Genomic DNA, 57671 nt, shown 5'->3' with positions numbered 1-57671 from the left:
ACGAGCAATCATCCCGGTCGATTCCAGATGTTTGAGGTGACGGGTCACCGCCGCATGATCGACATTGACGCGTTTTTGCAATTCTTTTTGACTGATCGTTTGATCGACTTGTAATTGAGCAAGTAAATCCATTCGCGTCTGACTGAAACCATCCGTACAGAGATCGAATTTTTGAGCAATCGTCTTATTGACGGAGACGAGTGCATAGATCAAACGTCCTTTTTCGGTACAGGAAATACTCAATCCATCACATCCTTCCCTTCGTTCGAAGAAACCTTTGACGTATCAAAGATTGATATGTAAACGAATATAACGTGTTTATTTTGATGACGCAACTTATCTGCTTCTGACATAAAAAAAGATATCATTCACGCGGAATGATATCGAGTCAGGCGACTTAACTAATTTGGCGTTCAGACGCTGAAAGTCCTTTTGCATCAATCGCTGCAATGATCCGGCGGAAATAAAACAACCAAAATTGCAGGAACGGTCCGATCAGGAAAATCGAGAGGATCGTACCGAAGAAAACAGGTCCCCCGAGCAACCAGCCAATGCCGCATGCTGTAACTTCCATGATCGTCCGCATCAGACGAATCGACGTTCCAAAACGCTCTGCAAGTGTCAATGTCAACCCATCGCGTGGACCGGCCCCGTATCCGACAGCGACATACAGACCAGCGCCCATCCCAATGATGAAAATGCCGAAAATCAGCCAGAGTGTATTCAACCAGATCGACTCAAATGAAGGTAAGAGATGAGAGCCAAGAACGAGATTCATGAAGACACCGACGAAAATCGCGTTGACGAGCGTTCCGATTTGCGGTGTGACGCGGTCTAACGCGTATTTCACGAACACGAGTAATAGACCGACAAGCAAGATGATCGTTCCGACGGATAGCGGCGTCTTTTTTTGGAGACCAAGATGCAATACATCCCACGTCGAGACACCGAGTTCAGCCGTGATCATCATCGATGAGCCAAGAGCGAGTAAAAATAAACCGAGTAGGAAGAGTCCCCACTTTAACGTAGCGCGTAACAACCAGGAAGCGCGATGACGCGTCATGTCTGGCACCCCATTTCTTAAAAATAATTGATTCGTTAACTGTATCATGAGGAAAGTGGAAGAAGAAAGACGAAATTTTCCGTTTTTTCCATCTTAAGAAGGAGGGGAAGGTCAAAAGAGAAACGTATACTGAAGAAAAAGGAGATGACCGAATGAAAGCGATCCGGCACCTGTTTCGTTTTACATATATAGAAGCCATCTGTTGCGTCTTTCCCGTGATGATTTTCGCGGCGCTTGCTCTTTCACGTTATCTTCCTACTGAACCGGTCGCTCGATACGATCTTCTGTTGCTCTGGTGTATTCTCGTCCAAATCGTCTTACTCGTCACGCGGTATGAAACGATGGAGGAATTCAAACTGATCTTATTGTTTCACGTCATCGGTCTAGCACTTGAACTGTTCAAAGTGAACGTCGGGTCTTGGAGTTATCCGGAAGACGCTTTGACGAAAGTGGCTGGTGTTCCATTGTATGCAGGATTCATGTACGCAAGCGTCGCGAGTTATGTCTGCCAGGCGTTTCGGCGATTTCATTTACGATTCATAGCATTTCCTCCCCCGTGGCTTGCGATCAGCGTCGGTAGTCTCGTCTATCTCAACTTCTTCACCCACCACTGGATCTTCGATGCACGCTGGCTATTGATGGTTCTCGTCGTCCTCGTTTTCTATAAGTCATGGGTTCATTTTACGATCGAGCAGACGATTTACCGGATGCCGCTCGTCCTGTCCTTTTTACTGATCGCCTTTTTCATTTGGATCGCAGAGAATATCGTGACGTTCTTTAAAGGCTGGGTCTATCCGCATCAAGAAGGAGGCTGGGCAGTCGTTGATCTTGGAAAATTATCTTCTTGGTTCCTACTTGTGATCATCACGGTTTTGATCGTCATCGTCGCGAAATATAAGCGTCAGGATCCGGCTGTGGAAATTCAGCAACGTACCTAAACAAAAAAATAACCTGGTTATTTTTTTGGACTACTTCCGCGTTTTTTCGTTGCTATAGTGAAAAAAACGCAAAGGAAGTGGTTACGGATGATGCAACAGGTGTTGGAACGAGCAACTGAATTGGTACAGATGAAATTAGCGGTCGTGGAGCGGTACGAAGATTGGCAACTCTGGCTCGACGAAGTAAACGGAATCGATGAATGGGTAAAGATGTCAGCGTATTATGCACCACGTGACGTTCAAGAAACACCGGTCGTCGACGAAGTAGTAGAGCTAGAGCAGACCATCGTCATGCCACCACAAGTACCGGTCGAGCCAGTACGCAAGCAACGTTATGCCTATACGTTTCAGCGGGGATTAAAAGGCGGTACTTTATTAGAGTGGTCCGGCAGTCATATTTCAGAACGAGACGTCCGCGATTGGAATCTCGAGCACGGCATGGAAGTACGTGTTCGAATGGAACGGGAGGATGATCATAAAACGATTTGCCGCATCGAAGCTGTCGTTTCGACGGATCGGATGAGAGAGAATCCAGAGCGTCTAGTGTTTGAACAAGCAATCGTCAAGGCACATGGCATCATTGAGAGAACGGTGGATGGTCCACTGCAAGATGAGTCAGGAAAGCCATTTTATTATGTCGTACCGGTCGAAGACATGCGTTATTTCCGACTGGAAGCAGGGCAGCTCGTCGATCTCGTCATGTGGCGGGGACGGAAGGATACACTGACGATTGCTTGGAAGCATCCGTTCACGTATGAAGAGCCGGTCGTCAATACATCATCCAACCGCCGATCAGAGGTGGAGCAACAGGTAGTGAAGACGCCTGTGACAACAAAAAAGTCAAATCGGTATGCACGAAAAATGAAACGGCAACCGGTGCCGAAAGCTAAAAAAGCGCAGCGTCGCGTCCGTATGCAAAAAGAGCGAACGATTGAACCGATCGTGACGACAGCTGTACCCGGACAATTGATGGATTTCGTTGATAAGACACCGCTTGATTTCACGCGCTTCACAGGAATGCGTCTCGTCATTGTCGGAAACGAACAACAGACCGCTGTCTATCGCGAGTTCTTTGCGCCGACGGGAATCGAATTGATTCATCTGGCAGGGGACGCACAGTCCGCGAAAAAGATTGCCTGTCTCGCCAAAAAGACGGACGCGATCGTCGTCGTGACGAGCCGTGTCTCTCATGCAGCGAGTGCGCATGTCATCGCTCAGGCGAAAAAGCATGGTATTCCATTCGCGATGGAACGCCTCGATGGTCGACGTTCGTTATACACGGCGTGTGAGCGGCAACTTGAGAGCGCTTGGCTTAAAAAGAAACAAGAGGGAAAATTATTGAAAAAGCAGTGAAACATTAGAAGAATTCGACCGTAAAGTAAGGTAAGAACTTATTTTTCAAGGAGGACCTTACTCATGTCATCTCAATTAAAAAAAGCAGCGAAGGAGTCGCTCAGCGGTCGTTGGGGGTTTGCCATCCTCATGTTCGTACTGTTTTCTATCATCCAGAGCGTTCCGACGTTCATCGGACCTGATCCTAACGAAGACCTAAATGCGATGAGTGCGGTCAGTATCATTCTTTCGATTTTATTGATCCCAATCGCAGCGGGTTGGACGTGGGTCGCGATGTCGTTCGCACGCAATGAAGAAGTCAAAGTAGCTGATTTGTTCGAGCCGTATAAAATCTTCGGCAAAGTCATCGGCGTCTCGATTGTGCAAGCGGTCTTCTTATTCCTATGGACACTACTCTTGATCATCCCAGGGATCATCAAGTCGTTCTCTTACCTGTTGACGTTCTACATCCTTCGAGATGAACCATCGATCGGTATCCTCGAGGCCATCACGCGTTCACGCCAACTCATGGATGGTCATAAGATGGAAGCATTCTTACTCTTCCTATCATTCATTGGTTGGGCATTACTTGTGATTGTTACACTTGGTCTTGCTGTCTTATGGGTTGGACCATACTTCAGCGTTACAATGGCAAAATTCTATGATCGTGTTCGTGGTGAACAAGCACCAGAGCCAACATCAGATTTCGTCGCACCATATTAATCCGGAATCCCGACACGACGTCGGGATTTTTTATGCGCGAAATAATTCCGATTGGAAAAGACGGTTTAATGGTTGCTTTAGTTCAGTGAATTCTGTACGATGAATGCAACACATCTTATCTAGAGAAGTCGAGGGACTGGCCCGAAGACACTTCAGCAACCCCGCCGTGGCGGAAGGTGCTACTTCCAGGAAGGGATACCTTCCGAAGATAAGAGCGGACAGGATAAGATACCGTCGCTCTTTTCGAACTTCGAAAAGAGCGTTTTTTATGATAAGGGGGATGATGGAGTGGAGTATGGTTTTTGGTTACCGATTTTTGGGGGATGGTTACGTAACGTCGAGAATGAACAGATGCCACCGACCTTCGATTATGCAAAACAAGTCGCACAAACAGCAGAGCGGATCGGCTTCTCGACGACGTTGATTGCGGAATTGAATTTGAATGATATCAAAGGCATCAAGGAACCGAGTCTTGAAGCATGGACGACGGCAGCAGCGATTGCTGCAACGACAGAACGCTTAGAGATCATGACAGCGGTTCGTCCCGGGTTTCATAATCCAGCGACGACGGCGAAGATGGCGGCAAACATCGATCAGTTGAGTGGTGGACGCTTTACACTCAACGTCGTTTCGGCGTGGTGGGCAGAGGAAGCCAAACAATACAACGGTATCTTCACAGCACACGATGAACGCTATGCTCGGACGGAAGAGTTCGTCACGGTCATGAAGGGACTATGGGCAGATGCGTCACCGTATAGCTTCTCCGGTCATCACTACACGATCGAGCAAGCAGAACTCCATCCGAAGCCGGTCCAGCGTCCAGGCATCAAGCTCTACGCTGGTGGAGAGAGTGAAGCTGGAAAACGAACGATCGTCGAACACTGTGATGCTTATGTCATGCATGGGGGCACGGTCGAAGAAGTAGCTCATAAAATCAGCGATATGAAAGTACGCCGGGAAGCGACGGGACAAACGCCGCTCGAGAGCTTCGGTCTTGCGGCCTACATCATTTGTCGAGATACGGAAGAAGAAGCGCTTCTTGAGTGGCAACGCATTACAGACGTCAAGGAAGACAGCGCCGGTTATGCCGGTTATCAGGATTTCATCAGTAAATCGCAACTGGAGCAACAGGTCGAGCGGAACGATTATTCCGTCTCGAACCGTGGTCTACGACCGAACTTGATCGGAACACCAGAACAAATCGCTGAACGGATTCTAGCGTTCGAAGCCGTTGGTGTCACGTTACTTTTATTACAATTCTCACCACAACTCGAAGAAATGGAACGCTTTGCCCGTGACGTAATGCCACTGGTCGAAGCGAAACGAAAGGTAGGTCAACAATCATGACAAAAATTCATATTCTCCACGAAAATCAAGAATGGACGGACCATCTCATCAAACGTCTCGAAGAACTCGAATTACCATATGAACAGTGGCACTTGAATGAAGGAATCGTTCCGCTGGATGAACTGCCGCCAGAAGGCGTCTTTTACAGCCGGATGAGTGCCTCTTCGCATACGCGGGGGCATCGTTACGCGCCGGAGTTGACGGAAGGGGTTCTCGCTTGGTTAGAAGAGCATGACCGGACCGTCTTTAACGGAACACGTGCGCTTCGTCTTGAAGTCAGCAAAGTCAATCAATACACGGCGTTGCGGAAGGCTGGGATTCGTGTACCGAAGACGACGGCTGCCGTCGGACGCGATCAAATCGTACAAGCAGCAAAAGAAATCGGCGTTTCGTCATTCATCACGAAACACAACCGTGCCGGAAAAGGTCTCGGCGTCCAGCTGTTCCACTCGATTGAAGCACTTGAAGCTTATCTCGACGGTCCGACATTCGACGAACCAGTCGATGGCATCACGTTGATTCAAGAGTATATTCAAGCACCAGAACCGTACATCACACGTTGTGAGTTCGTAGGTGGAAAGTTCGTCTACGCGGTTCGAGTCGATACATCAGAAGGTTTTGAGCTTTGCCCAGCGGATGCATGCGTGATCGACGACTTGTTCTGCCCAGTCGGTGAAGAAGCACCGCAAACACCGATGAAGTTCCAAATCGTTGAAGGCTTCGATGACCCGATCATCCAAAAGTATGAAGCATTCCTCCAAGCGAACCAGATCGCGGTCGCAGGCATCGAGTTCATTAAGGATGCGTCAGGTACGATCTATACGTATGACGTCAATACGAATACGAACTATAATTCGGATGCCGAGGCAGCTGCAGGACGCTACGGTATGCTTGAACTAGCGAAGTTCCTCGGTGCAGCCCTTGAAACAAGCACAGTAAAATAAGAATCTGCTCCCGCCCTGTCACCGGACGTTACAAGACCGGATGACAGGGTATTTCTATAGAAAAAGGGGGCAGGTGTATGATTACGTGGAGAGAAGAACGACAGCTCGATATTCCGATTGAAGAAGCATGGCACTTGTTTGATCACACGCGACTGCAACGTTTGATTCCAAATGTCGTCCAGCACGAGGTGATTGAACGAAAACCGGGTGTCGTTGGTTCGACCTATCGCCAAACGTACATGCAGGGCAATCGACTCGAAACCTATATCGTGACCGATTTAGCCTATACGAACGAGCCGGACTTCAAGCAAAATACGATTGGATTCACATTGGCTAAAATATTCAAGATCGAGATGACCTTTACGCTCAAACCGATCGATCATGATCGCTGTCTGTTGATCTATACGGGAAAAAATGAGGGAGCGAACTTTGTTGGAAAGAGTCTGTTGTCGCTTGGAGGCGAGCGGGAGAATGAGAAAATCGTTCACGGTCTGTTGCAACGTGTGGAAGAAGAAGCGGCGAAACAAAAGAAGAACAACGCATGAAAAAACGGATTCCCGCGCTTGGGAATCCGTTTTTAGTATCTTATCGATGCGTATACGATTTATGACCGCTCGGTAAACCAGAGAGGTAACCGACACCACCTGTTTTTTGAATCCCGATGCCGTCTTTCATCGCTTGTTCGAGCGCTTTTGGATCGACCGCGGTGATTTGTTTGTCAGTCAATGACTCACCTGGGTGCTGGTAGTTGCTCAAGAGATAGCTATACCCACCAACATGATCGAGTGAACGGAGACCAGTTGCTTCCGCTCCGACTGGAACTGAAAGGATACGTGATAGTTTTTTCGTCTTCAGGTTGTAGGCCCAAACGAAGTTATTCGTGTGCAAGGAGCTATCTTCACCGATAAAGAGCGTATCAGATGTCGCGGAATAAGCGAGGTTATCTGGATTCGCGACGAGATCCGGATTCGCTGTGTTGCCGTAAGCATCCGGCTTCTTCAAATCTTCACCAATGACGAGTGCTTGCATATTCGTTGGTACGTAACGGCTGTCGATGCCTTTTGCACGACCAAGATCGATTTCGAATGTCGCACCTGATTCGCGTTTTTCAAGCTGGATGTCGTCTTGGACAGCACCTTCTTGTTTTTCGGTACTGCCTGACACATAAGACAAGGCGATGTAGGCTTTTTTGTCTTGCTCGTTGACCGTGATGCCTTCCATCTTGTTGAATTCTGATGTTGCGCCAAGCAACGCACCATAACGGCGTGATTCAAGGAAAGCTGCTTCTTTTTCCTTACCAGGCTTGAGCTTCAAGTATTCGACTTTTTTGCTAGCAGCTGTTTTGACTGCTTTAAAGCCAGGTGTTGGCGCATCGGCTGTCTCGAAGATATCGCTGAACTTCGTCCCTTTATCAATCAAGCGTTTGACTTCTTTATCGGAAGCATGACCAAGCTTGATCCATTCGAGATCACCAGCTCCGCCTTCCGTCGCGCGTGTTTGTTTGAACTTCGCCGCGTAAAGTGTTCCTTTTGAGAAATCACGCTTTTTATCCGCGACATACATGAACATCATCGTATTGTTTCCGTCGTCACCGAAGATCGCAGTCTTTTGATCCGGCAGAATCTGCATCATCTCGTGTGAGAAACGACCTGTGCTGTAGTGTTTAACTGCTGTCGCTTTCCCTTTTCGATCGACCGAGATTTCCGGTGTGAAGCCGTAGAAGTAAGGATTCGCTTTTTCGGTCGTTCCGAAATAGCGCTCAGCGAAGGCATTTACTTCTTTATAAGCAGCTGACGTTTTGTCTGACTCAAACGCACGAGCATCTGGTTCATATTCCTCTGACCCAAGGTGTGTTCCCCATGGCGTCGTTGAACCGTTACATGGTGTCCAGAGTCCATTGACGTTTTCAAAATCAATCTTGCTGGCTTTTTTGACAGCAAGCTTTCCAGTTTTCTTATCTTGCGTTACTTCTGTTAACGTCATCGATGCTGGAAGTCCCTTGACTTCATTACCAGCGTTATCAATTGAGTCATATTCGAAGTGAGACACCATGTATTTTTTTCCGTGCACTTCAAGCAGACTATTTGAGTCTGGTGCATCTGAGACGAAGGCTTCCGGTTTGTCCGGTACACTGCGGTCGATGATCGGATTACCTTTAGCATCGATTGGTGTACCTGCTGCAATCATCTCACCTTTGTTTTCGACGATTTTATCTTGCGACAGGAATAATTGATTATAGTTCAACGGCTTCACTTCTGATTTGCCGTTCGTATAGGTGACTTTGACTTTTGCTTCTGTATAAGTTTTTACCATCTGATCGATTTTCGTCGGTGCATCCATCGACAAGAATTCGACCTTCTTGATGTTGCGTGTTGTATGAGAAGAGCTATGGGCATCCGCGAACATCGGGACCATACTTGATGACAAGACCGCTGCTGATAGACCAACCATGAGTGTTCGTTTCATTTTCGTTTCCCCCAAATGAGTTTGTGTTGTTGCTACATTTCCATTTAATCAGTCGATTATGTAGAGGGTGTAAAGAAACCTGGTCAGTTATATCTCAGTTAGTTAATCTTTCCTTTACAGTAAGGTCAGCAAACGAGCAATCTGTGGATCATCGTGAAGCTCCCTTAATGGTCGGAAACGGACGGTTCGTAATTCTTGTTGGTCAAATGGCAGTTCGGGATCGATCCCGAGTCGAGGTGCAGGACTGCCTAAGGCACGTCGGACAAGAAAGCATGTCTCGGTTCCTTGATCAATTGAAATCTCATAGAGTTGCCGTTCAATCGTGATGCGAAGGTGTGTCTCCTCTAATACTTCCCGCATGACGGCTTGTTCTTTTGTTTCACCACTCTCGACACCTCCGCCCGGTAACGTCCAGAACGTCCGGGAAGGCGTGTGTAATTCGACCATTAGGATCTGTTGCTCTTCGATCAACGCAGCACATACCCGGTGTCGCATATCGCATTCCTCCTTAATGTATTCAAAAAAGAGACCGAAACGACAGTTCCGGTCTCCTCAAAATCATTGCGCGTATAACGCTGTTAATTGCTGTTGGATCGTATCATTGTTCAAGTACTCATCGTATGTCGTTTCTTTATCGACGATACCGTTCGGCGTTAACTCGATGATACGGTTCGCGATCGTTTCGACGAACTGATGGTCATGCGAGCTAAAGAGCATTGCGCCTTTGTAAGCGATCAAGCCATCGTTGAGTGCTGTGATCGATTCGAGATCTAAGTGGTTCGTTGGATCGTCGAGGACGAGAACGTTAGCGCCGCTGAGCATTGCTTTTGAAAGCATACAACGGACTTTTTCGCCCCCAGATAAGACAGAGGCTTTTTTCATGACTTCTTCTCCTGAGAAGAGCATCCGTCCGAGGAATCCACGGAGGAACGTATCGCTCTCATCTGCCGGCGAATACTGACGGAGCCAATCGAGGATCGTCTTATCCGAGCCTTCGAAGAATTCCGAGTTATCTTTTGGCAAGTACGACTGCGAAGTCGTGACGCCCCATTTGAACGTACCGCTATCCGGTTCCATCTCACCCATAAGAATTTTGAAGAGAGTCGTGATTGCGATATCGCTCTGGCTGATGAACGCGACTTTATCCGTCTTGTTCAACGAGAAGCGGACGTTATCAAGGACTTTGACGCCATCGATCGTCTTCGAGATACCGTCGACCATCAAGAGATCATTTCCGATTTCGCGTTCCGGTGTAAAACCGACGAACGGATAACGGCGTGACGATGGACGAATGTCGTCGAGTGTGATTTTATCAAGCAATTTCTTCCGCGACGTCGCTTGTTTCGCTTTTGAAGCGTTTGAGCTGAAACGCGCGATGAAGGCTTGAAGTTCTTTGATTTTCTCTTCTTTTTTCTTGTTTTGGTCACTTGCCATACGCGAAGCAAGCTGACTTGACTCGTACCAGAAATCGTAGTTTCCGATATACAATTGAATCTTACCGTAATCGAGATCCGCCATATGCGTACAGACGTTGTTCAAGAAGTGACGATCGTGGGAAATGACGATGACCGTGTTCTCGAATCCGATTAAGAATTCTTCGAGCCATTTGACGGCTTTCAAATCAAGTCCGTTCGTCGGCTCATCGAGTAAGAGAATGTCTGGTTTGCCGAACAACGCTTGTGCAAGCAAGACTTTGACCTTTTCCGATCCTGTCAGCTCAGCCATCGTTTTCGAGTGAAGGTCTTCCTTGATACCGAGTCCTTGAAGAAGCATTGCGGCTTCCGACTCTGCTTCCCAACCGTTCATCTCAGCGAATTCACCTTCGAGTTCAGCAGCGCGCATACCGTCTTCGTCCGAGAAATCTTCTTTCATATAGATCGCATCTTTTTCTTTCATGACTTCATAGAGACGTTTGTGTCCCATCATGACCGTTTCGATGACTTGGAATTCTTCGTATTCGTAATGGTTCTGACGGAGAACGCCTAAACGTTCGCCTGGTGTGATGATGACATCGCCTTGTTGTGCTTCGATGTCACCAGCGAGAATTTTCAAGAATGTCGATTTACCGGCGCCGTTTGCACCGATTAAACCGTAACAGTTACCTGGTGTGAACTTGATGTTGACGTCTTCGAATAATTTGCGGTCTGCAAAGCGAAGACCGACGTTTTGTACTGTAATCATATAGAGATGAACCCTCGTTTCTAGTAAGTGATGTGCTCATTCGAGTGTACCACAAATCGTGATCTGTCGTAGAGCAGGCAAAGTTCCCTCCATATTAGGACAGAAATTAAAAATAAGCAACCGGACATTTAAAAAAATGAAACATTTTCCAGATAGATACGTAGAAGAAAGTAAGGAATTCGTTAGAGGAGGGGTTGGATGGCCATCTTTTTCACATTATTGTTTTTCGCCCTCATCGTTTTGCTTGGCATGGAACTCTACCGCTATATCCAAGAAAAGATCGATAAAGGAGATTCAGAATGAGAGAAATCAAACCAAAGAAAAAAATTCGCCCATCGATGATCATCGCTGGTGTGCTCGTATTAGCATTACTTGCAACAACGCCGTTCATCGTTGAACAAATCGAACCTGGACAAGTTGGTGTCGTCTATACACCGTCAAGCGGTGTCAAAGATGAGACGTTATCGCAAGGTTGGCATGTCGTTTCACCGATTACACGGGTGACGGAGTATCCGATTCGGACACAGACAAAAGCGCTTGAGAACATGACGCTTGCGACCAAGGATGGAAAGAACATCGTCGTTGACTTTACATACAGCTTCTCCGTCTCACCGGATAAGGTGACGAAAGTCTTCAACAAGTTCGGACCGATTGAAATTGATGAGATTGCAAAAGGTTATCTGAAACAACGTCTCTACGATGCATCGCGTGAGCAAATCTCGAAAGTCACCGTCCTTGAACTGTTCGGTGAAAAGTCAGGGAATGTCTCGACGAGCATTCAGACGCAGTTTGCAGAAGACGTCAAGGATATCGGTTTCATCATCGAAGATGTCGCACTCGGTGCGCCGAAACCAGATGAAAAGACACAGGAAGCAATCGATGCGCGTGTAAAAGCGTCGCAGGAACTCGATAAAAAGAAAACGGATCTTGAAATCGCTAAAGCAGAAGCAGAGCGTCTTCGCGTAGAAGCGAAAGGAGCAGCAGATGCCCGTTTGATTGAAGCCCAAGGTTTAGCAAAAGCTCAAAAAGAACTACAGAAGACATTGACAGAAGAAATGATTCAATACGAAGCTGTCAAGAAATGGGACGGGAAGTCACCACTCGTTAGTGGGTCGGGTAGCATGGTTCAATTACCGATTCCGGATGCTACAACAGAAGACAAGAATTAAAACTCGATGTGCTTGGAGACAAGCACATTTTTTTATTTCATCATAATAAAATGACTGTACTAATTCTCTTATGGTATTAAATTTTAATATATCAATAAAAAATGATACATTTTATATCTTTTAAATCCCAAATTAATGGTTTAATTACCTTTTTTATAAGGAAAAAGGTGTAAAGAAAAGTTATTTAGATTAACTAGGTCAATGAATTGTTCCAATTGAAGGAGGAATTTTATTGTATCGAAATCGATCACCGAATCTTTTTATCATCTTAATGATCTTACTGGCAACAAGCTTTCCGATTCCGCACAGTCATGCGACGACTGAGGAATTCGAAATTCCAGACCCTTTGACGTCATCGTTTTGTGAAGAGACGTTGAATGATCCAAAGAAAAAGGACTTGTTGGAAAAAGAGGAAATCGAACAATGCGAAGAGCTCGTAGAAGTAGAGAAGACGCCATCAACCGAGAGTGAGGTCCTACCAACACCAGAGACACCTCAAACCGAGAGCAAAGACCCACCAACACCAGAGACACCTCCAACCGAGAGTGAAGACCCACCAACACCAGAGACACCTCCAACCGAGAGCGAAGATCCACTAACACCAGAGACACCTCCAACTGAGAGCGAAGCCCCACCAGCACCTGAGACACCCCCAACTGAGAGCGAAGCCCCACCAGCACCTGAGACACCCCCAACTGAGAGCGAAGCCCCATCAACACCCGAGACACTTCCAACTGGAAGCGAAGACCCATCAATACCTGAGACACCTCCAACTGAGAATGAAGATCCCTCAACATCTGAGACAGCTCCAGATGAAGCGGACAATGAAGTTCCGGAACAACTTGAATCTGAAGAATCATCGAGCGAAATTACAGCACCTGTCTTAAAGCCGATTGAACCAAGACAAGAGAAACAACAAGCTGTTGCTCCGACTCTTGCTGGAGTAGCACTGCTCGGAAGATCAAGTTTAGATGCAGCTTATAATGCGACGACTCAAACGATCACATTAGAAAATACCGTTTCTGGATTACTAAATTTAAACTTATCAAGCGGTTATATCATTTTTCGATTGCCGAAAGAAGTCATGCAAAGCATTGAAACTGATTCGGTCAAGCTCCAGTATCGTTACGGTGGGTTACTTGGAATTGGTTCAACAAGAGATGTTCCAGCATCGTTTGACAGCACAAATAACCAACTTTACGCAGATGTCAGTGCCTTATTAAAACTATCGTTATTGAGTAGCGATCGTTTTACTCTATCGTTTAAAGTCGGAAATTTACCAGTGGGAGTCGATAAGACTTATACATTCCGTAGTGAGCTAGCCGATGGATTAATCGACTTGAATCTTTTAAGTAATGGAAGTGCTACGGCTACACTTGGAATTGGTCCAACATTTAATTTAACCGTTCCATCGACACTTGACTTCGGTAGTCATGAGTTGACAGGAGGAGAGAAAATCATTCCGCGATTGTCGCCAATGACGATTGGGATTTCTCATGAAAATGCGACGGATTACCTCTGGAAATTACAGGCTCGCTTGAGTCGACCATTAACCAGTACAAAAAACGATATCTTAACGGATGTGCTCTACTTCAAGACGTCTACTACGAAACAACTCTTACAAGATACAGCGATCGAAGTTGCCGCAGGGAAGATGGGAGCAACATCTAGTCCGATTTCGCTGACGTATGCTCCGGACGAAGGTATTGTGCTCGATTTAACTGGAAAGTATCCAAAACCTTTATCGTATAGCGCAGATATTCAATGGAGTCTAATCAATGCACCATGAAAAGGGGAGAATAGAGATGAAAAAACGTTTCGCTGCTTCGACGGTATTGATGAGTACTGCTTTGGTTTTAGGGTCGACAACCGCATGGGCGGCGTCTTCGACAGCAACTATTGAATTCACATCGAACGGAGCACCAGTTGTCGTAGATCCGGATGTATTGATTCCAGATTCGGAAAATCCATATCTTCCGCCTGGCGATAATGAACCTACGTACGAAACAGGATCACTTACACTAGATTTTGTATCTAATTTTGATTTTGGAGCAAACGAATTAGTATTTGATAAGGAAGAATTTAAAGCGACGAATCAAAAGCCCTTTCTACAAGTAACGGATCGAAGAGATATTCTAAGTAAATGGGACGTTAAGGTAAAGCTCGGAAAATTTGCAGATAAAAACGGAAATGAATCATTAACAGGTTCAATTTTAACTATTAATCCGGGAGTAGTTCAAACGTTGAAAAGCGTTGGAGATTATTCAATACCAACAACTAAAGGTATTGTGTTGAAGCCTGGTGGTGACGAAGAAACGATTTTAACAGCAGAAAAAGGAACATTTTCAACATGGCAAGTTTACTGGAAAGGGAATGGTGAGACAAATGACTTTATCAAGATCGACATACCAGTGAACGAACAAACTAAAGGCAAGCACATAGCAACGATGGAATGGACACTCTCGGACGTCGTGAATTGATTGGAAAGCAGGTGAGATAGAGATGAAACGATGGGGAATCGGTTGTCTTGCTATACTAATCTATGGATTGCTAATCTGGATTACGCCTTCCACTAGCTTCGCAGAAGATCGTGTCAATTTTTCGATTGAAGCTGTTCCAAATGCCTACCAAGTGGATTCAGGCGTCTCGTACTTTGATCTACGCATGACGGCGAAACAAAAGACGAATCTTCAAGTTCGAATTTTCAATCACGGACCGGAGGATCATACGTTTTTGACATCAATCCGGAATGCAACGACGAACGATAATGGTTTGATCGTTTACGATCAAAAGAAACCGGTCCCGTTAGCTCCGACGTCGTTGACGGACCTCATCGAACCAAATACGAAATCAACGTTCATTAAAGGCGGCGAATCGAAAGTCGTTTCTTTACCACTTGAGCTTGTGAACGATTTAGACGGTACCTTGTTGGCCGGGGTCCGGGTTGAAAAGAAACCTGAAAAAGAAACCTCAAAAAAAAATACGATCGGGATTCAAAATCGCCATGTATATGTCATTGGATTGAAAGTCCGATCTTCGATTAAAGACCTGGCGCCCGAGATTACGTACGAAGGGGTAGAGGCAAAATCGTCTTTTTCTAGACCGACTGTCTTTGTTAAGCTAGCCAATCAGGTACCGACGATCAGTCAGCCCATGAAGTTCGAAGCCGTCGTCACGCAAGACAAAAAAGTCGTCGTTCGGAAAGCGACGGAAGTTCGATTTGCTCCGTCGATTTATATGAGAACACCGATTGAAACGACGGGAATCTTAGAACCAGGTACGTATCAAATTAATATCCGTGTTGAAGGAAAAGAAAAGACGTGGAAGTGGAAAGACAGCTTTAAAATCACGAAGCGCCAAGCAGACCAGATGAAAGAACAGATGCCTGAGCAAGAAATCGAGGAAAATTCCAACTCCTTCGTCGGTGAATGGTCGAAGGAACTCATGATTGCCTCGACGTTGATTATCTTTTTGCTGATTGGTTACATCTATCGTTTGAAAAAACAACAACGCCAGACATGAAAAAAAGCAGATTCTCAGCGCTGAGAATCTGCTTTTTGATTAGCGAGAAGCTTGTTCAAATCCTTGAGCGATGGCAATGATCACTTGTGTTGCTTTGACCATATTATCGACCGAAATGAATTCAAACTTGCCATGGTAGTTCTCGCCACCGGTAAAGATGTTCGGTGTTGGAAGACCCATGTATGAAAGTTGTGATCCATCCGTTCCACCACGAATCGGTTTAATGATCGGTGTGATGTCAAGCGACTCCATCGCTGCATGAGCGATATCAATGATGTGCATATGGGGTTCGATTTTTTCGCGCATGTTGTAGTACTGATCGTGTAAATCGATTTCGACACTGCCGGCGCCATACTTTTTGTTCCACTCATCGACAAGGGCAGATAAGAAGTGTTTCCGTCCTTCGAACGCCTCACGATCAAAATCACGAATGATATAGTCGAGCGTCGTTTTTTCGACAGAACCATCAAACGAAATCAAGTGGAAGAAGCCTTCGAAACCATCCGTGAATTCAGGAGACTCTTCTCCAGGGAGACGATCGTGGAATGCCATCGCATGTTTCTGCGAATTGACCATCTTATCTTTTGCTGTTCCCGGATGGACATTTGTTCCGTGGAAGACGATTTTGGCTGCAGCCGCATTAAAGCTTTCGTATTCGAGTTCACCCAGCGGACCGCCGTCGACCGTGTAGGCATACGTTGCATCGAATGCTTCGACATTGAAATGATGTGGTCCACGACCGATTTCTTCGTCTGGCGTAAAGGCAACACGAATGCGACCATGCTTGATTTCTGGATGTGAAATCAGATGATGCATGGCTGTCATGATTTCTGAGATTCCGGCTTTATTATCGGCACCGAGTAATGTCGTACCATCCGTTGTCATTAAGGTATGACCAACATAGTTGTGTAGTGCCGGAAAATCAGTTGGCGACAGGATGACGGACGGTACTTCACTTAACGTGATCGGATTTCCGTCATACGCTTCCACGAGTTGCGGACGAACATTCGTACCTGTAAAGTCCGTTGCTGTATCCAGGTGAGCAAGAAAACCAATTGTCGGAATGTCTGCATCTGTATTAGCGGGTAACGTCGCCATGACATAACCATTGTCATCGACCGTGACCTCTTCCATGCCAATGGTCTTTAATTCTTCTACGAGCAAACGAGCTAGTGTCCATTGCCCTTCAGTTGTTGGAACCGTCGTACTCTCATAGTTCGACTGTGTATCGACTTTCACGTATGTAGTTAGACGATCAATCAATTCTTGTTTCAAATCAAAAACGTCCCTTCTCGTCATAAGATACCTTCATCATAGCATGAACGACTAATGTGAGAGAATTCTGAATCATGATAGACTAATAATGGAAAAGGGGGAATTTTTCATGAGAGCATTCGTAGTCGATCAGTATGGAAAAGACGCATCACTTACAGAAAAAGACGTCACACCTGAAAAAGCGGGGAAACACGAATTACGGGTTCAAATCGAGGGGTCGAGCATCAATCCACTTGATACGAAGATGTTCTTCGGACATGTGGCGGCGGCTTCGACGACTGGAATTCTCCAGGGGGATGTAACGGGGAAAGTCATTGGGATTGGGGATAGTGTGACGTCTTTTTCTATCGGCGATCGCATCGTCGCATTCGGCGGTGGACTCGGAACACGTGCCGGTGCGCTAGCGGAAGAAATGCTTGTGCCTGAACAGATGGCAGTTTTACGACCGGAAGGGGTCTCGGCTGAGGTTGCTGGTTGTTTACCGGTGATTGGGTTGACCGCGATGGAAATATTAAAAGAGCGAATCGCGATTACTCCAGGCATCCGTGTATATGTAGCAGGTGGAACGGGTGGAGTAGGACATCTTACCGTTCAACTCGCACGTCATTATGGATGCGACGTCACAGCGAGCGCCTCTTCTGACGAGAAGGCAGCTTGGCTAGAAGCGAAAGGGATTCGCGTTCATCGGTATAAGGAAGAATCAGCTGAAGCGTTATTAAACCGACTGGATCTGGACGGATTCGACGTCATCATTGATACAGTGGGTGGTGACCATTTACAAGAATCGTTCATACTCGCAAAAGAGCGGGGACGCATCATTTCGATCGCGACACGGACGACACAAGATTTAACGATGATGCATAGTAAAGCCTTGTCCCTTGAAGCTGTGTTCGTCGCGCTTCCGTTACTGAAAGGAAAAGTAGAGGAGATGAAACAACAGCAACGTCACTTATCAGAACTCGTTCATTTAGTGGAAGAGGATGTCATCGAGATTCGGATTGAAGAGCAGATTCCGTATGAACGCGATGCGTTAAACGACCTCTATCAACGATTTGATCAAACATCACACTTTGGTAAGGTAAGTGTATATCCAACCCCTAAAAAATGATTCTCCATTCATTTTACATTTCCTGTTAAAAATATAAAAAATCCGCTACTGAAAAATTCGGTAGCGGATTTTTTAGATAACAGATCATTTACGGCGAACAAGAATGCTTTTTGGAGCGAGTTGTGGCATGGAAGGAGGAGTCGGGAAATCTTTCTGCTCCGGTTGCTCCCACACGACTTCGAATTTTTGACGCAACTTGTTGAATGCCTGCTCGACAGCTTTTTTCAATTGTGAGGCATCAAGAGCAGGACTATCTGTCGTAATCGCAAGCAGTCCTCCACGATTCGTCAGATGAATGACTTTTTGGATCCAAAGGGCGAGATCCTGTTCCGTCCGAAACTGACGCGTCCGTGTATTGACTTGTACGGGCGGATGGAATAAGACGACGTCAAAACGAGTCTTCTTATCCGCTTGTTCGATGTAGTCGAACGCATCCTGAACTATAATCTTCTGTTTTTCGGGAGTAAAACTGTTCAACATCAGATTATCTTTTGTCTTATTTCGACTGCGTGTCGAGAAATCAACGCTTGTCGTTCGGGCAGCTTCACCATAAAGGGCAGCTACCGTTAACGTTCCTGTATCGGAAAAGAGGTTAAGTACGGTCTTTCGTTCGACGGAATCGAGAAGGATTCGGCGTAGTTCACGTTGGGCAATGTCAAAACCAGTCCGCATGCCAGCATCCAAGTCATACTCATACAACACACCATATTCTTGTGCGACTTCAGGAAAATCGCCTCGTTCCCCCTTCAAGAAGTCGTCGCCTTTGACCGGTTGAAGATCGACGAGGAAATCTCGTTTTTCATAAATGCTTCTATAATTCAGTAGTGATTCAAGAGCCTCAAGAATCAGTGGACGGAATGTATAGATGCCTTCATTTTCGAATGTAATGAGGTAATGATGATCATAACAGTCGATCGTCAAACCACCAATACCATCCCCAGCACCGTTAAAGATACGGAAGGCTTCTGAATACTCTTCAAAAAATTCATTTCGTTTGTCTAACGCTTTCTCAAAAAGTTGTTTGAAGAAGGCGACATCAATCGCTTCTTGCTCGTCCATTGAGAGAGTCCAACCGACACCTTTTTCCTGCTTGCCAAAATAACCGGTCGCGAGGTATTCTTTATGTTCTGTCATCAGATGAAGCAGTCCGCCTGCCTCTTTGACATGGTGCAAAGCTTCGAACATTTCCTTGCGTAACGCGGGATACCCGCTTTGAATCGATTCAATCCATTCTGGTTTGACGACAACTGGATAAAGTTCACGGGGCATGTTAGTTTCCTCATTTCTACTTGTGGATAAGTGCCATAAGTATACCATAAATGGGGTTATCCACATGTGGATAACTGGATATAAATAAAACCGCTATCCTTTGTAAAGTCAAAGGAATAACGGTTTTTGTTATGATAAGCAGAGAACTGAAAAATCTATAATGATTTGGAGTGAAACATAAAAATGAAAAAACATGTTCAAGTCGTTGGGGCTGTCATTCGCAATGATCATAATGAAATATTGTGTGCACTTCGTAGTAGCCAAATGTCATTGCCTAACTTATGGGAGTTTCCTGGGGGAAAAATTGAGCTACATGAAACGCCTTCACAGTCTTTAGTTCGCGAGATCAATGAAGAATTAAAATGTAACATTAAGGTCAAACAACCAATTGAAAAAACGACGTACGAGTACGATGCTATTATTGTTACACTGCATACGTTTGAAGCTGAAATCGTAACAGGAGAACCGATTGCCGTAGAACATGCAGAGCTTCGCTGGGTATCTGTTTCAGATCTTGATCAGCTTGAATGGGCTCCTGCCGATATTCCTGCAGTTGAGTACATTAAGAAAGAGTTTGCCACTCTTTAAACAGTTCAATTGATAGTGGAGAATGAAGTGACCAAGTCACACTAATCGGTTTAGAACCTGTACTTTGAAGATGCTTTAACTGGCCAAAGTATGTGAACGGTAGCGTTTTTCCTTGTTCTTTATCTGCTTTACGCATAAATAAATGAATACGAATTCCTTCGCTCTCATGGTTTTGATATAAAGTACCGGCTTTACCTGTAGCAGTTGCATTACTTTGAGACTGCCAGTGGAAACGATATTGATCTAAGAAATAATCGTTATATTTTAGTTGCTCATCAATGGCTTCATCTTTGTGTAAATTCACGAATAAAATGTAATCGTCACCAGCTTGAGCTACGCCTTCACGCCAAGAACCTTCCTGACTTGGTGAACATAGGAGACGTTGGATAACAGAACGATTGTATGTTTGATGTAATAGAAACGCCTGATCTTCGATCAACCAATTAATTCGATCTGGTAGTTGGTGAAATGCAAGTAGACCTGCTTGGATAAAATGTATCATATATGAACGTAATTCAGTTGATTGTTGAAGTGCTTGAACGACTGTATTTGAAAAGCGATAGCGTTCTTCTGGTACAGCATCTAGCAATTGAATACGATCATTTTTAAACGCAGTAGACCAGCGTTTAAAAAGATGATGAATAATTGGTCGCTTTGAAAAAGAGTGATTCGGTGATAAGGCGAATTCTTTGAAAACTACTTGTTCAATATCTTGTACTGAAGCAGAAGGATGATGCAGTAAATGTTTTAAAATCAGTAAGCTAAAGGGCTCACGAATTGGAAATAGTCCTTCGAGCTGTTCAACAATTTTGCGTGTAGTATCATCGAGCAATAAACGTAGTTCTTCATCGGTAGCATGTTTTTCAAGTTGTTTAAGACGTAATGTACTTCTCCATTGCTGAACAATACTTTCAACAGCTGGCGCCTCTTTATGTGTAACTAAATCATTTAAACTCGGAGGATTTCCGATCATGCGTGTCAGCCTTTGATAACTTTCACGGAGCTGTTTGCTAGCTGAAAACTCTATTTTTTTCATTTGTTCAATAATAAATCTTTCTGTAATTGAATCTAGAATGGCTAAAGAACCTTCCGGTAAAATTGGAAAATGCTGTTTTACAGCAGTAGCAATTTTATAACGATCAATAGAATGAAACGATTGTTGACCAGACAACACAAGTGGTGCAACAAAAGCCTTTTGACTATTTCCGATAAAATCTAAAATCGTAACAAATTCTTTTGAGCTATGTTTACGTAAGCCTCTCCCCAATTGTTGAATAAAAATAGTAGGAGACTCCGTAGGACGTAAAAATAGCATGAGATTGACTTTTGGAATATCGACTCCTTCGTTAAACAAGTCAACTGTAAAAATATATTGTAGTGGATCTTGATCGTCCTCTAGTCGGCGAATGGCTTCTTCGCGTTCTTCTTCAGACTGTTTACTTGTAACAGCCATTGCTTCAATTTGATGTCGTTTAAATTCTTGCTCCATAAACTCTGCATGATTGATATTGACGCAGAATCCTAATCCAACAGCCTGATTACCACTGAATCCAAATTTACGAATCATTTCAACAATATAATCTGTTCGTGTTGAGCGTTCGAGTGCAACAACAAGATCTTGTTCTACATAAAAGCCGTTGTGTTGAGGAATAAGAGAATAATCAATCGATTCATCATCTTGAATACCAAAATAATGGAATGGTGAAAGTAAATCTTGTGCTAAGGCATCATACAGACGAACTTCGTAAGCGACATTATAGTCAACAAGCTGGAAGATATTTTGACCATCCATTCGTTCTGGTGTTGCCGTTACGCCAAGCAAAAATTTCGGCGTAAAATAGTTAAGAATGTTTTGGTAAGAAGCAGATGAAGCGTGATGGAATTCATCAATAATGATGTAGTCAAACGTATCCTGTAAAAATTGATTAAGATGAACCTCTTTTGAAAGTGTTTGAACGGTAGCGAAGGTAAATTGTGCATCTTGAATTTGTTGTGATCCTGAATATCTACCAAATGTATAACTTTCATTTGCAAAAACTTGCCTAAATGTATGCTCAGCTTGTGATAGTAGCTTTCCACGATGTGCAACAAATAATACTTTTTTAGCCTGAGCTTGACGGACATCAAATGCTGCTAAATACGTTTTCCCTGTTCCTGTTGCCGCAATGACCATTGCTTTTGTTTCTTTTCGCTCACGCAAACGATTCAGTTCTTCTAAAGCTGGAATCTGCATGAGGTTTGGTTCAATAACGGTGTAATCGACAGCGGGTTCGGCAACTGTATCGCGGATAGAAAATGATTTTATAGGTGGTGTTTCTTGTTGGTACTGTTCGTATTGAAGTAATAATTCTTCTGTACATATAGTCGCTTCGTGGCTGTTCCAAAGCTGTTCAAACAAGTTTTTCGCTTGAGTGACTAATGTTGTGACGGGTGTAGAAGGTATACGAATATTCCATTCCATGCCGTGCGTTAAAGCTGATTTTGATAAATTAGAAGATCCAACAATAGCACTATCCAACTGATCAGGACGGGAAAATAAATAGGCTTTCGGATGAAACGCATGATTTTTTTTAATCGGTTCATAAATTTTTACTTCGATATTGCTGAATTCCATCAACTGTCGGATAGCCTTCGCTTCTGTAATATTCATATAGAATGAAGTCAAAATACGAATTGGTTTGTTTTGAGCTTCTGCTTCTTTTAAAGCTGGGACAAGCGTTTGTATTCCAGAATGTCGTGTAAAACTTACCATCCAATCAGCAGCAGATGCTGTCCATAATTCTTGATTGATATGATGCAATAACTGTTCTTGTTCAAGTTGGCCAGGAGCAATGAGTTCCCAAGCACGCAAAGAATTTTTATATTGTATAGGTAAAGCATGAGTTGTGTTAGTAGTGAGTTCACGATGAAGCGGCGAGTCGATCGGAGGTTGATTTAAATGAAGAAGCCATTCATTGACCGTTTCAACCATTTGATCAGGTTTATCTTGTTTTTGTAAATGGTCTAAAGATTGATATAGTACTTGATTAAGGTGTGTAAGTAATTCTGTTGTGTAGTCATGTGCTGGTACAGAGACACTTGTTGTATCAGATTGTGAGTTAGTTTCAGTTGAAGAACGTAGTGTTTCATAATAAGACATGGTTATCCTCCGAATGATAGTAAATGGTATTTATAATGAGTAAATCATCAATAATATACCAATAAATAGATAAATAAAGTAAAAAAATCATCGTTTAACTAAAAAGTTAAACGATGATTTTTGTTTATTAATTTGAAATTCGCTCCACAATAGCCTCAAGCGATACTTTGACATTACCAGCCAATGCTCGCGTAATCATACACGAACCTTCCGCTTTTTCAGCAAGACGTTGCGCCTTCTCCAGATCACGATCCGACAGATCGGCTGGCAATAAAAGTTTTGGACGATGAATGATCGCGTCGTACGTGAAGACACCGTTCGTGACATCCACGATGCCTTCAGATTCCATCGTTAACGAGACTTTTGGAATGTGACTACGCTCAAGCATCGCGGCAAGCGTGATGATATAGCACGTAGCAGCTGCCCCAAGTAACATCTCATCTGGATTCGTACCAACCCCTGGACCATCCATGGCGTCCGGAATTGAGATTTTTGTTTTTAGTTCACCCGTCTCGATCTGACCAACATCATTGCGATTGCCCGGCCAGTCTGCGGTTAAATGAAAATGGTGCTTCATGATCAATCGCCTCCATGCCTCCATCATACGTAGTTCAGCATGATTTTTCGCCTATTCTGCTCATGTTCAATTAGAAGAGAACGATCAGCTAAAAATTTGGTCGATTTTTTCGATATCCTCTTGTGACAACTGAACATCTAACGTACGCAACGTATCCGTCACCTGATCTGGTCGTTTCGCACCAGGGATGATGGCATCGATACCGTCCTGTGCCAAATACCACGCGAGTACGACGTGTGCGACTTCCGCATCACGTGCTTTTGCGATCGGGCGCAGTTGATCGACTTTTGCGAGGTTTTCTTCGAAGACATCTTTTTGGAACAAAGGATCGTTTTTTCGTAAATCATCAAACGTCGTCTCTTTTGTATATTTCCCTGCCAATAATCCAGCAGCGAGTGGGAAATACGGGACGAACGACATACCGTTCTCAACGATATACGGGAGTAACTCTTTTTCCGCATCCCGTTTGAATAGGTTGTATTCCCCTTGGTAGACGTCGACATGTCCGTCTTTGTTCGCTTCTTTTAGTTGTTCGAGTGAGAAATTCGAAACACCGATTGCGCGAATCTTTCCTTCTTTTTTTAGTTCTGCGAGTGCTGCGACGGCTTCATCCTTTGGTGTCGATTCATCCGGAAAATGAATGTAATACAAATCAATATAGTCTGTCTGAAGACGTTTTAAACTCTCTTCGACCGATTGACGGAGAAAGTCTGGTGAATTGTTCATGACGACGTTTCCGTCAACGAACTGATGCGCACCTTTCGTCGCAAGGACGACATCTTCTCGAGCGACTGTGTCTTTCCAGACCTCACCGACGAGTTCTTCCGAACGTTCTGGTCCGTAGATGAAAGCTGTGTCGAGGAAATTGATTCCTTGCTTCAAAGCGACACGAACGAGATCGCGTCCGGCTTGCTCATCGAGATTCGGATACAAGTTGTGTCCACCGACAGCATTCGTACCGAGACCGATGGGGTGAACGAATAGGTTAGATTGACCGAGTTGAACATGTTTTGTCATGAAAATGACCTCCTTAAACGATATCGAGTGGTTCTTTTTTCGTTGGTGCTGGGAATGCTTGATCAAGTGCAGCGAGCTCTTCCTCTGTTAAATTCAGGAGCGCGGCGCGACCATTGGCTTCGACATGATGCGCCTGACCAGCCTTAGGAATCGCGATGACATCACCTTCACGCATCGCCCATGCGAGTAGAATCTGTGCCGGTTCAACGCCATGTGTCTCAGCGAGTTCCTCGACGGTCGGATGATTCAGAAGTTGATCACGTAATGAACCACCTTCTGCTAGTGGGCAATACGCCATCACTGGTATACCATGCTCACGCAGTAACGGTAATAGTTCATACTCGATTCCGCGTGATCCAAGATGATAGAGAACCTGATTGACAGCGCATTGATCACCACTTGGCAGTGCCAACAGTTCCTTCATGTCTGATACGTCAAAGTTCGATACACCCCAACGGCGAATCTTGCCTTCTTGTTTTAAAGCTTCCAGCCCTTCGACGGTTTCTTTGAGTGGAATATCACCACGCCAGTGAAGGAGGTATAAATCGAGATAATCGGTACCAAGACGTTCAAGTGTGTTGGAACAAGCCTGCTTCAATGCTTCTCCGCCAGCATGATGCGGATAGACTTTCGAGACAAGAAAGACTTCCTCTCGTCGATCTGCAATTGCGTCGCGAATCAATTCTTCAGAAGCGCCTTCCCCGTACATCTCTGCCGTATCGATGAGTTCCATTCCACTATCGAGACCGACACGGAGTGCTTCGATTTCTGCTTCGTGCTTCTCCGACTCTTCTCCCATCCGCCATGTGCCTTGTCCGAGTGCCCGAACATGCGTCTGATCAGGAAACGTCACCGTTTTTTGCTTTAATGCAGCAAGTATCAACGTCTTTTCTGTTGCGTTCATCGTTCTTCCTCCTTTAGTAGAGAGACAATAGTAGGGTTTACCACGCGAACTCCGAACAAAAACGTCTTCTTCAAGAGAAGGAGACGTCACCAATGCTCAAACAAGGGACCGTGATCACCGAATACAGGATCTTGAGTGGGACGCATCACCTGACGAATACGTTGAAGATTTTCCGGGCGTTCACTTGTTTGACCTGTCAGCGTGTCGTAATCTTGACCGTCCGGATAGGCACCGATTACTCGAAAGTGTCGACTTGTATCAAGTGCTTTATGTCCCGTACCGGCAGGAAGTAAAAGAACATCTCCGCTCGTCAAGGTGAAGGTCTTACCGAGCGGACCACCCAGCTGAACGGTTGCATGCCCTTCGAGAATACCGATCACTTCATGGGCGATACTATGATAATGATGAAAGTCAAAAATGCCATCCACCCAGCTGTTACGCCAGTCATGTGCATGGAAAGTCTGTTCGATGTGTGAAGGCTCTTCAAATGCGTGCCGATAAATCAACACCGGGAATGTCGGGTTGTTCGGAATGTGTCCGTCATCCTCAAAATAAAATACCTCAACGCGCATCTTCGTTGCTCCTTTCTCTGATGTGGCACAAAGTAATAATTACATCTGTAATTACCCGTAATTAAATATCATCAATCGTCCAAGCATCTTTATGGCGTAACGAATTCGGAGGTGCTAAGATGCTTAAGTTAACGAAATTACAAAGGAGGCTTTCCGATGATCGCCATCGAAGCAAAATTAGAAGTACAACCCGCAAAACGAGAAGAATTTTTAGAAGCAACTAAAACACTAGTGGCAGGATCACGTGCTGAAGCAGGTAACATCAGCTATGACTTGTTCCAAAGCACAGAAGACGAAAATGTCTTCATGATGATTGAAAAATGGGAAGACCAAGCTGCAATTGAAGCACACAACACGAGTGCCCATTTCGGACAATTCGTTGCGTTTGCTCAAACGGCTCTTGCTAAACCATTAGACGTTCAATCGTTCCAAGCATAATCATAAGAGATTGACGTAACACATAAGGAAGGTATTCTGGGTTCATGGCCTAGAATACCTTCCTTTTTTGTTTCATGCGACATGATCGATTAAAGCGTCTATTTAAGTTAGAAGTATTCCACTTTTCTTTTACAATCGTATGACATTTCATTGAAACTGTTAGTTTTTCCCTGATTAGGGCATTATTCTTATAATGACACAAAAAGGAGGCTTTTATCATGAATGAACGAACGAATGCAGCAGGGTCGAAGCGATCATTCTTCAAGATGCCTCATACATATGCCATCATCATGGCGATTCTCATCATCTCAGTCATCTTGACGTATACACTTCCAGCAGGGCAATTCGACCGTGAAAAACAAGACGGACAAACCGTCGTCATCGACGGTACATATCGCGCGGTAGAGTCTGCACCTGTCAATTTCTTTGGTTTATTTGAAGCAATCCCACAAGGCATGGAAGCGGGTGCTGCAATCATCTTCTATATCTTTCTTGTTGGTGGTGTCTTCGGCATCATTCGCCAAACCGGCGCCATTGAAGCAGGAATCAATCAATTGATTCGCCGATTCGGTCAAAAGGGGCACATCATGATTCCGATGACGATGTTCGTCTTTTCGATTGCCGGGGCGACGATCGGGATGGCAGAGGAGACAATCATCTTCGTGCCGATTGGGATCATGTTAGCGCGTGCCCTTGGATATGATGCGATGACAGGAGCCGCGATCGTCAGTCTAGGGGCGGCGGTTGGTTTTGCCGGCGGGATGTTGAATCCGTTTACGGTAGGTGTCGCTCAATCAATTGCGGAAGTACCGCTCTTTAGTGGTCTCGGATATCGAACGGCTGTGTATATCGTATTTTTAGCGGTGACGATTCTTTATGTCATGAACTACGCACGGAAAGTCAAACATGATCCGGCGCGCAGTCTTGTTTATGATCTCGAACAACGTCGTTCGGAAGAAGCAGCGACGACGATTTCACGCTTTTCGAAACGTCATGCCTTTGTTTTACTAGTTTTAATCGGAGGCATTACGCTCAATGTGATCGGAATCTTTGAGTGGGGCTGGTATTTGACGGAATTAACCGCATCCTTCTTGATCATCGGTATGATTGCGGGAATCGTTACGCTTGGTGTGAACGGTACGTTCGAGAGTTTGATTGACGGTGCGAAAGCCGTGACGTTCGGCGCATTGATTGTTGGATTTGCTCGTGCGATCGTCGTCATTCTCGAAGAAGGACGTGTTATCGATACGGTCATTTACGGCTTATCGAATGCCGTAGGACATTTACCGACGTTCTTTGCCGTCATCGGGATGTACGCCGTGCAATTGATTACGAACTTTTTTATTCCATCGGGGAGTGGACAAGCGGCGACGACGATGCCCATCATGGCGCCATTGTCCGATTTACTCGGGATCGAGCGTCAAGTGGCTGTCTTAGCATTCCAATATGGAGATGGACTGACGAACATGATTTTCCCGACGAGCGCACATTTGATGGCATTTCTCGCAATCGCAGGTATTCCGTATGAACAATGGTTACGCTTCGTCTGGAAACTCTTCGCGATTTGGATTGCCTTGGCATGTGCTGCCTTATTACTCGCTGTGACACTTGGTATTCAATGAAGTCGACCTTCCGGACATGTGTCTGGAAGGTTTTTCAGTTGCAGGAATCGGGAAGCGTTATCACGAACGGAATAGGTAATGACTAAAGGGGGAACTGAAGTGACATATTCAATCGTTGGGTATTGTGAAAAAGAACAAGCATGGGGCGTTGCCGTTCAGTCGAAGTTTTTAGCGGTCGGGAGTGCTGTTCCGTTTGCGAAGGCAGGAGTGGGTGCGGTAGCGACACAGTCGTTTGCAAACACGACGTATGGTCCTGAAGGATTGCGGATGATCGAACAAGGCGCTTCAGCGGACGAAGTGCTACGTCGATTGACGGAAGCAGATGAAGGACGAGCGGATCGCCAGGTCGGGATTATCGATGCGAATGGCAAGAGTGCGACATTCACGGGAGAGGGATGTAACGACTGGGCAGGCGGTATTGCCGGGAAACACTTTGCAGCGCAAGGGAATATTCTTGTAGACGGTAATACGGTGAAAGAGATGGCACGTGTCTTTGAATCAACGCAAGGTCCGCTTGCAGAACGTTTGTTGCGTGCGTTAGCAGCTGGTCAAGCAGCAGGCGGGGACTCACGCGGAATGCAGTCAGCGGCACTTCTCGTCGTCAAGGAGGGTGGCGGATACGGTGGATTCAACGACCGCTATATTGATTTACGCGTTGACGATCACCCGAGTCCGATTGAAGAGCTCGAACGCATCTATCAACTGCATACACTGTATCTGCAACCGAGTAAGCCGGAAGAAATCAAGCCGATCGATGATGCCTTAGAGTCAGAGTTGATGGATAAATTATTAGCGCTTGGCTATCGCGGTGATTTCGAAGACGCGTTCCGGACATATCTGCATACAGAAAACTTCGAGATGCGCGAACAAGCGGATCGTGCGATTGATACACGTGTCCTCGCATATATCCGGTCACAATGAAAACGACGAGTTTAACTCAAAAAAGAATGATTCGTCTTTTCACGCCCTTTCCTCAGGCGAAACACAAGCCAGTTTTCCTGCTTCATTCAAGCAGGAAAGCGGGTCTTGTTTGTCTCTGACAGCGCAAAAATGCGCTTTTTCCTGTAGGAGTGGCGTGTAACGAGTCATTCTTCTTTTTACGAGATAAGGGTGGCAGATTATGAATCTGCCACCCTTATCTTTGTATAGACTGACTTATGAGTCGGCCCCGTCATTTTGTTCATACTTGTGTCGACTGGGCGCGAATCGGTACTTTGAATCCGGTCGCGATGAACCGTTCCATTTCCGGTTCCGATTTAGCGTTCAAGCCAACTGTTCCGTCTCCTTTTAATGCCACGTTCGTCAGCTTGACACGCGTGATGTCTGGACCGATCGTAATTCCGTGTTTAGCGGAATCCTCAATGCGGATATCACGAAGGCGCACGTCCTCAGCCCCGTTTTCTCCACCAAAGATTTGAATATCCGTTTTCGCTTGACGGAATCCGCTCATCTTCAACTGACTGATCGTGACGTTCCGAGCCTTATATTGAATCCCGATCATCGGTTGTTCTTGATAGTCATAATACGGATCACCGAGCACCGTAAAATCATGTATGACGACATTACGATAAGCGGAAACGACGAGCGCACGCGGTTTTGAATTCGCATAGAGTTCTGTATATTTAGGAGTCTGAGCAATCAAACGCGTTGCGATGATATTATAAGCCGTCTGAGACGTCGGATCAGTCGCTTGATGGTGACCGATATGTCGGAAGTTAAAGGCGCGATGATCATCAATCGATAGGTGCCCGACGATTTTGACGGTCGAGGCAGCAGAAGAGGTTGCATGTGCCTTAATCTCAAGTCCACCAAAACAACGACTTGTTGCGTTATTGAACAACCAGACGTCGCGTGATCCATCATCGACTTCGATTCCATTTGAATTGGAAAAGCCTTCTGCATGGGCACGTCCACTTGGATCATGCATGAAACAGTTCGAGATGAAGAGATGATCACTATGATGCGTCGTAATCCCGTCATCGCCGAATCCATAACCGGTCAATCCATCGAACCAGATGAATGAACTACTTAAATTTGCTCGAGCTCCATCTCCGTTGTAATTGTAATATGGTGTCGAGATATCAAAACAGTGAAGTCCCGGGTTGACGCCCTCAACATCAAAGACCCAGCCATAGGTGACATGCGCATACGTAAGACAACTGGAGTGGTTGCCCCATGTGCTACTTTTTTTCGCGTCACCGATGCGTTTAATGTTCCAATCAAGCGTCATTTTTTCGACGAGTAGATGATGATTGCCGAGAAGATAATTTTGGTTCGTCACGAGACGTCGTCCTTTTGGTGCATCATCGTGCATCTTTAAAATTGTCTTCCCTTTACCGGCTCCTGTTAAAATCGTATAACTTGGCAAACGAATTCCCCGAACGACGTACGTACCGGCTGGGACATGGACTTGTCGATGTCCATCACCGAGCGCTTCAATGAATGCTTGTGTATCATCCGTCTGTCCATCACCGACTGCGCCAAAATCAGTGATATCGACAGTTTCGACATCGCTGATCAAACGTTCGAACTCATGATTGAGACGACCGAACCAACTTGGTCGAATCTCATCGCGTGGTGTCACGAAAGCGGGTGTCAGCGGTAGGATATGTTTATCACGGTTCGTCAAAAATAATGGCGAGATCATCGAACGAAGCGTTCGACTGAGGTTAGGATTGCGTCGTGGTGCGACGAATGGACTATCGTGTAGCAGTTGTTCCGCTTGCCGAACTGCTTGTTCGTTGGTTGACGTTTCAACGTATTCCTGAATCAACGCCGCATTTTGATACGGATCATGCGTGTGATCGAGTTTTAACATGAAATGGTTCCCCTCTCTGAATAGGTCTGTCTACCTTTTCCCCTCTCCTTACACAATCATTCCTCGTTTCAAGACATCCATAAAAATACACAAAAATTTTTAATATGGATTATAATGGTATTTAAAAGAGGGGGTCTTCTGATGTCACTTCGAAAACGACTCGTAATTGGTATCGGACTGATTTTGCTAATTTTAGGAATCGGTAAGCCACTGACAGAAGCGGCTGTTCAAGCAATGAAGCCAAAAGCGGTTCAGCCGTCTGGAATCGAAACAAATAGATCGTGTAAACCGAACTGCAAGAAAAAAGGCGAATTGTTAAACATTCGATTTCTTTCATGGTTACCTAAAAAGAAAATGAAGAATGATGAAGATTTACGTGCTTGGGATACCAAGGAAAAGCCGAAGAAGCAGAAAGACCTCAAACCGAAAAAGAAAAAGAATAAGATCTTCACTATAGGAGTTGAAAATGCTAAACGAGGTACGAATGAAAAAGGAGGATCGTCCTCATCGATGTTACTGATGAGTCTGCTTGTTCTCCCTCTAGTCATCATAAGCTATATCGTTTGGCGGAAACGTCGAAAGACCAAGAAACAAGATGAAGACTTGATAAGAACGGATATCCCGTTGCAGCCTATACATAACGATTATGTTTCGATCGAGAAACAAATTGATTTACCAGATGCCTGGATTCGCAAACAGCTCATCCAGTTCAATCAGATCCTACCGGTCCGTTTACAGCGGCATGATACAGAAACGTTTCAGGAATGGTTCCTGCGAATCGGATTTCAACCTTCCCATCTCTTAATAAAAACCTATCTCTTAGAACGGTACACAGAAAAAGCTACTACGTTATCGGAGAGGGATAAACAAACGATCCAGGGAGAATTCGGAGCCTTCGTCCACCAGTTCAATTGAAACTTTTTGAATTAGGTGACGTAAATGGAACAGGAAAGGGGAGATGATGATGTACCTAGCAGATGCTGTGAAATTAAAGAGTATCCTGAGGAAACAGCTTGATCAGTTGATTGAAGAGATGGAGCGCGTCGCGTTCATTGATTTAGAAAAGGGAGAAGCACTCCCCGCGCAACAAGGTCGAACCTTAACCGATGTCGAAGCCGCCATGGACATCGTACGTCATGACATGCGGGTCTTGGATCGTCTCGTTTATGCAGCGAATTTAAACACCGTAATTGAGACGGATGAAGGAGACATACCACTCGTCGAAGCGATCGAGTGGGCTACCCAATTACGGGCAAAGGCACAAAACTATCAGATGCTCGCAAGTCGACCAAAACGCGAGTTCCAATATGGATTCGAAGGGACGACGATCATTCGTCATGCCTTGTTTGATCCAGATGCCTATCGTTTAAAAGCGGAGGAAGTGGAACGACGAGCACACAAAGTATCGAATGCAATCAATGCGGCAAACTATCAGACGACGATTGACTTTGATGGTGGACGTTATATGTAACTTCCTTGACGCGGTGAGACTCCCCGTCAAGGATAGGGGACGGACCTCAATTTTCCTTTGTGGAGAAGAAATGGCGATGGCAAACCGATGACCACGAACCGTTGACAGATTGACCTGTTACCTTTGACCACCTATGGAATCCTGATGTTTTTTTCCGTCCCCGCTCCCTGTCGCTTCTTTGAGAAACGGCAGGGATTTTTAGTGTGTTGATGGAAACAACAGGGTATAGAGAAGCACAAGCGAAAGGAGAGAGATCATGGAACACACTTTTTCAGCATTCGTCGTTCGAGAAGTCGATGGATCATACGAGGGGAATATCGAGACAAAGCACGTCGATGATTTACCAGAAGGAGACGTCCTGATTCGTGTCACGCACTCATGCGTCAATTATAAGGATGCTTTATCGATGTCGGGTAATCGTGGGGTGACGAAATCCTATCCGCATACCCCGGGCGTTGACGCAGCAGGATTCATCGAACAAACGACTGATGAACGATTTCACATCGGTCAAGCCGTCGTCGTCAATGGCTTTGATTTCGGGATGAACACTTCGGGCGGATTTCAAGAATACATACGTGTACCAGCCGATTGGGTGACGCTACTTCCAGAATCCATTCGTCCATTAGAAGCGATGCAATATGGAACGGCCGGATTGACGGCAGCGCAATCGGTTGATGAATTGTCACGAATCGTCTCGAAGGATGCAGGACCGATCCTCGTGACGGGAGCGACGGGTGGCGTTGGTACGATTGCGATCGCTTTACTAATTCGATTAGGGTACACGGTACATGCCGTGACCGGAAAACGAGTAGAACAAGAACGATTGCTTAAAAAGGGAGTGGCTGAGGTACTAGACCGCACGACATTCCTAGAAGAAACCGATCGTCCTCTAAAAAAAGGGCTTTATGCCGGTGTCATTGATACGGTCGGGGGACCATTGCTCGCGTCCGTCATTCGCTTCGTGCAATATGGTGGTGTCGTCACGACGTGTGGGAACGTCGGTGGGGCAGAGATGACGTTGACAGTCTATCCCTTCATCTTACGTGGTGTCCGCTTGATCGGAATCGATGCGGTGCAAACACCAATCGCCTATCGCGAAGAGCTATGGCAACGTTTAGCGAGTGACTGGCAGGTCGATCTTGCGTCAGAAGTCGCTATCAAAACACTAAACGATTTACCTGAAATTAAAGAAGCCTTGCTGACTTCACGTCATCGTGGTCGAACTGTCATCGAAATTTAAATATTTCGAGTAAACATTGGTGGTATAGTGGGGAAAAACTGTGTCGACTTTTTCAGGAGGAACCATACATGAGTGAACACCAACAAGAACAAGAACGACAGTCCCGACAAGAAAGACGGAAACAAAAACGCAATCGTCGAGGGATTGCTTTCGGAGGTATTTTAGCAACGCTCTTCATCGTCGGTGGTTGGTTATATATGTTGACGAACAACGATGCCTCTCAAGCAACATCGACGCTCGAGAAGCCGAAAACGACCGATCAAGCAACACAAAACGAAGAGTCGAAGAAGAAAACAGCAACAACGGATGATAAAAAAGAAACAAAAAAAGAAAAGAAGAAAGAAGAGAAAAAAGCAGCAGAGTATGCGCAAGCGGCTTGGGTAACACGTCCATTCGCGAACGTCTATAGCGATGCGAGTCGGAGTAGTGTCATCTACAAAGCAGATTTAGGTGACGTCTATGAGGTACTGGATGCGAAGGACGGCATGGTCCATCTCAAACTCAATGACAGCATCGAAGGATACTTACCGGAAAGTGATGTTCGTTTGGAAGCACCAAAAGGGACATCAGACGAAGCCGTTCTTGCGGCGCTTTCGCAAGCAGTCGCCAATCAACCGATCGACAAACCGGAGCAGTATCTCGGAAAACCGATTGCTGAATTCGAAGCGAAATATGGTGCTGTTGGTAATACACAACAAGATGCCGTCAATACGTATTACTTCTCGAATGCTGGATATCTGCTTGTCGTCTCGGACGGGATCATTGAAGCGATCGACTGGACGAATGCTTCGACTGGTGGATTATCGACACTGGGTGAACCCGTCGTCGATACGAGTTATGGTACGTGGTACGAGGGAGAATCCTTACAACTAAAAGTGTTCCCGGATAACGGAAAGATGCGTCTACGTCTTGCGAGTGATCCTGGACAAGAATGAATGAACGGCGGATTCGCTTCAAGCGGATCCGTTTTTTTGCGCAAAAAACCTCCCGAGTCCGACACTCGGGAGGAAATATGAAAATCCTTTGGGAGGAGATTTTCTTAGTAGACGCCTACTGCATCAAATGATTTCGCTGCAGCTGTTGCTTCTGCACTTGTTGAACCGTAAAGGTCTTTTGCCGATTGAATGACTGCTGCACGGAGTGAGCTGAAGTTCGAGTTCGGAGTCAAGTACGTGTTGAGAGCACGGTAGTAGATCGCACCGAGTTTCGGTACGCCGATTCCTGTGACAGATACGTTGTAGAACGTTCCACCGTTACCGAGGAGGTAAGCGGCTTTGTTGATGATACCAGAGTTGATGTGGACACCACCGTTATCTTGTGTACCTGTGTAACGTTTAGAGTAGTGATCTGGATCACCGTAAGCAGCTGGGTTCGACATCGAACGGAGTGCGTCACCGCTGACTCCAGGTGTGTAGATGTCTTCTCCTACGAGCCAGTCGAAGTTCGATCCGACTGTATACTCAGCTACTGTACCCATGATATCTGAGACGGCTTCGTTGATCGCACCAGATTCGTTTTGGTACACGAGACCAGCTGTATATTCTGTGACAGCGTGTGTCAATTCGTGAGCGACGACGTCAAGTGCGCCTGAAAGTGCGACGAATGTCGTGCCATCTCCGTCACCATAGACCATCTTCGTGCCATCCCAGAATGCGTTGTTGTAGTTCGTTGAATAGTGGACCGTTGAGTTCAAGCGTGCACCAGCGTTGTCGTAACTGTTACGACCATATGTGTTTTTATAGAAGTCATATGTTTTTGCAGCGTTGACGTGTGCACTGACAGCAGCGCGGTCATATGTCGCGTTGAAGACGTTATCTGCATCTGCCCAGAGTGTTCCCGGGAGTGATGTCCGGTTTTTCGCGTCGTATGTGTAGACACCTTTTCCACGCGTCGTATCTTGAAGATAGTATTTCCCAGCACTCAACGTCGTGTTGAACGTTGCGCTTGTGCCAAGTACTGTCGTACCTGTTGCGTGAGCGAGTTGGTCGAACTTGTTAAGTACTTTACCTGAGTTCGCATCGATGAAGTATGTCCAACGTGATGGCTCTTTGCCTGCGAGGACCGTCGATGTGACTTTGTATGCATAGACAGCATCATCTTTTACTGGATAGATGACGAGTTCTGCTTTTGGAGCGACTTCGAATTCAGAAGCCTTGATTGCTTTTTGATAAAGTTTGATGGCTTTCTTTTCAGAGAGCGTTGCTTTTTTCGCAAGGCCTGGTTTTCCTTTGACGTTGATCGCATCGTTTACGACTGCTTTCAAAGTACCGTCTTTCGCGACGTTCCCGACGACGACACTACCAAAGACAGGGACGCCATCCACTTCTTGTTGGAGACGTACGATCTGTGAAGATCCGTCTTTTTCGACGTTCTGAACAGCAAAGTCACCTTTTTTGTTCACGAAATCTTTAACGATCGTTGCAGCTGGTTCTGACGAAGCTTTCGTGAGCTTACCAGACTGAAGACCTTCTGCACCTACTACCGTAGGAACGACAAGTACACTTGCGACAAGCGATGTAGCGAGAAACTTTTTCAAAATAAATCGCCTCCTTGTTTGGGTTGAGTCTAACTATGCCAAAGAATCAGAGGAGCGAGAATAAGTCATTCGAATTAAATAGAATTTTCTGAATATAGTCCGTAGTACCTGTACTGAATTATTAAGTGTAAAAGATATTTCAAGACGAAAAAAGAACCATTCAAGAGAATGGTTCAACGAATGCGTTGATAGAGATGGTGGACGTCATCTCGAGTCTCATCAATTTTAAAATCATGTGGGTCAAGCTCGATTCCTTGTTTTGAAGCGAAGCGTTGGATTTTCTCGAACGATTTCCAAATTTCGATATCCGGTCCTTCGTGCTTCCAGAAGACATAACGCGCAGCAGGAATCCGGTGACCTTTCATACCTTTTGGAATTCCATCAAGTGATGCAACAGGATACCCGACACATTGCGAATATTTTGTTCCGTTTCGTTCAAGGGAGATGTCGAGCGGATAACTATCCGGCTTCGCAGGAATCTCATGCGAACGTCTTGAAAATTCACGCCAGAGTTCCGGCATCAGCGTATGCAGTTCATTTTCTTCACAAGTCAGTCCAAGTCCAACAAAATAAAATTCATGGCGTTCAACGATTTTTGGATGCATCAGAAACTCCCTTCCTTCCTATGACACGTCCTCGACGGGCGAACGCTTCAAATCTAGAAATAGACGCGTAAAGGTAGCGTCCCATTGTGTACCCATGCCTTCTTCTAAGATAGATAAAGCTTTTTCTGCGGGCATCCCCTTACGGTAGGGACGATCGGATGTCATTGCATCATAGGCATCGGCAATCGCCATGATCCGACCAAAGAGTGGGATGTCCTCTCCTATAAGACCTTCCGGATACCCCTTTCCGTCGTAGCGTTCGTGATGGTACTTTACCCCAGGAAGAATCGGTTGTAACGTCTTTGGAAGCTGAATTTGCGATAGAATGTGCACACCGATGACTGGATGTTGCTGGATGATTTGAAATTCTTCATCGGTAAGACGTCCTTCTTTCAACAACACATCATCCCGAATTCCGATTTTTCCAATGTCATGTAACAGCGCTGATTTACGTAATAATTCGATTTGTTCGTTCGGTAGATTGGCAGCGGTAGCAATTTCGACTGAATAGGCAGCGACACGAACGGAATGACCGGCTGTGTAAGGATCGCGGGCATCTAGTGTCGCAGCGAATAAGGTGAACAAACTATCGAGTAACTGTTCGTTTTCCGCATCACGCTTTTTGATACCTTCCATCATCAAGTTGAAACCAGAAACGAGGTGGGAGAACTCGTCCGAATACGGATTCGGTAACGAGACGAGTCGATTGCTTTCGACATCTTGAATCCCTTGTTGCAGGGTAGCGATTGGTTTACGGATGTTTTCATAGAGAAGAAGACTACAAAACGTCGCAACGGATAAGATGACGATTAAAATGAGTGTCGCCCAACTCCAGTAAGAGCGAAGGCTCTCATTTTCCGTTAACTGGACAGCAGAGGCGAGAACGAACAGCATGACGGGAAAAACACCGATGATCAGTGTACTAATGAGCATTTTTTGCTTTAACGTGACAACTGTCGTTTTTTTAGGAAAATCAAATCCGTGTTCAAATGCATAGTTTTCTAAAGTGAGCAGCATGCGTTCGGTAACACGATAAGTGAGAAAAAACTCAATCAAAGCATGCAGTATGGCGACGAGGACGGCACCAAAACAAGCAAGACCAATTAAATAGTACGGCATCTGTAGCCACCCTTGAGAGATCGCCAGAGCTGTCAGAAGTGAAGCAGGAACGGAAAGACCTAAAAAGTGTGGTCCCATGATGCGCTGGACAGTCAGTACCGGAAAACGATGTGTTGTTTGATAAGCCTCTTGAAACGAGACGAGCGAAGGAATATCGTTTTCGAAAAAGCGACGTAAGGAAGCGACATGTCTGGAGTAGAGCATATATTCCAGTGAAAACATCAGGCTGACGGACATAGCCATGATACCGATTAAAATCAATTGTTCTATTCCGGTGAAGGTAAGCGTCTCGAAAATAAATAGGCAACCGACACCGAAGACAGCGACGAATGAACCAATCAGGTAGTTTCTAAGTAAATGACGTTCAAAATGTCGTAAAGCGCTCATTGGACCCTCCTTATGGTAATCAGAGTGCCTTCAGCTTACCGTTTTCTAAAATGAGAGAAGCGTATTTTTTTGAAAAAGAGGTGAAAGAATCCTTGGAAAATCATTTAAAATTACTACCTAAAAATAGGTATGGTTAGAAAGCACTAATTGTCTTAAAAGCAATTGATTAACGAAATAAAATAATCTATGATTTGAATATTCAGAAAAGTATAGTAATCACATGCTTTTCACTACTACATAGGGGGTCAATTCACGTGGGAAAAAAGAAACAGCTTAGCCTAGCCGTGCTGTCTGGAATTACGGCAGCTGCGTTTGCTGTTGGTCCGGTCTTACCTGGTGGGCAGGTAACGTCTGTACAAGCAGCCGAAAAAGCAGCACCTGGTGCACCGATGGACTTGAACACGGTCGATCAGGATCGATTAGCAAAAGTGCTTGAAAAACGTGGGGTCATCTCAAAAGCAGCTTCAGCAGAAGCGAAACAACAAGCCGTTCAAAAGTATCTGGACAAAAAGGCGAACGGAAAACCGGCCGCTGATCATGATCACGATCATGAATCCAGTAAAGAAGCCGCATTCGATAAGAAAACAAAGGACTTCTTAACGAAACAAAAAGAACAACTTGCTAAACAATTGAAGAAAAAACACGGGAACTACAAAAAAGGTAATCCGAATGGCTTCGTCAAAGTGGATAAAGCAAAACAGGCAGCCTATAACGGCGCAACACGGACGGATAAAGTCCTTGTCCTCCTCGTCGAGTACAGCGACTTCAAGCATAACAACGTCGTTCAAGAGCCTGGATATATGTATTCAAATGATTTCAACCAAAAACATTATCAAGATTTAATGTTTGGTGATAAAGAATTCAAGCTCTTCAACGGAGACAAAGTAAAGACGTTCAAGCAATATTATGAAGAACAATCAGGTGGTAGTTATTCAGTCGATGGTACGGTATCGAATTGGTTAACAGTTCCTGGAACAGCAAAAGATTATGGTTCTGATAGTCCAAAAGGCGGGAACGATAACCTTCCTGGAGCAAAAGGACCACGTGGTCTCGTCAAAGATTCGTTAGCTGCAGCTGTTAAAGCTGGCATCAACTTAGCAGATTACGATAAGTTCGACCAGTACGATATGGATGGAGACGGCAACTTGAATGAGCCAGACGGTCTCGTCGATCACTTGATGATCATTCATGCTGGTACAGGACAAGAAGCAGGCGGCGGTAAACTTGGTGACGACGCGATCTGGTCGCACCGCTGGACGCTAGATGGTGTTCATCCTGTAGAAAACACGACAGCAAGCGTCGATTATTGGGATGGCAAGATGGCTGCATTTGATTACACAGTCCAACCAGAAGATGGCGCGGTTGGTGTCTTCGCGCACGAATTTGGTCATGATCTTGGACTTCCTGATGAGTACGATACACAGTACACAGGTCAAGGTGAGCCAGTTGCGTCTTGGTCGATCATGAGTGGTGGTAGCTGGAATGGTAACATCGCTGGAACAGAGCCAACAAGTTTCTCACCACAAAACAAAGAGTTCTTCCAAAATGTGATGGGTGGAAACTGGGCGAACATCCAACAGATTGATTTTGATTCACTCACTAAGGCAGGGACGGCATCGTACCTCGACCAAAGCGTAACGAAATCAAAAAATCCAGGAATCATCAAGGTTAACTTACCGAAAAAACCGGTGAAAGGTATCGCGCCAGCGTTCGGTCAAAAATATTACTACAGTACAAAAGGAAATGATTTGAAAACGTCGATGACATCACCAGAATTCGATTTGACGAATGCAAAAGAAGCGAAATTCGACTTCAAAACACTATATGACGTTGAATACAACTATGACTTCTTGACTGTCACGGCAACTGCCGGTGGTCAATCAAAAATCATCGACAAAATCGGTGATGAAGATACAGATGGCGATCAGCGCGCTGATTCGACAAAAGGTGCATGGATCGATAAATCGTATGATCTGAGCGAATTTGCTGGTAAAAAAGTCACGTTGAAGTTCGAATATGTCGGTGATGCGGGTCTCGCACTTGACGGATTCGCACTTGATAACGCGAAGTTGACAGTCGATGGAAAAGTCGTCTTCGAAGATGATGCGGAAGGCACTCCGAAATTCACATTGAATGGTTTCATCGCTTCAAATGGTTTCTCTTATGCTGATAACGCATACTACCTCGAATGGCGTAACTATGCAGGCTCGGATAAAGCACTCGAGCATGCACGTGGCGTCAAGTACAACACAGGTCTTGTCGTCTGGTACGGTGACTCGAGCTTTGACAATAACTGGGTTGGCGTACACCCAGGTGAAGGATTCCTTGGAGTTGTCGACTCGCACCCTGAAGCAATCGTTGGAACACTCAACGGTAAACCGGTCACGACAGGAAGCACACGTTACCAGATCGCAGATGCTGCTTTCAGCTACGATAAGGCACCTGCATGGCTCATCGATTCGCCATCACGTGGAACATACGACTACAAAGGTCTACCAGGTGTGACGAAGTTTGATGATTCGAAATCGTACATCAACCAGTTGATTCCGGACGCAGGGAAATTGCTTCCGAACAACGGGCTGAAGATTCAAGTCATCGGTGAAGCGAAAGATAACTCTGCTGGAGCAGTCTGGATCCACCGTTAAAACAGAAGAACAGGTTCAGTTTCGGCTGAACCTGTTTTTTATTTTAGTTATGTAGAAGAAGTGGAATCAATTGGAAAAAACATTGGTCTGACAACTTGACTTTTAAAGCGCATCCATTCTATACTTACGTTAGCTTAATATTGTTATTGTCATTACGGATTCACATCGTGTCACGAACAATCTTTTCGTTGCTCCATGTATTTCGGGACAATAATGAATTCTTTTCATATGCCCAGCATATGTATTAAGTAATTTATTTTTGGAGGTTGTTCCCATGAACACAGGTAAAGTAAAATGGTTTAACGCAGAAAAAGGTTTCGGTTTCATCGAAGTTGAAGGCGGAGAAGACGTATTCGTACATTTCTCAGCAATCACTGGTGAAGGCTTCAAAACTCTTGACGAAGGTCAAGAAGTTGAGTTCGAAATCACTGAAGGCGCACGTGGAGCACAAGCTGCTAACGTCGTAAAACTTTAATTTCAACTATTCAATCGTCCCTTTTCGGAGGGGCGGTTTTTTATTAGACTAATATCTTGAATTCAAGATAAATGTGAGATATACTCCAATTACCAAATCATTGACAAGGAGTGAGGAAGATGGAATTACTCGGAATTCATCATGTATCAATTTTAACGGGCATGGCGGAACGCAATTATCAATTCTACACACAAATACTTGGCATGCGTCTGATCAAAAAGACTGTCAATCAAGATGACACGACATCGTATCATTTGTTTTATGGAGATGCGGAAGGGAATCCAGGAACGGACTTGACGTTTTTTGATATTCCGCATCTTGGAACGGGCGTACCGGGGGCATCGAGTATCTCTTCGACATCGCTTCGTGTCAAAACAACGGCTGCACTTCATTTTTGGAAACAACGTTTTGAAGCGAAAGGTGTGGATCACGATGAAATCGTCGAGCGAGCAGGGCGTCGAACACTCGCCTTTCGTGATCAGGAAGGAACTCGTTTGATTCTCGTCGCGGAAGATGGTGAGGTAGGTGTCGCAGGTGGTGTACCATGGCCACAAGAAGACATTCCATCGGAGCATGCGATCGTTGGACTAGGAGCTGTCACATTGACGGTCAACGATCCAACACTAACGATCCGTGTACTGACGGAAGTCATGGGATTCCGAAAAGTAGGTTCTTATCCATCTTTAGCAGGTGACTTTGCACCGATTGAAGTCTATGCAACGGGAGAAGGCGGTATCGGAGCAGAGGTTCATATCGAGGCACGTCCAGATCTCGATCGAGAACGTCTTGGTCGTGGTGGCGTGCATCACGTCGCGTTCCGAGTGCCGAACAGTGATGAATATGAAAAGTGGGTCGAACGCCTGAATGCCTATCACTTACCGAACTCTGGTAAAGTCGATCGTCACTATTTCCAAGCTCTTTACTTCCGGGAACCGAACCATATCTTATTTGAACTCTCGACGGATACACCAGGATTCGCGACGGATGAGTCGGTTGAAACGTTAGGGGAGACGCTTGCGTTACCACCGTTTCTTGAACCAAAACGAGCTGCCATCGAAGCGCGGTTGCGTCCACTCGAAATCTGACAATCCTGTGACACAGGTCACAGAAAGATCGTCCATCCCGTATACTAAGAACAGGAATTAAGAAAAAGGAGTGACGGGATGTTAAGAACTACGCTTGGGCAATTTCGAATGATTGCGATATTAGAAGGAATCTCGTTTTTAGTCTTACTGTTGATTGCGATGCCGTTGAAGTATATGGCGGATATTCCGCAAGCTGTTTCGGTCGTGGGTGCACTTCACGGTGTCTTGTTCGTCATGTATGCACTCTGGCTCGCGGTCGTGAAATTCAAATACGATTGGTCGATCGTCAAGGCGGGAATTGCGTTCATCGCATCGTTCATCCCGTTTGGTACATTCGTGCTCGACTGGAAGCTAAAACAGGAAGCAACAAACGCGTAAATTGTGTATACTGAATAGAGCACGGCTGTGGATAACTGTTTTTGTCTATGCGAAGCAGGTTATCCACAGCTTTTTTCTGTGGATAATTTTTAGGAGGATATATCATGTCAACATTTGAAACATTACACATCAGTGACCTGTGGATAAAAAAATTACAAAAACAAGGCATCAAGGAGCCAACACCGATTCAAGAACAGGCGATTCCGTCATTACTTGACGGACGCGACTTGATTGGTCAGGCGCAAACGGGAACAGGGAAGACGTTAGCATTTCTCTTACCAATCCTTGAGCAAATTGATGTCGAATCACAAACGGTTCAAGCATTGATCGTCGCACCGACACGCGAACTTGCGCGTCAAATTGCCGATGAGACGCATAAACTGATTCGGAACACGGAACAGTACCGTGCACTTGCTGTATATGGCGGACAAGACGTCTTTAAACAGATTCAACGTCTCGGTCGGATGCCACAAATCATCATTGGGACACCAGGACGAATTCTTGACCACGTCGGTCGCGGTACACTTGATTTAAGTGAATTACAGACGCTTGTCTTGGATGAGGCGGACCAAATGCTGCAAATCGGTTTCTTGCCAGAAATCGAGGACATCATCGAAGCAGCACCGGTTGATCGTCAATTCGTCATGTTATCTGCAACGATGCCACCGAAAGTAGAGGAACTGGCGAAAACGTATTTGCGTAATCCAGTCGAAATACAGGTGGAAGCGGAAAGCATTACTGTTGAAGCAATCGAACAGTTCGTCGTTGAGACAACGGATCGCCGCAAACAAGCGACACTGCGGACGATGCTTGACGAGATGCGTCCGTACGCAGCAATCATTTTCTGCCGTACACAACGTCGCGTCAGTAAATTGAACGAAGAACTGCAGATGCAAGGGTATCCGACGGATGAATTGCACGGTGGATTAACGCAAGGGAAACGGGAAAAAGCGATGGCGAAGTTCTATCAAGGAAAAACACAATTCCTGATCGCAACAGATGTCGCTTCGCGTGGACTTGATGTGACAGGTGTGACACACGTCTTTAACTATGATTTACCGGAAGATGCGGAAAGCTACGTTCACCGAATCGGTCGGACGGGACGTGCTGGGAACGATGGAATTGCCGTTTCCATCGTGACACCGAAAGATGGTCGGACGTTCCGTGATATGGAGCGGGAATTGAACATCTCGGTCACGCCGATCGTCGTCGAATTGTCTGAAGAAGCGATTCGCGCACAGCACGATCAAAGTAAAGGATCACGGAAGACGACAGAAGGACGCGGAAACACGCGTCGTTCGAATAACCGTCGCCCGGGACGTGCACATCGTAAATAAATCGCAACAATATAAAAGAGCCAGTCTACTTCTCTGATCAAAAGAGAAAATAGACCGGCTCTTGTTTTATTTGGCGTAGACCATTTGACCACCGAGATGACCAGTATAAGCAAGTAGTCCGCTACCGACGATGGCAACGACGAAACTGAGTAATAAAAACATTTTTTTGTTTGAGCGGTAACCCAACAAAAGAAATAACAGTGAGACACCAAAGGCAACAAGACTGAACAATGCAAAATGCTCATGATTTTCGATGGCAGCATGGGTGACGCTGCTTAAATTCGCTTCCGCATACTCTTCTGCCCCGTCTCCAGACAAATAGGCGGCAACTCCAGAAATCAGACCGACGACCAACGTAAAAAGGGCAAACAGTTTGAATTGCGTCCATTTCAGGCTGACGAGTAATAAGATCGTCGCGAATAACAAAAGTGCAATCGGTGCATGGACAAGAAGCGGATGAAGCGGTACATTTCCCAACATATCAAAAACCTCCTTGGATAAGTATGGTAAATCCTAGTTTTACTTTACCCTGCTTATCTGACAGTTAACTGACATCGTTTTAAAGAGTTGGGAAATGAATGATGAAACGTGTACCTTTACCCAATGTTGAATCAATGGAAATCGTTCCACCATGTTGCTCCACAATGGATTGGGCAATCGATAACCCAAGACCGGTTCCTGTTCCGTGACGTGAATGGTCCCCCCGGTAAAAGCGCTCGAATATTTTAGTTTGTTGATCGGAAGCGATACCGATTCCGCGATCCTGTATCGTCAACTGGCGTTCTGTGGCTGTTTCGTTTAATGAGACATCGATGACATCATCACTGTAGACAAGAGCATTCTCAAGAAAGACCGTCAATAAGCGGTTTAATTGATGGGAATCCCCTTTCATGCGTAAGTCAGGCATTATCGAGGCGTGGATGACGCGATCCAAGTAGGCGTGCTGAAAACGTTCGACAGTCTTTTGAACGAGTGAACTGAGGTCAACTTCCTGTTTCGGGGACGGCTGTCCTTCTCGCGCAAGCAATAATAAATCGGAGACCAAATACTGCATGCCTGCCGTTTCTGCTTTAATGTCCTCTAGAATCGTACGTCCTTCATTCGAAAGTGATTCCGCTTCTAGCAATTCAATTCCGCTATAGACAATTGTCAGAGGTGTCCGTAGTTCATGTGAAGCATCGGATGTAAAACGACGTTGGCGATCGAATGCTTGTTGCACCGGAATGACGGCTCGACCAGCAAGGATGTATCCGACTAGTGTTAGGACAATCGTTGCGAGAACCGCAATACCCGCAAGAACGGCAATCAATCGCTGTAAGGTATCTTCGGTCGGAGAGATGTCCTTCATCAGTAGTAGTCGTCCTTCTTTGGTACTCCGTTGATACAGTAAGAAGTGTCGATCATCCCATTCTACTTGTTGCGTCGTATCATTCGAGCTTAAAAAACGGCGTAGTGTTTTAGACTCGACGTCTGGTGGCAGACTTGCATAGCGTTCGTTTCCTGAACCATCGAGTAACTGGAAGTAGATCGGATTTCGAACGAATTGATCTTCCCCATGCTCGATCCGTTCGAAGATATCTCGATCAGATACGCCCTTTAATTGATTCAATTCCATTCGATTCAGCAATTGAGCGTTCGTGACATACACACCAATCAGGATGAGGACTAGTACAAGAAAGAACGAGCCACTGAATAAAAAGGTCAATCGTTTTCGAATTGATTCAAGCATGCGGATCACCTAAACGATAACCGAATCCGCGAACTGTCCGGATCAAATTAGGAGCACCGACCGCATCTAATTTTTTTCGAACGAGTCGGACGAGCGCATCGAGCGCGTTATCCGTAATATCCGCCCCAATCCCCCAGACGACTTCGATGATCAATTCACGACTCATCACCTGTTCAGGTCGTCTTAAGAGCAAAGAAAGGAATTCAAATTCACGTCGTGTTAAATCAATTGGATGATGTTCGTAGGAAATCGTTTGTGAGGACAGATCGAGGACTAGTCCATTGAAAGAGACCGTCGACACGAATGCCTTTTGTTGACGACGACTGAGCGCGCGCAGTCGTGCCAGTAATTCATTCGATTGAAACGGTTTAACGAGATAGTCGTCGGCTCCACTATCGAGACCATGAACGAGATCGATTTCCGTATCGCGAGCAGTCAGCATCAAGATGCCGCCTTCAAACTGTTCTTGCCGTAAGGTAGCGGCGACTTCGACTCCGCTCTTACGAGGCATCATCCAATCGAGAACGAGTAAGTCATAGCGATACGTCTGACATTGGAGGAGCGCTTCCACTCCATCCTGCGCAACATCTACCTGATATCCTGCCCGCTCCAAATGGAGGCGTAACATCTTCGCAAGACGCTGATCATCTTCTGCTACCAAAACGCGCATGCACATCGCTCCTCTTTTTTTCTCATTATCCCATAGTTGCCGTCAGTTAGTTGTCAGTTTTTTTCGATACAGTAAACGTAACAAGAAGGGAGAGGAAACAGATGAAACCCAAACCATTTGCGAAATGGCTCGTCGGGCTTAGTAGTTCCGTCTTCATCGGACTTGCGATTGGTCAGTTGAGTGTCAGTTCGAACGATTCCTCGACGACACCTGTTTCGACGGGAGATACGTATTCGAACGATACGACATTACCATCTCAAGGGAATCAATATAGCGATGATGAAGGCGAATACGAAGGGGATGATGGATATTACGAAGAAGACGATGATGATCAATGGCAAGGTGATGAATCATCTGGCTTCAGTCAACCGGGAGGATCGAGTGACGGTCAGTCCAGCCATTCGAGGTAAGGAGGAGGAAAATGGAGCGACAATTGTATGCGATGCATAATCAGGTGCGATTCGTGACGGATCGACCGATCGATGAGGCAGAGTGGGAGGAACTTGTCCGATTTTTTCATTATGTGGATCGGCAGTGGTCACGCTTTGATGAACAAAGTGAAGTCAGTCGATTGAATCGTTTACGGATCGGCGACACGATATCGGTGTCCTTACCGTTAGCCCGCCTACTTGCCCGCGCCACACGATACTTTGAGCAGACCGAACGTTATTTTTCCCCATTCCTGCTGGCGCAACAACAAGCCAATGGCTATCGCCAATCATTTCCCTTCACACAAGCTGTCGTTTATGAAGAGGTTGCTCCACCAGAAATCGCCCCGTTCATCATTGAAGGCTGTGACGTGACGAGAGTCGGAGGCGGTTTTATCGACCTAGGTGGCATCGGGAAAGGAGCTGCCGCGATGATTGCAGCGCAACGACTACGAAAAAGCTGGAATCGTGGATTGATTGAAGCGGGAGGTGACGTCATCGTCTGGTCCGATGAGGAACCATGGAATATCACGATCACGCATCCCGAGACCGAACAACGCGTCGCTGATGTGCAATTGCGACAAGGCGCGGTCGCGACATCGAATCGTGTCTATCGATCGTGGAAGACGGACGGACAGACGCATCATCATTTATTGGATGGACGAACAGGACGACCGACGAAAAGTCCGATTCTTCAAGTGACCGCATCTGCGCCACAACTCTATGAAGCGGAAGTCATGACGAAGCTTGCCTTTCAGATGACAGAGACAGAACGTCAGGAAAAGCTGTTTCGTTGGTTTCCAAAAGGACGATTATTGATTTTGGATACTGCTGGGGAATGGCGAAGTGAACAGAAAGGAGTGAGTGAGATATGGACTGGATGAAATGGTTGTTCTCGACATGGACGATGATTCGGTTGAGTGGATTAAGTGGGCACTTCTTCATGACGATTTCTGTCTTAGCGGGATTGCTCGGTTCCTACCCGGCACTCAAAAAACAAAAAGCACGACTGCATCACGTGCACTTATATAGTGGCTGGGCAGGATTGCTCGCAATCGTCCTTCATGCGACACTCATCATCGTCGATTCATACGCACCACTGACGATTTTTGAGGTCCTGATTCCGGGTCAAGCGTCTTATGAACCACTCTGGAATGCGCTAGGAACGATCAGTCTCTACTTATTCGGATTCGTTCTCGTGACATCGGATTTCTTAAAGGAGACGTTAGGCAAGACGCTTTGGAAATTGACGCACTGGCTTGTCTTACCTGCTTGGTTATTAATGACGGGACATGGGCTTTTCATCGGTACGGATACCGGAACCCTGTTCACGACGATTTGGTACGCTGTCTCAACACTGACGATGTTTACGCTCGTCCTATATCGGATGCGGATCCGTCCTGTGCGACGGACACCAGTAAAAGAGCGCTCAGTCGCACGCTGAGCGCTCTTTTTATTGTCGGGCGAGCCAAGACGTCCATTCGTTAAAGGCAGCATCCCGATTTTCGATATAGTTGTGATCACTATCGACGATCGCTTCCTCGAACGGACTGTCGGGTAGCAATAAGTCATGATGGAGTGCTTTAATCGATGTTTCGTCCCGTTCTGACGTCATGAGCAACATCGAGCGATCGGCTAAACGTTCTTTTAGCGTCAGTAAGTTCCAAGTCGTATGATGGTGCTTCAACTCATCGAGTAACGCGTCAGCAACGGCACCATTTAGGAAAGCAGCTCCTCGTTCGAGTACACCGTGTAGCGCAGCTTCGTATTCGGGATGTTCGAGGACGAGCTGACCGACGAGACCAAAATTAAACGGAGAGATTCCGACATAATGTGCAGCCTCCGCGGTCTCAGCAAAAGCATGTAGACCGGCGAAGCCGCCCATGCTATGACCAACGACGGTAATCTGATCCGCCTTGATGCCATGTTCGGCAGTGAAAGACTCTGAGCAGACGTGCTGTAGTGTCGCGGTCGCGTCTTCCAAAACATGTTGGAATCGGAAAGTTCCAGGGCTCCCGATCGTTCCACGATACGACGTGACGAGTACATGGTACCCTGCACTTTGAAGTTGAACTGCCCAGTCCATGTTCAACTGTTTCCCGGGAAATCCGTGGAAGAGGACAATCAGTGGAGCATCCGCTGTATGTTCAGGTGAATAGAGACGGGCAATCAACTGTTCTGAACCACCGCTTGGAACATGGAGATAGGATAGTGTTGCCTTTTTCGTGATCGTTTCCAAAAAAACACGCTCCTTCATAATCATTTTCTAAGTCTTAGTGTGCGTGAAGATGCACGATCATGCAATGATTAAGTGTATGAACTAAAAAGATGGGATACCCTTCTGGGCATCCCATCTTTTGTATGGTGTAGCTTAGAATACTTTTGTCGTCCATGATTCACAGTTCCATAAGTCTGTCGCAACAGCTTCATAGAATTCTGGTTCGTGTGAGATCAACAGGACGGTTCCTTTGTACTCTTGTAACGCACGTTTTAATTCTTCTTTGGCTTCGACGTCCAAGTGGTTCGTCGGCTCATCGAGTACGAGGATGTTCGATTCCGTATTCATCAATTTACAAAGACGGACTTTTGCTTTTTCCCCACCGCTGAGCACTTCGATTTTCGATTCGATGTGTTTCGTCATCAACCCACACTTCGCGAGCATGGCGCGGACTTGTTGTTGTGTCAGAGACGGGAACGTATTCCAAATCTCTTCGATACACGTATTCGAGTTCTTCTCTTTAACTTCTTGTTCGAAGTACCCGATATGCAAGTTCTCGCCTCGCTCAACAACACCCGAGACAGCTGGAATTTCACCGAGCAAACTCTTGAGCAACGTCGATTTCCCGATTCCGTTCGCACCGTGCAAGGCGATCTTCTGTCCACGTTCGATCGTTAGATCAAGAGGGCGCGAAAGCGGCTCATCGTATCCGATGACAAGACCTTTTGCTTCGAACATCAATTTACTTGGTGTCCGTGCTTGAAGGAAGTGGAACTCTGGTTTTGGACGCTCTTGCGCAAGTTCGATGACATCCATCTTATCGAGCTTCTTCTGACGTGACATCGCCATGTTCCGTGTCGAGACACGGGCCTTGTTCCGGGCAACGAAATCCTTCAACTCAGAGATTTCCTGCTGTTGACGTTTGAACGCAGACTCGAGTTGCTTTTTCTTCGCTTCATGGATCGTGACGAAGTTGTCGTAATCACCGACATAACGATTTAATTCTTGATTTTCCATATGATAAATCAAGTTGATGACGCTATTGAGGAATGGAATATCGTGCGAAATCAAGATGAACGCATTCTCATATTCATTCAAGTAGCGTTTCAACCATTCGATATGCTGGACATCGAGATAGTTGGTCGGCTCATCAAGTAAGAGAATGTCCGGTTTTTCAAGAAGGAGTTTGGCGAGCAGGATTTTCGTCCGCTGTCCACCACTGAGCTCTTGTACATCCCGGTCGAGTCCGATCTCGTCGAGCCCAAGACCGCGCGCGATTTCTTCGACTTTTGCATCAATCGTATAGAAGTCGTTATTCGTCAGAATGTCCTGCAAGACGCCGACTTCTTCGAGCATCTTTTCCAGTTCTTCTGGCTCGACTTCGCCCATTTTACCGTACAAATCATTGATTTCCTGTTCGATGTCGAACATGTACTGAAATGCACCTTTAAGTGCATCGCGGATGGTTAATCCTTTTTCAAGGACAGCGTGCTGATCCAAATAACCAACGCGTACATGCTTCGCCCATTCGACTTTTCCTTCATCCGGCTCAAGTTGCGACGTGATGATGTTCATAAACGTCGATTTTCCTTCACCATTCGCACCGACGAGACCGATGTGCTCGCCTTTTAACAGGCGGAAGGAGACATTTTCGAAAATGGCGCGGTCACCGAATCCGTGACTTAAGTTAGATACCGTTAAAATACTCATAATTACTCCTTATTTCATGAATTCCTGTGACTTAGACGCCTGTCCGTTTTTTCTGGTTGTTTGCTTTTTTCGTCTGTTGGCTCGTCAATTGTTTCGTTTGTGTTCCTTGTAAGCCAGTCGGACGTTTTGTTTGCGCTTGTTTTTTTGCCTTCAAGCGTTCAATCATTGCCTCTTGCAATGAAAGTTTTTTTGGTTGTTCACTCATGTTCGTTCACCTCGATTGATTCGTTCTTACTTTCTAGTATGCCAAAAAAAACGTCTCTTGGAAATGAAGAGACCTGATTTTACATCTCAAAGTGTATCGGCAAGATAGACGACGTAACAATTCCGGTCGATATCGATTTCACAGCTGTCACGCTCAAAAATACCGTGGTCTTCGACTTCGATCTTGTCTTTGATCAAAAATCGCATCGCTTGGACGTGATTCGGAACCGTTGATGTCTTTAGGAGCGGTTGCGCGCTGTCAGATAAATACTGTCGGAACTCGATATGAATTTGATGCGGTGGATAAACGCGTTCTTCTGTCGCACGCGGTGATGCCTTGATATGATCGACGATCAATTGATCGTAATCACCTGCCATCTCATTGGAACGAAGCTCGTATTGATGTCCTTCGATGATATGAAATTCGCAGAGTTGGTGGGCGATGATCTCTTCCGGTTCGATCGCATAACGATCATATTGATAGATCGGATGGAATTCACCATTTTCTTCAACGTAGTAGGCAAGTGACATGCGTAAATCCTCCTTTTCGTTCTATAGATACTATTACCACATTGAAGGAAAAAAAGTTCCGACAGAACAAAGAAACTTTTCTCTCCAAAAAAGCGTATACTATCCATAACGAGAGTAAAAGGAAAGGGGACTGAGACGGTGAATTGGATGAAACAAGCGACACTAGCTGCAACACTGTTGATCGGAACGACACTGAGTGGGTGTGGATCGGATGATGCACGAGCGGAACGACCAGATGATCCGGATTGTGATGACTATGAGTATGATAATGATGAAGGCGTTTGGTACTGTGATGATAGTTCATCAACCCATTCAGGATACTATTACTGGGGCGGTAGTTATTTCGCATCACGTGCCTTGATGCATAGTGCGATGCGAACAAAAGGGTATACGCCGAAATCAAAAGCAGTAAAGAGTTATAACACGAAGACAAAAGGATTCGGAACAGGCTCATCTTCCGGCTTTTTCGGCGGATGAACAGACGACAAACCTTTTACGGAGACATCGATCGTTTTTGGGATGTGCTGGACGGGGAACCGTACGCTGTGACGGAAATCATGCCCATCTCGGACGAACGAATCGACCAACTGCATATCGCGGCGCAAGAAGTTTACAAGATATTTGAAAAAGTACTTCCGATTCTTCGATCGATGGATGATGAGGCACTGCTCGAGCTTGGCTTTCCAGTTGAAAGTCTCGCTTTTTTACGACTTGAGACGATGCGACCGTTGACCGTCATCGGACGCTTTGATTTCATTGCGACGGCAGATCGTATTTCACTCATGGAATGGAACGCGGATACGCCAACTTTCATTAAGGAAGTATTTGAAGTCAATGATGTCGTAGCGGAAAAACAAGGTTTTGAACGGGTCAACGATGGGGAAAACAAATGGCTGAAGGCAACTGTCCGTCGTGCGATCGAAGCCGCGACACATCGGACGAAACAGCATCCGCATGTCGTCTTCACCTCACATGGTGACCACATCGAGGATCGATTGACGGCTGAGTATTTGCAGTCATTTTGGGTTGATGCGACCTACTGTCCACTTCATGCATTAGAGATTCGTCCGGAAGAAGGTCTGTACGATGAGGCAGGTAAAAGAATCGATATCTTATATCGTCAAACCTTTCCGATCGAGATGGCCTTACTTGACCGGGATGAGGACGGAAGAAATTTAGGACAATTGCTCCTGCAACTCGTCGAGACGGGGCGACTCGAAATCATCAATCCACCGTCTGCCTTTTTAATGCAAGCCAAGTCGGTTCTTGCATTGATCTGGATGTTGCATGAAGCCAATCATCCGTACTTGAGTGAAACGGACCACATGACGATTGCGCGTTATTTTTTACCGACGTACTTATCCGCTGATCCATTCATTTCAAGCCAGCGATCATTCGTTAAAAAACCAATATTCGGGCGTGAAGGAGATACCGTGACGGTCCATGATGGACAAGGACATATCATGCTAAAGAATGAACAGCATACGTTTCGTGATCAACCGGCTGTTTATCAAGCGTATCAAGAATTACCGACGTACTCACTTCAGGAAGAGGGAGAAGTCGCGTATATGTATGGTGTCTTTATTTTAGGAGGAAGACCAAGTGCGATCGGTGTACGTGCCGGAGAACGGATTACTGGAAACCGTTCCTATTTCGTACCCATTGGTCGACAGCATGAAGGAGGGAGAAACGTATGAGAGCAGCAATTTTAGGAGCATCTGGTCTAGTCGGACAAGAACTCGTCGATCGTTTGTTGGCAGAAGATGCATATAGCGAGGTACATGTTCTCGTTCGCCGCCCGATGCGCCGTTTTCATCCGAAATTGGAAGAATGGGTGATTGATTTTGATCGTGTGACAGAAATTGAACTACCTGTCGTCGACCATGTCTATTGTGCACTGGGCACGACGATCAAACAAGCAGGATCGCAAGAGGCATTTCGTCAGGTTGACTACACATATCCGATTGAACTGGGTCGTGAATTGTTAGACCTCGGGGCGACACGATTTGCCTTGATTTCGGCGCTCGGTGCCCATCCGAATGCCAAAACCTTCTACAATCGCGTAAAAGGGGACACGGAAAACGGATTACGTGTACTCGGATATGACGCGTTATTGATTTTTAGACCATCATTGTTGCTAGGGGATCGAGATGAATTCCGCTTAGGCGAACAAGCGGCTGCGAAAATTTCGACGGTCTTACGGCCCTTGTTGAAGCGGAGCGCCATTGCTCCGATCGAAGCTGGTCAAGTCGCTGCGGCGATGATCCGTGAAACGTTACATGCACCGCCTGGAATTACAATCATTGAATCGAAACAGATGCAATCCTGAGCAGTCGAGTAGTCGACTGCTCTTTTTGTTATTCTTGTAACGTAAATAATATTTGACTCATCAAATGATTTGCGGTTGAATGGTAAAGTGCTGTCTCATATATATAAAAAGAAGTGAGACAATTCAGGCAAAACAGTGTATTCGTATCCTATCTGTTTCGTCACGCTTATCGTTTGGGGAAAGCGGGAAAAGATGATGGATTATGCACTTATTTAGGATTGATGAAAGGAGCCGATCATATGGCAGAGTTTGATCGCGATCAGGTCTATAAGACCGTTCCGCAAAAAGGATTCTTCGGGAATCCGAAAGGGTTATTCACCCTCTTCTTCACTGAGTTTTGGGAGCGTTTCTCCTACTATGGCATGCGTGCCATCCTTATCTTCTACATGTACGATTCAGTTGCCAACGGTGGTCTAGGTATCGATAAGACGACAGCTGCATCAATCATGGCCGTTTATGGTTCACTCGTCTACATGTCAGGGATCATTGGGGGATGGGTAGCTGACCGTTTACTCGGTACGTCACGGACCGTCTTCTATGGTGGTATCTTGATCATGCTAGGGCATATCGTCCTTGCTTTACCAGCAGGCATTACAGCCCTCTTCATCTCGATGGGACTCATCGTCATCGGTACTGGTTTCTTAAAACCGAACGTATCGAATATCGTCGGTGATTTGTACAGCAAGACGGATAACCGTCGCGATGCTGGTTTTAGTATCTTCTACATGGGGATCAACGCTGGAGCATTCCTCTCACCACTCGTTGTCGGTGAAGTGGCTGACCGCGGTGGATACCATGCTGGTTTCGCACTCGCTGCCATCGGGATGTTCGCAGGACTTGTCGTCTTCGTCTTGACGAAAAAGAAAAACCTTGGTCAAGCGGGTACGTATGTCTTGAACCCATTAAAAGGGGACGAGAAAAAACGTTTCATCACGATCGCATCAATCGTTGTCGTCGTGATTGCGGTACTCGGTGTCGTTGCATCGATGACAGGACTGTTGACGATTTCTCGCTTTACTTTAATGGTCACGATTCTCGGGATCTTGATTCCGATCGCTTACTTCACAGTCATGCTTCGTAGTCCAAAGATCACGGATGATGAGCGCTCACGTTTGATTGCGTATATTCCGCTCTTCATCGCAGCAGCGATTTTCTGGGCAATCCAAGAACAAGGTTCATACGTCCTCTCCATCTTCGCAAGTGAACGGACGAACCTTTCATTCTTAGGATTCGAGATTCAACCGGCATTCTTCCAATCGTTGAATCCGCTCTTCATCATCGTATTAGCACCTGTTTTTGCGAGCTTCTGGGTCAAACTCGGTGACCGTCAACCAACGACGATGCAAAAGTTCTCGTTTGGTCTTCTGTTCGCCGGACTTTCGTTCATCGTCATGACACTACCAGGTATCCTGTTCGGTGTGGAGACGTCAGTTAGTCCACTCTGGCTTGCACTGAGCTTCTTCCTCGTCGTCATCGGTGAGCTCTTCTTGTCACCAGTCGGTCTATCGGCAACGACGAAACTCGCACCCGCGGCTTTCTCTGCACAAACGATGAGTCTGTGGTTCTTGACGAACGCAACAGGTCAAGCGGTCAACGCACAAATCGTTAAATACTACACGAATGACACGGAGATTTTGTACTTCGGTATCACGGGTATCGTTGCCGTCATCTTCGGATTACTTTTGTTCGCTTTCGCACCAAAACTTCAAAAATACATGCGCGGTATTCGCTGATGCATGAAAAAGACGCTTTCTCGATCGAGAAAGCGTCTTTTTATTAATCATTCGTCCGAATATGGCGTAACCCTTCTGCGAGCAAGGCGACCAATGTTCCGAGAACGAGTCCGTTTGACATCAGGGTCGTCACGAGCGGTGGTAAATCGGCTGTTGCTCCTTTCGGTAGTAACAACGCACCGATACCGACGAGAACCGGAAGTCCGACTGTGATCATCGCTGTTTGACGATTCAAGTCACGGGCTGCTTCCGTGACGCCGATGATCGCCATCCCGGCAACGATTGGTGCGACCATCGCATAACCGACGGCGACGGGGATTTTAGCAATCAACCCGACGAATGGTGTCACGATACTGAGGAAGAGGCAGGTGATATTCGCATAGACGAATGCTTTGCGGTCCGTGTTATCTGTTGAGGCGATGAACCCGGCCGTTCCGGAAATGGCGACAGGACCGACTGTACCGAACAGACCAGCGAAGAGTTGCCCGATACCAGCCGTGATACCAGCTGTTCCGACTTGTCCTTTGACGGTTTCACCACGCTTCGCACTGATGATCCGTTCGATGACTTTAATGTTTGCTAAGACGTTCGTCATTAACAACAACGAGATGATGAGAGCTGTCGGTAATAAGCTCCAGTCGACATGAATACCGCCAAACGGCAACAAGCTCGGTAAAGTGAACAGTGGACCATCGAAGCTTGGCATCTCGGCACGACCAATCAATGCAAACATGCTCCAACCGACGAGTAACGTGATTAATAAAGCATACTGGCGTAAGCGATCGCTTCGTTCTAAATAAAGCGAGATCAAGACCGTCAGAATCGAGATGACGGCAGGTAATACTTGAATTCGTCCATCTTCGATATTGAGCAATCCTTTCATGACGGATCCGGACAGCTGTGCCGACAGCAACAGCATGTAGACACCGATGACTTGCGGTGTAAAAAGAGGGACTAAGCGCCGTAAGACACCCGTCATCGTCAAGACGATACAGATGATACCGCTGAGTAGGAGTAAGAATCCAAGTGACTGTAATGTGTTTGAATAACTGCCGTACAATGTGACACCTATCGACGAATAGAGAGCAAATACACCCCACCAAATTCCAGCAGGACCTTCCATGATCGGTAGACGATGTCCGAGTAGGACTTGAAAGAGACTTAAGATGGCAAATACGAATAGACAACGAGATAAGAAGGAAAGCGTCTCGGCACCCGAGAGTTCAAATGATGCTGCGATGGCAAGGGGCGGGGCAATGTTAGTACAGATAATGAACAAAAACCATTGAATCGTAGACACAAGGGTACGCGGCAAAACGTGAATCTCCTTTCGAAAAAACAATATTGGTTTCATCTTAAACCAATTCATGAAAAAGCGATAGAGATGCTTACAATGACTGAAAATTCTAATATTTGTTTTCATATGTGATTTAACACATAATATGGGGTATAACGATAACGGGAGGGAATGAGATGAAAAAATGGAGTATACGAATTATTGGAACGATTGCTGCGCTGTTAGCACTGCTCGTAGTTGCCTTCATGATTTGGGCACAGTTCGATTATGATGCGTCTCCCCAAGCAATATCTTACGTGGAGGCAGATACACCCCGTGAAGTGACATTTGGACAGAAGACGAGTGATGTCGGATTCATCTTTTATCAAGGGGCAAAAGTCGATGCAGCAGCCTACAGTTATTACGGTAAGCAACTAGCGAAAGACGGGCACTTCGTCGTCATCCCGAAGCTACCGTTTCGAATTGCGTTGCTTGACTCAAACGAAGGACTCGATATCATCGAGGAATATCCGCAGGTCAAAAAATGGTATCT

Annotated in this window: 56 protein-coding genes and 1 riboswitch (2 of these 57 cut by a window edge); of the genes, 32 read left to right on the top strand and 24 right to left on the bottom strand. The window is 45.8% G+C overall.

The features are described 5' to 3' along the window. Together ITJ88_RS14055 and ITJ88_RS14050 are read right to left on the bottom strand one after the other, a co-directional pair. Positions 1–243, bottom strand: the 5' portion of a protein-coding gene (locus tag ITJ88_RS14055) for a MarR family winged helix-turn-helix transcriptional regulator (RefSeq protein WP_195866049.1). Its footprint begins 213 nt before the window's first position; only the first 243 of its 456 coding nucleotides appear in the window; its start codon is at positions 241–243; its stop codon lies beyond the left edge, outside the window. A gap of 154 nt (positions 244–397) precedes the next feature. Continuing rightward, positions 398–1111: a YczE/YyaS/YitT family protein gene (locus tag ITJ88_RS14050; protein ID WP_230088873.1), complete on the bottom strand. Its 714-nt coding sequence runs from the start codon at positions 1109–1111 to the stop codon at positions 398–400. A 104-nt stretch (positions 1112–1215) separates the two neighbouring features. Here ITJ88_RS14050 and ITJ88_RS14045 point away from each other — a divergent pair, with 104 nt between their 5' ends. The 6 genes from ITJ88_RS14045 to ITJ88_RS14020 all read left to right on the top strand — a co-directional run bounded on the left by ITJ88_RS14045 (position 1216) and on the right by ITJ88_RS14020 (position 6892). Further along, on the top strand, positions 1216–2001 hold the full coding sequence (locus tag ITJ88_RS14045) for a DUF817 domain-containing protein (RefSeq protein WP_195866048.1): 786 nt from the start codon (positions 1216–1218) through the stop codon (positions 1999–2001). 90 nt (positions 2002–2091) lie between these two features. Further along, on the top strand, positions 2092–3354 hold the full coding sequence (locus ITJ88_RS14040) for a DUF2325 domain-containing protein (RefSeq protein WP_230088872.1): 1263 nt from the start codon (positions 2092–2094) through the stop codon (positions 3352–3354). 63 nt (positions 3355–3417) lie between these two features. Continuing rightward, entirely contained in the window at positions 3418–4056 is a 639-nt protein-coding gene (locus ITJ88_RS14035; protein ID WP_195866046.1) for a DUF975 family protein, read from the top strand. Positions 4057–4168: 112 nt separating this feature from the next. Then, positions 4169–4271, top strand: a riboswitch (SAM riboswitch). A 73-nt stretch (positions 4272–4344) separates the two neighbouring features. Then, positions 4345–5403 (top strand): LLM class flavin-dependent oxidoreductase, encoded by a 1059-nt coding sequence (locus ITJ88_RS14030; protein WP_195866045.1) that lies wholly within the window; start codon positions 4345–4347, stop codon positions 5401–5403. After that, on the top strand, positions 5400–6347 hold the full coding sequence (locus ITJ88_RS14025; protein WP_050678782.1) for an ATP-grasp domain-containing protein: 948 nt from the start codon (positions 5400–5402) through the stop codon (positions 6345–6347). Before ITJ88_RS14030 ends, ITJ88_RS14025 begins: the two co-directional genes overlap by 4 nt. Positions 6348–6424: 77 nt before the next feature. Continuing rightward, on the top strand, positions 6425–6892 hold the full coding sequence (locus ITJ88_RS14020; protein WP_023469781.1) for an SRPBCC family protein: 468 nt from the start codon (positions 6425–6427) through the stop codon (positions 6890–6892). Positions 6893–6932: 40 nt separating this feature from the next. Here ITJ88_RS14020 and ITJ88_RS14015 read toward each other — a convergent pair whose 3' ends face one another. The 3 genes from ITJ88_RS14015 to ITJ88_RS14005 all read right to left on the bottom strand — a co-directional run bounded on the left by ITJ88_RS14015 (position 6933) and on the right by ITJ88_RS14005 (position 10994). Beyond that, complete coding sequence (locus tag ITJ88_RS14015) at positions 6933–8813, bottom strand: PhoX family protein (protein ID WP_195866044.1); 1881 nt, start codon at positions 8811–8813, stop codon at positions 6933–6935. A 114-nt stretch (positions 8814–8927) separates the two neighbouring features. Further along, positions 8928–9308: an NUDIX domain-containing protein gene (locus ITJ88_RS14010; RefSeq protein ID WP_195866043.1), complete on the bottom strand. Its 381-nt coding sequence runs from the start codon at positions 9306–9308 to the stop codon at positions 8928–8930. A 63-nt stretch (positions 9309–9371) separates the two neighbouring features. Further along, positions 9372–10994, bottom strand: coding sequence for an ABC-F family ATP-binding cassette domain-containing protein (locus ITJ88_RS14005; RefSeq protein WP_023469778.1), 1623 nt, complete (start codon positions 10992–10994; stop codon positions 9372–9374). A gap of 299 nt (positions 10995–11293) precedes the next feature. Here ITJ88_RS14005 and ITJ88_RS14000 point away from each other — a divergent pair, with 299 nt between their 5' ends. From ITJ88_RS14000 to ITJ88_RS13985, 4 genes are all read left to right on the top strand, one after another. Beyond that, positions 11294–12163 (top strand): prohibitin family protein, encoded by an 870-nt coding sequence (locus ITJ88_RS14000; protein ID WP_195866042.1) that lies wholly within the window; start codon positions 11294–11296, stop codon positions 12161–12163. Between the two features lie 232 nt (positions 12164–12395). After that, positions 12396–13952 (top strand): hypothetical protein, encoded by a 1557-nt coding sequence (locus tag ITJ88_RS13995; RefSeq protein WP_195866041.1) that lies wholly within the window; start codon positions 12396–12398, stop codon positions 13950–13952. 16 nt (positions 13953–13968) lie between these two features. Next, on the top strand, positions 13969–14643 hold the full coding sequence (locus ITJ88_RS13990) for a WxL domain-containing protein (RefSeq protein WP_195866040.1): 675 nt from the start codon (positions 13969–13971) through the stop codon (positions 14641–14643). A gap of 22 nt (positions 14644–14665) precedes the next feature. Next, on the top strand, positions 14666–15685 hold the full coding sequence (locus ITJ88_RS13985) for a WxLIP family cell surface protein (protein ID WP_195866039.1): 1020 nt from the start codon (positions 14666–14668) through the stop codon (positions 15683–15685). Between the two features lie 39 nt (positions 15686–15724). On the opposite strand, the gene pepT is transcribed toward ITJ88_RS13985, so the two are convergent. Beyond that, a complete protein-coding gene (gene pepT / locus ITJ88_RS13980) occupies positions 15725–16960 on the bottom strand; it encodes a peptidase T (RefSeq protein ID WP_195866038.1) in 1236 nt (411 codons plus the stop codon). Positions 16961–17069: 109 nt separating this feature from the next. On the opposite strand from pepT, the gene ITJ88_RS13975 reads away from it, so the two are divergent. After that, on the top strand, positions 17070–18068 hold the full coding sequence (locus ITJ88_RS13975) for a zinc-binding dehydrogenase (RefSeq protein ID WP_195866037.1): 999 nt from the start codon (positions 17070–17072) through the stop codon (positions 18066–18068). An 84-nt stretch (positions 18069–18152) separates the two neighbouring features. Here the strand turns inward: ITJ88_RS13975 and ITJ88_RS13970 are convergent, their stop codons facing one another. After that, positions 18153–19337 (bottom strand): class I SAM-dependent rRNA methyltransferase, encoded by a 1185-nt coding sequence (locus tag ITJ88_RS13970; protein WP_195866036.1) that lies wholly within the window; start codon positions 19335–19337, stop codon positions 18153–18155. A gap of 183 nt (positions 19338–19520) precedes the next feature. Between ITJ88_RS13970 and mutT the strand changes: the two genes are divergently transcribed. Beyond that, positions 19521–19925, top strand: a complete 405-nt coding sequence (mutT, locus tag ITJ88_RS13965) for an 8-oxo-dGTP diphosphatase MutT (protein ID WP_064300723.1) — start codon at positions 19521–19523, stop codon at positions 19923–19925. On the opposite strand, the gene ITJ88_RS13960 is transcribed toward mutT, so the two are convergent. The 5 genes from ITJ88_RS13960 to ITJ88_RS13940 all read right to left on the bottom strand — a co-directional run bounded on the left by ITJ88_RS13960 (position 19900) and on the right by ITJ88_RS13940 (position 26134). Beyond that, the gene (locus tag ITJ88_RS13960) at positions 19900–23064 is read right to left on the bottom strand and encodes a DEAD/DEAH box helicase (protein ID WP_195866035.1); all 3165 of its coding nucleotides are present in this window, start codon (positions 23062–23064) and stop codon (positions 19900–19902) included. The genes mutT and ITJ88_RS13960 overlap by 26 nt on opposite strands. A gap of 127 nt (positions 23065–23191) precedes the next feature. Next, positions 23192–23644 carry an OsmC family protein gene (locus tag ITJ88_RS13955; RefSeq protein ID WP_195866105.1) on the bottom strand — a complete coding sequence of 151 codons (453 nt, stop codon included), beginning with the start codon at positions 23642–23644 and terminating at the stop codon, positions 23192–23194. Positions 23645–23725: 81 nt separating this feature from the next. Then, positions 23726–24658 carry an aldo/keto reductase gene (locus ITJ88_RS13950; protein WP_195866034.1) on the bottom strand — a complete coding sequence of 311 codons (933 nt, stop codon included), beginning with the start codon at positions 24656–24658 and terminating at the stop codon, positions 23726–23728. Positions 24659–24671: 13 nt separating this feature from the next. Beyond that, on the bottom strand, positions 24672–25562 hold the full coding sequence (locus ITJ88_RS13945) for an aldo/keto reductase (protein ID WP_195866033.1): 891 nt from the start codon (positions 25560–25562) through the stop codon (positions 24672–24674). A gap of 86 nt (positions 25563–25648) precedes the next feature. Next, entirely contained in the window at positions 25649–26134 is a 486-nt protein-coding gene (locus ITJ88_RS13940) for a cupin domain-containing protein (RefSeq protein ID WP_195866032.1), read from the bottom strand. 156 nt (positions 26135–26290) lie between these two features. On the opposite strand from ITJ88_RS13940, the gene ITJ88_RS13935 reads away from it, so the two are divergent. The 3 genes from ITJ88_RS13935 to ITJ88_RS13925 all read left to right on the top strand — a co-directional run bounded on the left by ITJ88_RS13935 (position 26291) and on the right by ITJ88_RS13925 (position 29115). Next, the gene (locus tag ITJ88_RS13935; protein WP_029342949.1) at positions 26291–26572 is read left to right on the top strand and encodes a putative quinol monooxygenase; all 282 of its coding nucleotides are present in this window, start codon (positions 26291–26293) and stop codon (positions 26570–26572) included. 218 nt (positions 26573–26790) lie between these two features. Then, a complete protein-coding gene (locus ITJ88_RS13930) occupies positions 26791–28194 on the top strand; it encodes a YfcC family protein (protein WP_195866031.1) in 1404 nt (467 codons plus the stop codon). A gap of 99 nt (positions 28195–28293) precedes the next feature. After that, entirely contained in the window at positions 28294–29115 is an 822-nt protein-coding gene (locus ITJ88_RS13925) for a DUF1028 domain-containing protein (RefSeq protein WP_087681676.1), read from the top strand. Between the two features lie 259 nt (positions 29116–29374). On the opposite strand, the gene ITJ88_RS13920 is transcribed toward ITJ88_RS13925, so the two are convergent. Beyond that, the gene (locus ITJ88_RS13920; protein ID WP_195866030.1) at positions 29375–31012 is read right to left on the bottom strand and encodes a glycosyl hydrolase family 28-related protein; all 1638 of its coding nucleotides are present in this window, start codon (positions 31010–31012) and stop codon (positions 29375–29377) included. 141 nt (positions 31013–31153) lie between these two features. On the opposite strand from ITJ88_RS13920, the gene ITJ88_RS13915 reads away from it, so the two are divergent. The 4 genes from ITJ88_RS13915 (at position 31154) to ITJ88_RS13900 (ending at position 34658) form a co-directional block, all read left to right on the top strand. Beyond that, entirely contained in the window at positions 31154–31927 is a 774-nt protein-coding gene (locus tag ITJ88_RS13915) for a hypothetical protein (protein ID WP_195866029.1), read from the top strand. Positions 31928–31976: 49 nt separating this feature from the next. Next, a complete protein-coding gene (locus ITJ88_RS13910) occupies positions 31977–32483 on the top strand; it encodes a hypothetical protein (RefSeq protein ID WP_149428168.1) in 507 nt (168 codons plus the stop codon). Positions 32484–32739: 256 nt separating this feature from the next. Continuing rightward, a complete protein-coding gene (locus tag ITJ88_RS13905; protein WP_195866028.1) occupies positions 32740–33723 on the top strand; it encodes a YhdH/YhfP family quinone oxidoreductase in 984 nt (327 codons plus the stop codon). Positions 33724–33791: 68 nt separating this feature from the next. Beyond that, complete coding sequence (locus ITJ88_RS13900; protein WP_195866027.1) at positions 33792–34658, top strand: SH3 domain-containing protein; 867 nt, start codon at positions 33792–33794, stop codon at positions 34656–34658. Positions 34659–34762: 104 nt separating this feature from the next. On the opposite strand, the gene ITJ88_RS13895 is transcribed toward ITJ88_RS13900, so the two are convergent. The 3 genes from ITJ88_RS13895 to ITJ88_RS13885 form a co-directional block, all read right to left on the bottom strand. After that, positions 34763–36259, bottom strand: a complete 1497-nt coding sequence (locus tag ITJ88_RS13895) for a M4 family metallopeptidase (RefSeq protein WP_195866026.1) — start codon at positions 36257–36259, stop codon at positions 34763–34765. Between the two features lie 173 nt (positions 36260–36432). Further along, positions 36433–36864: a GyrI-like domain-containing protein gene (locus ITJ88_RS13890; protein ID WP_029342941.1), complete on the bottom strand. Its 432-nt coding sequence runs from the start codon at positions 36862–36864 to the stop codon at positions 36433–36435. 18 nt (positions 36865–36882) lie between these two features. Then, positions 36883–38370: an HD domain-containing phosphohydrolase gene (locus ITJ88_RS13885; RefSeq protein ID WP_195866025.1), complete on the bottom strand. Its 1488-nt coding sequence runs from the start codon at positions 38368–38370 to the stop codon at positions 36883–36885. A 254-nt stretch (positions 38371–38624) separates the two neighbouring features. Here ITJ88_RS13885 and ITJ88_RS13880 point away from each other — a divergent pair, with 254 nt between their 5' ends. From ITJ88_RS13880 to ITJ88_RS13860, 5 genes are all read left to right on the top strand, one after another. After that, on the top strand, positions 38625–41015 hold the full coding sequence (locus tag ITJ88_RS13880) for an immune inhibitor A domain-containing protein (protein ID WP_195866024.1): 2391 nt from the start codon (positions 38625–38627) through the stop codon (positions 41013–41015). A 274-nt stretch (positions 41016–41289) separates the two neighbouring features. Beyond that, positions 41290–41490: a cold-shock protein gene (locus ITJ88_RS13875; RefSeq protein WP_023469752.1), complete on the top strand. Its 201-nt coding sequence runs from the start codon at positions 41290–41292 to the stop codon at positions 41488–41490. Between the two features lie 119 nt (positions 41491–41609). Beyond that, a complete protein-coding gene (locus ITJ88_RS13870) occupies positions 41610–42575 on the top strand; it encodes a ring-cleaving dioxygenase (RefSeq protein ID WP_195866023.1) in 966 nt (321 codons plus the stop codon). A gap of 78 nt (positions 42576–42653) precedes the next feature. Beyond that, entirely contained in the window at positions 42654–42953 is a 300-nt protein-coding gene (locus ITJ88_RS13865; RefSeq protein WP_023469750.1) for a DUF3817 domain-containing protein, read from the top strand. A gap of 104 nt (positions 42954–43057) precedes the next feature. Beyond that, the gene (locus ITJ88_RS13860; protein ID WP_195866022.1) at positions 43058–44290 is read left to right on the top strand and encodes a DEAD/DEAH box helicase; all 1233 of its coding nucleotides are present in this window, start codon (positions 43058–43060) and stop codon (positions 44288–44290) included. 66 nt (positions 44291–44356) lie between these two features. Here ITJ88_RS13860 and ITJ88_RS13855 read toward each other — a convergent pair whose 3' ends face one another. The 3 genes from ITJ88_RS13855 to ITJ88_RS13845 form a co-directional block, all read right to left on the bottom strand. Next, the gene (locus ITJ88_RS13855; protein ID WP_050677186.1) at positions 44357–44770 is read right to left on the bottom strand and encodes a DUF2231 domain-containing protein; all 414 of its coding nucleotides are present in this window, start codon (positions 44768–44770) and stop codon (positions 44357–44359) included. A gap of 79 nt (positions 44771–44849) precedes the next feature. Next, positions 44850–46019, bottom strand: coding sequence for a sensor histidine kinase (locus ITJ88_RS13850; protein WP_195866021.1), 1170 nt, complete (start codon positions 46017–46019; stop codon positions 44850–44852). Beyond that, positions 46012–46689: a response regulator transcription factor gene (locus ITJ88_RS13845; protein WP_023469746.1), complete on the bottom strand. Its 678-nt coding sequence runs from the start codon at positions 46687–46689 to the stop codon at positions 46012–46014. Before ITJ88_RS13845 ends, ITJ88_RS13850 begins: the two co-directional genes overlap by 8 nt. A gap of 101 nt (positions 46690–46790) precedes the next feature. Here ITJ88_RS13845 and ITJ88_RS13840 point away from each other — a divergent pair, with 101 nt between their 5' ends. From ITJ88_RS13840 to ITJ88_RS13830, 3 genes are read left to right on the top strand one after another with little or no spacing between them, the layout of a single operon-like run. Further along, entirely contained in the window at positions 46791–47099 is a 309-nt protein-coding gene (locus ITJ88_RS13840; protein WP_058704368.1) for a hypothetical protein, read from the top strand. 11 nt (positions 47100–47110) lie between these two features. After that, on the top strand, positions 47111–48001 hold the full coding sequence (locus ITJ88_RS13835; RefSeq protein ID WP_195866020.1) for an FAD:protein FMN transferase: 891 nt from the start codon (positions 47111–47113) through the stop codon (positions 47999–48001). After that, a complete protein-coding gene (locus ITJ88_RS13830; protein ID WP_195866019.1) occupies positions 47989–48561 on the top strand; it encodes a ferric reductase-like transmembrane domain-containing protein in 573 nt (190 codons plus the stop codon). The genes ITJ88_RS13835 and ITJ88_RS13830 overlap by 13 nt, the downstream gene beginning before the upstream one ends. Positions 48562–48570: 9 nt before the next feature. Here the strand turns inward: ITJ88_RS13830 and ITJ88_RS13825 are convergent, their stop codons facing one another. From ITJ88_RS13825 to ITJ88_RS13810, 4 genes are all read right to left on the bottom strand, one after another. Beyond that, positions 48571–49356 (bottom strand): alpha/beta hydrolase family protein, encoded by a 786-nt coding sequence (locus tag ITJ88_RS13825; protein ID WP_195866018.1) that lies wholly within the window; start codon positions 49354–49356, stop codon positions 48571–48573. A 132-nt stretch (positions 49357–49488) separates the two neighbouring features. After that, positions 49489–51045 (bottom strand): ABC-F family ATP-binding cassette domain-containing protein, encoded by a 1557-nt coding sequence (locus ITJ88_RS13820; protein ID WP_023469741.1) that lies wholly within the window; start codon positions 51043–51045, stop codon positions 49489–49491. A gap of 31 nt (positions 51046–51076) precedes the next feature. After that, the gene (locus ITJ88_RS13815; RefSeq protein ID WP_023469740.1) at positions 51077–51250 is read right to left on the bottom strand and encodes a hypothetical protein; all 174 of its coding nucleotides are present in this window, start codon (positions 51248–51250) and stop codon (positions 51077–51079) included. 86 nt (positions 51251–51336) lie between these two features. Beyond that, positions 51337–51780 (bottom strand): hypothetical protein, encoded by a 444-nt coding sequence (locus tag ITJ88_RS13810; RefSeq protein ID WP_195866017.1) that lies wholly within the window; start codon positions 51778–51780, stop codon positions 51337–51339. 147 nt (positions 51781–51927) lie between these two features. Between ITJ88_RS13810 and ITJ88_RS13805 the strand changes: the two genes are divergently transcribed. From ITJ88_RS13805 to ITJ88_RS13790, 4 genes are all read left to right on the top strand, one after another. Beyond that, positions 51928–52257 (top strand): hypothetical protein, encoded by a 330-nt coding sequence (locus ITJ88_RS13805; protein WP_053452172.1) that lies wholly within the window; start codon positions 51928–51930, stop codon positions 52255–52257. Further along, the gene (locus ITJ88_RS13800) at positions 52254–53477 is read left to right on the top strand and encodes a glutathionylspermidine synthase family protein (RefSeq protein ID WP_195866016.1); all 1224 of its coding nucleotides are present in this window, start codon (positions 52254–52256) and stop codon (positions 53475–53477) included. The genes ITJ88_RS13805 and ITJ88_RS13800 overlap by 4 nt, the downstream gene beginning before the upstream one ends. Then, positions 53474–54109 carry a Rossmann-fold NAD(P)-binding domain-containing protein gene (locus ITJ88_RS13795; RefSeq protein ID WP_023469736.1) on the top strand — a complete coding sequence of 212 codons (636 nt, stop codon included), beginning with the start codon at positions 53474–53476 and terminating at the stop codon, positions 54107–54109. The genes ITJ88_RS13800 and ITJ88_RS13795 overlap by 4 nt, the downstream gene beginning before the upstream one ends. A 239-nt stretch (positions 54110–54348) precedes the next feature. Beyond that, positions 54349–55842, top strand: a complete 1494-nt coding sequence (locus ITJ88_RS13790) for a peptide MFS transporter (protein WP_047390672.1) — start codon at positions 54349–54351, stop codon at positions 55840–55842. Between the two features lie 43 nt (positions 55843–55885). Here the strand turns inward: ITJ88_RS13790 and ITJ88_RS13785 are convergent, their stop codons facing one another. Further along, positions 55886–57142 (bottom strand): purine/pyrimidine permease, encoded by a 1257-nt coding sequence (locus ITJ88_RS13785; RefSeq protein WP_231681714.1) that lies wholly within the window; start codon positions 57140–57142, stop codon positions 55886–55888. 173 nt (positions 57143–57315) lie between these two features. Here ITJ88_RS13785 and ITJ88_RS13780 point away from each other — a divergent pair, with 173 nt between their 5' ends. Beyond that, positions 57316–57671, top strand: partial view of an alpha/beta hydrolase gene (locus tag ITJ88_RS13780; RefSeq protein ID WP_195866015.1) — the 5' portion only. 340 nt of this gene lie beyond the right edge of the window; 356 of the gene's 696 nt are visible here — the first part of the coding sequence; the start codon lies at positions 57316–57318; its stop codon lies beyond the right edge, outside the window.

The sequence above is a fragment of the Exiguobacterium abrahamii genome (assembly GCF_015645365.1).
GTDB classification, from domain to species: domain Bacteria; phylum Bacillota; class Bacilli; order Exiguobacteriales; family Exiguobacteriaceae; genus Exiguobacterium_A; species Exiguobacterium_A abrahamii.
Note: the sequence above shows the minus strand (reverse complement) of the source record. Positions and strands in the feature narration are given on the sequence as shown.

Bases quoted from the DNA above. Each gene is read 5' to 3' on its own strand.
- ITJ88_RS13950 (WP_195866034.1), bottom strand. From the start codon at position 24,658: ATGACAAAACATGTTCAACTCGGTCAATCTAACCTATTCGTTCACCCC.
- ITJ88_RS13875 (WP_023469752.1), top strand. From the start codon at position 41,290: ATGAACACAGGTAAAGTAAAATGGTTTAACGCAGAAAAAGGTTTCGGT.
- ITJ88_RS13870 (WP_195866023.1), top strand. From the start codon at position 41,610: ATGGAATTACTCGGAATTCATCATGTATCAATTTTAACGGGCATGGCG.
- ITJ88_RS13850 (WP_195866021.1), bottom strand. From the start codon at position 46,019: ATGCTTGAATCAATTCGAAAACGATTGACCTTTTTATTCAGTGGCTCG.
- ITJ88_RS13960 (WP_195866035.1), bottom strand. From the start codon at position 23,064: ATGTCTTATTATGAAACACTACGTTCTTCAACTGAAACTAACTCACAA.
- ITJ88_RS14040 (WP_230088872.1), top strand. From the start codon at position 2,092: ATGCAACAGGTGTTGGAACGAGCAACTGAATTGGTACAGATGAAATTA.
- ITJ88_RS13905 (WP_195866028.1), top strand. From the start codon at position 32,740: ATGGAACACACTTTTTCAGCATTCGTCGTTCGAGAAGTCGATGGATCA.
- ITJ88_RS13940 (WP_195866032.1), bottom strand. From the start codon at position 26,134: ATGCGCGTTGAGGTATTTTATTTTGAGGATGACGGACACATTCCGAAC.
- ITJ88_RS13890 (WP_029342941.1), bottom strand. From the start codon at position 36,864: ATGCATCCAAAAATCGTTGAACGCCATGAATTTTATTTTGTTGGACTT.
- ITJ88_RS14005 (WP_023469778.1), bottom strand. From the start codon at position 10,994: ATGATTACAGTACAAAACGTCGGTCTTCGCTTTGCAGACCGCAAATTA.
- ITJ88_RS13820 (WP_023469741.1), bottom strand. From the start codon at position 51,045: ATGAGTATTTTAACGGTATCTAACTTAAGTCACGGATTCGGTGACCGC.
- ITJ88_RS13855 (WP_050677186.1), bottom strand. From the start codon at position 44,770: ATGTTGGGAAATGTACCGCTTCATCCGCTTCTTGTCCATGCACCGATT.
- ITJ88_RS13935 (WP_029342949.1), top strand. From the start codon at position 26,291: ATGATCGCCATCGAAGCAAAATTAGAAGTACAACCCGCAAAACGAGAA.
- ITJ88_RS13915 (WP_195866029.1), top strand. From the start codon at position 31,154: ATGTCACTTCGAAAACGACTCGTAATTGGTATCGGACTGATTTTGCTA.
- ITJ88_RS14020 (WP_023469781.1), top strand. From the start codon at position 6,425: ATGATTACGTGGAGAGAAGAACGACAGCTCGATATTCCGATTGAAGAA.
- ITJ88_RS13795 (WP_023469736.1), top strand. From the start codon at position 53,474: ATGAGAGCAGCAATTTTAGGAGCATCTGGTCTAGTCGGACAAGAACTC.
- ITJ88_RS13810 (WP_195866017.1), bottom strand. From the start codon at position 51,780: ATGTCACTTGCCTACTACGTTGAAGAAAATGGTGAATTCCATCCGATC.
- ITJ88_RS13865 (WP_023469750.1), top strand. From the start codon at position 42,654: ATGTTAAGAACTACGCTTGGGCAATTTCGAATGATTGCGATATTAGAA.
- mutT (WP_064300723.1), top strand. From the start codon at position 19,521: ATGAAAAAACATGTTCAAGTCGTTGGGGCTGTCATTCGCAATGATCAT.
- ITJ88_RS13815 (WP_023469740.1), bottom strand. From the start codon at position 51,250: ATGAGTGAACAACCAAAAAAACTTTCATTGCAAGAGGCAATGATTGAA.
- ITJ88_RS13800 (WP_195866016.1), top strand. From the start codon at position 52,254: ATGAACAGACGACAAACCTTTTACGGAGACATCGATCGTTTTTGGGAT.
- ITJ88_RS13970 (WP_195866036.1), bottom strand. From the start codon at position 19,337: ATGCCCCGTGAACTTTATCCAGTTGTCGTCAAACCAGAATGGATTGAA.
- ITJ88_RS14035 (WP_195866046.1), top strand. From the start codon at position 3,418: ATGTCATCTCAATTAAAAAAAGCAGCGAAGGAGTCGCTCAGCGGTCGT.
- ITJ88_RS13920 (WP_195866030.1), bottom strand. From the start codon at position 31,012: ATGTTAAAACTCGATCACACGCATGATCCGTATCAAAATGCGGCGTTG.
- ITJ88_RS13990 (WP_195866040.1), top strand. From the start codon at position 13,969: ATGAAAAAACGTTTCGCTGCTTCGACGGTATTGATGAGTACTGCTTTG.
- ITJ88_RS13840 (WP_058704368.1), top strand. From the start codon at position 46,791: ATGAAACCCAAACCATTTGCGAAATGGCTCGTCGGGCTTAGTAGTTCC.
- ITJ88_RS13945 (WP_195866033.1), bottom strand. From the start codon at position 25,562: ATGAACGCAACAGAAAAGACGTTGATACTTGCTGCATTAAAGCAAAAA.
- ITJ88_RS14045 (WP_195866048.1), top strand. From the start codon at position 1,216: ATGAAAGCGATCCGGCACCTGTTTCGTTTTACATATATAGAAGCCATC.
- ITJ88_RS13985 (WP_195866039.1), top strand. From the start codon at position 14,666: ATGAAACGATGGGGAATCGGTTGTCTTGCTATACTAATCTATGGATTG.
- ITJ88_RS13845 (WP_023469746.1), bottom strand. From the start codon at position 46,689: ATGCGCGTTTTGGTAGCAGAAGATGATCAGCGTCTTGCGAAGATGTTA.
- ITJ88_RS14010 (WP_195866043.1), bottom strand. From the start codon at position 9,308: ATGCGACACCGGGTATGTGCTGCGTTGATCGAAGAGCAACAGATCCTA.
- ITJ88_RS13835 (WP_195866020.1), top strand. From the start codon at position 47,111: ATGGAGCGACAATTGTATGCGATGCATAATCAGGTGCGATTCGTGACG.
- ITJ88_RS14025 (WP_050678782.1), top strand. From the start codon at position 5,400: ATGACAAAAATTCATATTCTCCACGAAAATCAAGAATGGACGGACCAT.
- ITJ88_RS13885 (WP_195866025.1), bottom strand. From the start codon at position 38,370: ATGAGCGCTTTACGACATTTTGAACGTCATTTACTTAGAAACTACCTG.
- ITJ88_RS13910 (WP_149428168.1), top strand. From the start codon at position 31,977: ATGTACCTAGCAGATGCTGTGAAATTAAAGAGTATCCTGAGGAAACAG.
- ITJ88_RS14015 (WP_195866044.1), bottom strand. From the start codon at position 8,813: ATGAAACGAACACTCATGGTTGGTCTATCAGCAGCGGTCTTGTCATCA.
- ITJ88_RS13860 (WP_195866022.1), top strand. From the start codon at position 43,058: ATGTCAACATTTGAAACATTACACATCAGTGACCTGTGGATAAAAAAA.
- ITJ88_RS13975 (WP_195866037.1), top strand. From the start codon at position 17,070: ATGAGAGCATTCGTAGTCGATCAGTATGGAAAAGACGCATCACTTACA.
- ITJ88_RS14000 (WP_195866042.1), top strand. From the start codon at position 11,294: ATGAGAGAAATCAAACCAAAGAAAAAAATTCGCCCATCGATGATCATC.
- ITJ88_RS13930 (WP_195866031.1), top strand. From the start codon at position 26,791: ATGAATGAACGAACGAATGCAGCAGGGTCGAAGCGATCATTCTTCAAG.
- ITJ88_RS13805 (WP_053452172.1), top strand. From the start codon at position 51,928: ATGAAACAAGCGACACTAGCTGCAACACTGTTGATCGGAACGACACTG.
- ITJ88_RS13790 (WP_047390672.1), top strand. From the start codon at position 54,349: ATGGCAGAGTTTGATCGCGATCAGGTCTATAAGACCGTTCCGCAAAAA.
- ITJ88_RS13900 (WP_195866027.1), top strand. From the start codon at position 33,792: ATGAGTGAACACCAACAAGAACAAGAACGACAGTCCCGACAAGAAAGA.
- ITJ88_RS14050 (WP_230088873.1), bottom strand. From the start codon at position 1,111: ATGATACAGTTAACGAATCAATTATTTTTAAGAAATGGGGTGCCAGAC.
- ITJ88_RS13830 (WP_195866019.1), top strand. From the start codon at position 47,989: ATGGACTGGATGAAATGGTTGTTCTCGACATGGACGATGATTCGGTTG.